This is a genomic window from Streptomyces sp. NPDC050211, from assembly GCF_040656035.1.
In the GTDB taxonomy this organism is placed as follows: Bacteria; Actinomycetota; Actinomycetes; order Streptomycetales; family Streptomycetaceae; genus Streptomyces.
In genome coordinates, this window is the sequence record NZ_JBFALC010000062.1 from 1 (window position 1) to 57,671 (window position 57,671).

Sequence of the window (57,671 nt, forward strand, 5' to 3'; positions counted from 1 at the left end):
GGGCGGGTCGCGCAGCCCGGCGCTGACGGGGTGCCGCCTGCGCCCACCCGTGCCGCCCCAGGCGGCACGCATGCCCGCAGCTTGGCGGGACGGCAGCCCGCCGCCTGCTGCGTGGGCGCGGCTCCACGCGGCACGCATGCCCGTAGCTGGGTGCGCCCCGCGTGCGACCCTGGCCGCATGGATGACGAAGTGCCGCTGCTGCTCATCGTCGATGCCGCCAATGTCGTCGGGTCGGTTCCCGATGGGTGGTGGCGGGATCGGCGGGGGGCCGCGGAGCGGTTGCGGGATGTGCTGGCTGCCGAGGGGGTGCCGGGGCATCCCGGGCCCGTGGAGATCGTGCTCGTGGTCGAGGGGGCCGCTCGGGGGGTTGAGTCCGTGCCCGGCGTGCGGGTCGAGGGGGCGAGTGGGAGCGGGGACGATCACATGGTCGAGCTGGTCGCGCGGGCGGGCGGTCGGGACTGTCTCGTCGTCACGGCCGACCGTGAACTGCGGTGCCGGGTGACGGAGTTGGGCGCGGAGGTCACCGGCCCCCGGTCGATCCGCCGTCGGTGATCCCGTACCCGGCGAGCGACAGCCGCATCCCGCACTGGTCCTCGGCCTCCACCGTCACCCGCTGCCCCCAGTGGGCGGTGAGGCGCTGGGCGACGTCGACCAGACGGCGGCGCTCCTGCGGGGTGTAGGCGGGGAAGCGGGTCCAGCCGCGTTCGGCGATCTGATGGCCGAGTTCGTGGAACAGGGCGGACCTGGTGCGCCGTTCCTCCTCGTCGGTCAGCGGGGTGGACTCGTCGCCTCCCGTGTACCGCACGTTGTACAGGTCTCGGATCAATGGTGGCTCGCCCTTCCGGTCGGGTGCGTGTCCGGCGAGCCTACCGACCCCGCGGTCTCCGCCGGAGCGGGCCTGCGGGGTCGGATCGGTGGCTGGGTCGGCTACTGGGCGTCTCCGGGCTTCGGCGGCTTCATGACATCGCTGACCTTCGTCTCCGCGTGCCGTCCGAGACGGCTGTGGGAGCGGCCGTAGACGAAGTACACGACGAAGCCGGCGGCCATCCAGACGGCGAAGCGGACCCAGGTCTCGGCGGGCAGGTTGAGCATCAGCCACAGCGAGGCGCACACGGACAGGATCGGGATGAACGGCACCCAGGGGGTGCGGAAGGCCCGGTGCAGGTCGGGCCGGCTGCGCCGCAGGATGATCACGCCGATCGCGACGACCACGAAGGCGAACAGCGTGCCGATGTTCACCAGCTCCGCGAGCTCGCTGAGGGGGGTGAAGCCGGCGAGGATCGCGATGAGGACGCCGAGCAGGATGGTCGGCCGGTGCGGGGTCTTGAACCGCGGATGGACGTGGGAGAAGAAGCGCGGCAGCAGCCCGTCACGGCTCATCGCGAAGAAGACCCGGGTCTGGCCGAGCAGCAGGATCATGCAGACCGTCGTCAGGCCGACCGCGGCACCGAAGCTGATGAAGCCCGCGAACCAGGGATGCCCGGTGGCCTTGAAGGCGTCGGCGAGCGGGGCCGTGATGGACAGCTCCGTGTAGTGCTGCATACCGGTCACGACGATCGACACGGCGACATACAGGGCCGTGCAGATGAGGAGCGAGCCGAGGATGCCGCGGGGCATGTCGCGCTGTGGGTTCTTGGTCTCCTCGGCGGCCGTGGCGACGACGTCGAAGCCGATGAAGGCGAAGAAGACGACGGAGGCGGCGGTGAAGATGCCCATCACTCCGAAGTTGGAGGGCGCCCAGCCGAACATCAGCTGGATGAGCGGGGATTGTAGGCTCTCCCCCGCCTCCACGGCCTGCGCCTTCGGGATGAACGGGTCGTAGTTGTCGCCGTCGATGAAGAAGGCGCCCGCGATGATCACGGTCAGCACCACCGTCACCTTGATGGCGACGACGAGCGAGGTGACTCGCGCGGAGAGCTTGGTGCCGACCACGAGGATGGCGGTGAGCAGCAGGACGAGCGCGGCGGCGAGGATGTCGAAGCCGAAGCCGTCGGCGCCGTCTCTGGTGCCGAGCGCCTCGGGCAGCTCCCAGCCCGCGTTGTCCATCAGCGAGGCGATGTAGCCGGACCAGCCGACGGCCACCACCGCCGTGCCGAGCGCGAACTCCAGGACCAGGTCCCAGCCGATGGTCCAGGCGGGCAGTTCGCCGAGGGAGGCGTACGAGAACGTGTACGCGGAGCCCGCCACCGGGACCGTGGAGGCGAACTCGGCGTAGCAGAGCGCGGCGAGCGCGCAGACGACGCCGGCCGCGACGAAGGCCAGCGCGACGGCGGGACCGGCGTTGTTCTTGGCGACCGTGCCGGTGAGGACGAAGATGCCGGTGCCGATGATGACGCCGACGCCGAACACCGTCAGATCGAGCGCGGACAAGGATTTCTTGAGCGCGTGCTCGGGTTCCTCGGTATCGAGGATGGACTGCTCGACCTTCTTCGTCCTGAAGAGGGTGCTGCTCACGGGCGTACCTCCCACGCTGTGTCGTCCTCGACATGATCGAGAGGGGGCGTGGTGCGTATGCCCCGGCGCGGTTCGTTTCACACGGATGGGCCGGTTTCACCACCCTTCACGGTGGTGAAACCGGCCCATCCGGACGCGGGGTGAGGCGCTAGTCGCGCGCGGGCTCCACGGTGGCCTCCGGGCGGTCGAAACGGCCGTCCAGCTTGGAGACCAGTCCGGTGACCTGGCGGGCGATGTCGGGTGCGGTCAGCCCGATCTCGGCCATGACCTCCTTGCGGGAGGCGTGGTCGAGGAAGCGCGGCGGGATGCCGAAGTCACGCAGCGGGACGTCGACGCCGGCATCGCGCAGGGCCTGGGCGATCGTCGAACCGACGCCGCCGACGCGGGAGTTGTCCTCGACGGTGACGACCACGCGGTGCCGCTCGGCGAGAGGCGCCATGGCCTCGTCGACGGGCTTGACCCAGCGGGGGTCGACGACGGTCGTGGAGATGCCCTGCTTGTCGAGCAGGGAGGCGATCTCCAGGCACATCGGCGCGAGGGCGCCCACCGAGACGAGGAGCACGTCCGGCGTGTCCGTCCCCGGCTCGCGCAGTACGTCCATGCCGCCGACGCGGCCCACGGCGGGTACGGCGGGGCCGACGGCGCCCTTCGAGAAGCGGACCACGGTCGGCGCGTCGGTCACGTCGACGGCCTCGCGCAGCTGGGCGCGGACCTGGTCGGCGTCGCGCGGGGCGGCCAGCCGCAGCCCGGGGACGACCTGGAGGATCGACATGTCCCACATGCCGTTGTGGGAGGCGCCGTCGGTGCCGGTGACGCCGGCCCGGTCCAGTACGAACGTCACACCGCACCTGTGGAGGGCGACATCCATCAGGACCTGGTCGAAGGCACGATTGAGGAATGTGGCGTACACCGCGAACACCGGATGCAGACCGCCCGTGGCCAGGCCCGCCGCGGAGACGGCGCCGTGCTGCTCGGCGATCCCGACGTCGTAGACCCGCTCCGGGAAGGTCTTGGCGAACTTGTCGAGGCCGACCGGCTGGAGCATGGCCGCGGTGATGGCGACGATGTCCTCGCGCTCCTTGCCGAGCTTGACCATCTCCTCGCCGAAGACGGAGGTCCAGTCGGCGCCGGAGGAGGCGATCGGCAGGCCCGTGTCGGGGTGGATCTTGCCGACGGCGTGGAAGCGGTCGGCCTCGTCCTGGAGGGCGGGCTGGTAGCCGCGGCCCTTCTCGGTGAGGCAGTGCACGATGACCGGGCCGCCGAAGCGCTTGGCGCGGGCCAGCGCCGACTCCAGGGCCTCGATGTCATGGCCGTCGATCGGGCCGACGTACTTCAGGCCGAGGTCCTCGAACATGCCCTGGGGCGCGATGAAGTCCTTCAGGCCCTTCTTGGCACCGTGGAGGGTCTCGTAGAGCGGCCTGCCGACGACGGGCGTGCGGTCGAGGATCTCCTTCGTCCGGGTGAGGAAGCGCTCGTACCCGTCGGTCGTCCGCAGCGTGGCCAGGTGGTTGGCGAGACCGCCGATGGTGGGGGCGTACGACCGCTCGTTGTCGTTGACGACGATGACGAGCGGGCGGTCCTTGGCCTCGGCGATGTTGTTGAGGGCTTCCCAGGCCATGCCGCCGGTCAGGGCGCCGTCACCGATCACGGCGACCACGTGGTCGTCGCGTTTGCGGATCTCGTTCGCTTTCGCGAGGCCGTCGGCCCAGCCGAGGACCGTGGAGGCGTGCGAGTTCTCGATGACGTCGTGCTCGGACTCGGCCTGCGAGGGGTAGCCGGACAGTCCGCCCTTCATCTTCAGCCTGCTGAAGTCCTGGCGGCCGGTGAGCAGCTTGTGCACGTAGGACTGGTGGCCGGTGTCCCAGAGCACCTTGTCCTTGGGCGACTCGAAGACCCGGTGCAGCGCGATGGTGAGCTCGACCACGCCGAGGTTCGGGCCGAGGTGGCCGCCGGTCTTGGAGACGGCTTCGACCAGGAAGCTCCGGATCTCCTCTGCCAGCAGGGCCAGCTCCTCCAGGCTGAGCCGGTCCAGATCGCGCGGTCCCCTGATGCGGGTCAGCAGCGGCACCCGTGCCTCCTTGCAGTAGAGCTGATCGAGCTGTTGCCGGGCCTGTCGAGTCTAATGTTCCGCCTGAGCGGACGATGCCCGGGCGGTGCGTCATAGGTCACGCGATCGGCTGTACCCAAGTTGTGGCGTTCCTACGACATGACTGTGCCCGGCACCGCCATTGGTGCCGGGCAACAGGTCTACTTGACGCGCTATGCGCGACCGGCCGTCTTCTGCGTCCGACGGGTGATCGAGTCGATGACCACCGTCGTCAGCAGAACACCCGCGGTGATCATGTACTTCACCGGCTCGGCGATGGACTCCAGCTGCAGCCCGTACTGGATGGAGACGATCACCAGCACACCCAGCAGCGCGTTCCACGTGCGCCCACGCCCACCGAACAGCGACGTACCACCGATGACCGCCGCGGCGATCGCGTTCATCAGCAGGTCACCCGTACCGGCGCTCTGGTTGGCGGACGCGATCTTCGAGGCCAGGAACAGACCGCCGATCGCCGCGAAACCACCCGAGATCGCGAACACCGAGATCCGAATCGCGGTGACGTTGATACCCGCGCGGCGGGACGCCTCCACGCTGCCGCCGAGGGCGAAGATCTTGCGGCCGTACGAGGTGCGGCGCAGCACGAAGTCGGTCAGGAACAGGAAGCCCAGGAAGATCACCGTGGCGAGCGGCAGACCCTTGTACTGGTTGTACATGGCCGCCGCCGCGAAGGAGACGATGGCCAGCAGCACCGTCCGCATCAGCGTGTCGCTGAGCGGCCGGGACGGGACGCCCGCTGCCTCCCGGCGCCGGTTGCCCAGGAAGGACGTGATGAAGAAGACGGCGACCATCACGACCGCGAGGCCGTACGCGGCGGCCACGTCGCTGAAGAAGTACGTGGTCAGATTGCCGATGAAGCCGTCGCTGTCGAGGTTGATCGTGCCGTTCTCACCCAGCGTCTGGAGCATGAAGCCCAGCCAGAACAGCAGACCCGCCAGGGTCACGGCGAAGGCGGGAGCGCCGAGCACCGCGAAGAAGAAGCCGTGTGCCGCGCCGATGGCCGCACCGGCGGCGACGGCGAAGAGCACCGCCATCCACTCGGGCCAGCCCTGGTTGACGGCGAGGACCGCCGCGATGGCGCTGGCCGCGCCGCTGACCGAGCCGACCGACAGGTCGATCTCGCCGAGCAGCAGCACGAAGACGATGCCGACGGAGATCATGCCCGTGCCGACCATCGTGACGGTGATGTCGCTGATGTTCTGCGCGGACAGGAACTGCGAGTTCAGGGTCTGGAAGACGACGCAGATGACGACCAGGCCGACGATGACCGGCAGGGAGCCCAGCTCGCCCGCCTTCATCTTCCGCTTGAACTCGCCGAGGTAGCCTGCCAGGCCCCGCTCGCGCACCAGGAGCCGCGGGTCGACCGCGGTCACCGCGGCCGCGGCGGCCTCGGGGTTCTCGACGGCGTGCGCGTCCTGCGGGGACGTGGAGGTCTTGTCGATGCTCACTGTTAAACCTCCCCGGTCGTGCGCGCCGCACGGCGGGTCACGGCGTTGTCGGTGGCGCCGGTGATGGCGGAGATGATCTCCTCCTGCGAGGTCGTCTTGACCTCGAAGACGCCGTTGTTCTGGCCCAGTCGCAGCACGGCGACCTTGTCGGCCACGGCCTTCACATCGGCCATGTTGTGGCTGATGAGGATGACCGCGTGGCCGCGCTCACGCAGCCGCTCCACCAGGTCGAGGACCTGGGCGGTCTGCTCGACACCGAGGGCCGCGGTGGGCTCGTCGAGAATGACCAGCTTGGGCTCGCCGAGCATGGACCGGGCGATGGCCACGGTCTGGCGCTGACCGCCGGAGAGCGAGGCGATCGGGATACGGACGCTGGGGATGCGGATGGAAAGCGTCTTCAGCAGCTCCTGCGAGCGGCGCTCCATCTCCACCTCGTTGAGGACGCCCCACTTCTTCAGCTCACGGCCGAGGAAGAGGTTGCCGACGACGTCGATGTTGTCGCACAGCGCGAGGTCCTGGTAGACCGTCGCGATGCCCAGGGCCTGGGCGTCGTGCGGCCGGTTGATCGAAACGGCCTTGCCGTCCCATTCGATGACGCCCTCATCAATGGGGTGTACGCCGGCGATCGTCTTGACCAGCGTGGACTTTCCGGCGCCGTTGTCGCCGACGAGGGCGATCACCTCGCCGGCGTGGACCTCAAGCTCTACGTCGGTGAGCGCCTGAACGGCACCGAACCGCTTGGAGACCCCGCGCAACGCCAGCACGGGCGTAGCGGACACGTAAACCATCTCCTTCGCCGCCTGACCCGGCGGGAGGTTGTGCAGAAAGATTTGGGGGATGTTCCGTCCGGCGCCCCGCAACGAGCTTGCGGGGCTGTGTGTATGCGGGGCGCCGGAGGAGCCTGGAGAGCGGCAGTCCCGGTACGGGAGTTCGGACAAGGATTCCCGAATTCCCGTACGTTCACGGGGACTTGCTGCTGCTTACTTCAGACCGATCTTGTCGCAGGCCGACTTGTACTTGGCCGTGCAGATCTCGTCGATCGTGTAGACGCCGTCCTTGATGACGGTGTCGTTGATGTTGTCCTGGGTCAGCGAGGTGACGGGGACCAGGACCGACGGAACGCCCTTGGCGCTGCCGCTGTCGACCTTGTCCTTGGCGATGGAGTCCAGGGACTCACCCTTGGCGAGCGCGACGGCCATCTCGGCGGCGGCGTTGGCCTCGGGGGCGTACGGCTTGTAGACGCTCATGTACTGGTCGCCGGTGACGATGCGCTGGACAGCGGCGAGTTCGGCGTCCTGGCCGGTGACCGGCGCGTCGATGCCGGCCGACTTCAGGGCCGTGATGATGCCGCCCGCCATGCCGTCGTTGGCGGAGTAGACACCGATGATCTTGTCCTTGCCGAGCGCCGAGATCGCCGACTCCATGTTGGCGTTGGCGGCCTCCGGCGCCCACTCCTTGGTGTCGTACTCCTTGCCGACGTTCACCTTGCCGTCGAGGACGGAGTGCGCGCCCTCCTTGAACTGGGCGGCGTTCGGGTCGGTGACGGAGCCGTTCATCATGACGATCTGGCCGTCCTTGGCCTTGTCGCCCAGCGCCTTGAGCAGGGCCTCGCCCTGGGTCTTGCCGACCGAGACGTTGTCGAACGAGGTGTAGGCGCTGATCGGACCCTCGGCGAGGCGGTCGTAGGCGACGACCTTGATGCCGGCGTCCACGGCCTTCTGCACGGAGTTCTGGATGGCCTTGGCGTCCACGGCGTCCAGGATCAGCACGTCCACCTTGTTGGTGATCATCGTGTCGACCTGCTGGGCCTGGAGGTTGGCGTCCTGGCGGGCGTTGTTGTACTGGATCTCCGCCTTGTTGTTCGTCAGCTCCCCGATCTTCTTCTCGATCAAGGGGCGGTCGAACTTCTCGTACCGCGCGGTCTTGTTCTCCGGAAGCAGGAGTCCGACCTTGATGTTGTCACCCTTGGCGGCGGTACCAGCGGTCTCGCTGCCTCCGTCGGCTTCCTCAGCGCTGCCACAGGCGGCGAGGGAAACGGCCATCGCACCTGCGGCAATGGCAACGGCGGCACGACGCATACGCGTGTTCACTTCAGAAACCTCCCTGACGAGGCCGCGTCGTTGCGGCCGAGGTGGCTGGAAGTCAACTCGGCCACACGTGCGACGTCAAGAAGTAAATCCTTAACGGGTTGGCAACGGTGCCATCCGTTCTCTAAGTGAAGACAGGGGCAGCGGCAGTCAGCGACCCATCCAAAAGGGTCGAATCACCCATCTCACTGAGCGCCAGCGCGAGGGCTCCGAGGACCTCCGCGCGACCACCAAGTGCCCCTGGCAACACCGAGAGCTGACGTGCGGCACTGGGGATCGCGTACCGGCCGACCGACTCCCTGATGGGTCCGAGCACCAGCTCACCGGCCTCGGCGAGATCACCGCCGAGGACCACTCGGCTCGGGTTGAGCAAATTGCAGAGATTGGCGACTCCACTGCCGATGTGACGGCCGACGTCGGCGATCACCCGACGGCAGCCAGGGTCTCCGTCCCGCGCCAGCCTCACGACGCCTTCCATGGTCAGATCGGTGCCGTGGCTGGACTGAAGGAGCGGGAGCACATAGCGCGCGGCCGTGAAGGTCTCCAGGCAGCCCCGGTTGCCGCAGCGGCAGACGGGACCGGACTCATCAAGAGTAATATGCCCGATTTCTCCCGCCGTGCCACCCGGGCCGCGGTAGATCTTGCCGTTGATGACCAGGCCGGCGCCGACACCACTGGCGACCTTGATGTACGCCAGGTCCTTCGCCCCCCGGCCGCTGCCCCAGACCATCTCGCCGAGGGCGGCCAGGTTGGCGTCGTTGTCGACATGGACGGTCACGCCGAGCCGCCCCCGCAGCTCCTCGGCGGGCTTGGTGCCGGTCCAGCCCGGCAGGATCGCGGTGGAGCCCAGAGTGCCCGACTCGACATCGATCGGTCCCGGCACGCCCAGGCCCACGCCCGCGACCTTGGAACGGTCCACTCCGGTCGCCGCGATCAGCCGGTTGACCAGCTCTTCCGCCCGGTCGAAGCTCTGTGTGGCGGAGGCGTCCACATCGAGCGGCTCGGCCTCCTCGGCCAGCACCTGATGGGCGAGATTCCCGACCGCGACGCGCAAATGCGTATGCCCGAAGTCCACGCCGATCACGATCCCGGCGTCCCCGCTCAGAGAGACGCTGCGGGCCCTGCGGCCGCCCGCCGACGTGGGCGTGACCTCGACCGTTCCGCCGTCCTTGAGCTCCCGGACGATATTGGAGACGGTCGCCGCGGACAGGCCGGTCGTCCTCGCGATCTCCGCCTGCGTGAGCGAGCCCGCCAGCCGTACGGCCCGGACGACCCGCTCCAGGTTGGCTCGGTGCAGCGACGACTGCGACCCCGGAGTCTCCACGACGACCTCCTGCGCGCGGGACCGCTTCGATGAGGCCCCGTCTATGTCCAACTAGTGAACTCTAAGCTGAGCTGTTCGGGTTGCCTCCCGTCAAGAGGTTGAACCGGATCGAGGCGCTTGGGCATGCCTGTGCGCGCCGGCCGCCGGACCGGCGAAGCGACCCGGCCGGCCGTACGGTGCGACGGTGAGCGTCAGCGGAAGGTGCCCTGCGACACCGAACCGGCGATCCGGCGCTGGAAGATGATGTACACGATCAGTACGGGCACCACGGTGACCACGATCGCCGCGAACAGCGCACCGTAGTCGATGTCGTAGACCTGCGAGGACGCGTAGGCAGCCATCCCCTGGGTCAGGACCCACTTGTCCTGGTCGGTGTTGAGCGCCACGGGCAGCAGGAACTGGTTCCAAAGACCCAGGAAGTTGAAGATCGCCACCGCCGCCATGCCCGGACGGGCCATCGGCAGCATCACCTGGAAGAACGCCCGCCAGTCACCGGCGCCGTCGATCAACGCGGCCTCGTAGACGTCATGCGGCAGCGACCGGAAGAACGAATAGAGGAAGAACATCGTGAACGGCAGCGCGAACGCGACGTAGGTGAGGACGAGTCCCGGACGCGTGTTCAGGAGCCCGAAGTTCTGCAGCTGGAAGAAGAGCGGCACGATCGCCAGGAAGACGGGGAAGGTCAGCCCGGCGAGCATCACGTAGTAGATCAGCCGGCGTCCGGGGAACTCGAACCGGGCCAGGATGTAGGCGCACATCGCGCCCAGCAGCATCACCAGGAACAGCGCGGAGACAACGACGATCACCGAATTCAGGAAGTACTTCCCGATGTTCGCGTCGGTCCACGCGTGCTCGTAGTTCTCGAACCTCCAGCGATCCGGCAGCGCGAACGGCGACGACAGGATCTCGCTGGTCGACTTGAACGACGACACCAGCACCCACAGCATGGGCACGATCACGATCACGGACCACAGGATCAGCAGGGCGTGCGCGATCCCCGCGAACCTGCGGTCGCTGCTCGCGACGGCTCTCGTCAGCTTCCGGTCACTCGCCGGTTTCCGGTCGCTCGTCGTCTTCCGGTCGGCGATTACGGCGCTCACTGGGCACCTCCCTTGGCTGCAGCACGCCGAGCCCTGAACCCAGGCGCTTTCGTCTTGCCCTCGCTCTCGCCGCCGCCCGTCAGGCGGTTGACGGTGAACACCAGCGCCGCGAACACCAGGGTGACGACGGCGAGGACGACCCCCATCGCGGTGGCATAGCCGAACTGCTGCTTGGCGAAAGCGACGTTGAACAGCCGCTGACTGATCGTCAGGGTCGAGTTGTCCGGTCCACCGTTCGGCAACATCGCCTGTACGTAGACGAACGCGTCGAGGGCGGCGATGCCCAGGTAGATGTACGCCGTCTGCACACTGTCCCGGATCGCCGGCAGGGTGACCGAGATCGTCATCCGGAACCGGCCGGCTCCGTCGATCCTGGCCGCCTCGTACAGCTCGGCGGGAACTCCCTTGATCGCGGCGATGAAGAGCACCGCGTAGAACCCGACGAGCCCCCAGACGATGACGAACATCAGGGAGGGCATCGCGCTCGACTTCTCGCCCAGCCAGGCGAACGTGTCGAACTGGTCGAGGCCGAGCGCGGTGAGGACGCCGTTGACCAGGCCGGCGTTCGGGTCGTACATCTGCGCCCAGATCAGGCCGACGATGATCGCCGGCACGACGTAGGGGAAGAACGAGATGATCCGGTAGAACGACGCTCCCCGGATCCCTCGGACGGGGCCCTTGCTGGGCCCGCCCAGGGTGATGGCCACCGCGACCCCGAGGGAGAGCGTCAACGTCACCAACGGCACGAAGACCGCCAGCAACGCGACGTTGCGCAACGCCTTCAGGAAGATGTCGTCCTGGAACATCTTGGTGAAGTTGTCGAAGCCGACGAAGTTGTAGTCCGGGCTGAAGCCGCGCCAGTCGGTCATCCCCCAGTAGATCGCCTGGACGAAGGGGATCAGGACGAAGGTCACGAAGATGGCCAGCGGGACACCGAGGAACGCGAGGAAGAACGTCACCCGGTCGAAGGTGAGCTTGCGGCGTCGGGGCCGCCCGCCGCGAGCCGCCGGCGTCGGCCGGCCGCTCGCGGTGTCCGAAATAGTGGTCGTGTCTTTCATCGCGGTGCTAGCTGACCTTGATCTTCTCGACGGAGTCGTCTTCGCGGATCTTGTCGGAGATCTTCTGCAGAGCCGAGGTCAGGCCCTTGGCGTCGAGGTCACCGGAGAGGAACGAGTTCCACGGCACCAGCTGGTCGGTGTTCATCCCGTAGGCGGAGACGAAGTTCCAGGTGAAGATGTTCTCGCCCGCGTCGGCGAGCATCTTCGACTGCGAGACCAGCGCCGACGATCCGTAACCGTCCGCGGGCACGGTGTCCTTGACGATCGTCGGGGCCAGCTTCGTCTTGGAGAAGTTGGCGGCCGCGTCCTTGGACAGCATCGCCCGCAGCACTTCCTTGCCGCCGGCCGGGTTCTTGCCCTGCTTGGGCACGATGAACGGCTCGCCCGCGGCCGCGTGCACCGCCTCGTAGGGCATCTTCGGCTTGTCGGTGAGCGTCATCTCCGGGACGCCGGTCATCTGGAAGTCGGCCTTGGTGGCCTTCTTCATCTCGTTCTCGATCCAGCCACCGGTCGGGTAGAGAAGCGCCTTCTGGTCGTTGCTCCAGATCGCCTGCGCCTTCTGGAACTGGGTGCCGGAGCCACCGGGGACGAACATCTTCTCCTTGACCATGGTCTCCATGATCTTGAGAATGCCCTGGATGGCCGGGTGCGACCAGGAGTCCTTCTCCAGGTTCTCGAGGGCGATACGGACCTCGTCGCCGCCCTCCTTGATCGCCCCGCCGATAAGCAGCGTCTGGTAATAGGTCGCCGCCTCCTTGCCGTGGACGAAGAGATACATGCCCTTCTTCTTCGCCTTCTGGCCGAGGTCGAGCGCCTCCTGCCACGTCTTCGGCGGGGTCCAGCCGTTCTTCTCGAACAGCGTCTTGGAGTACCAGACGCCGTACACCGTCATCACGTAGTTGAGCGCGACGAACTTGTCCTTGAACGTACCGGGGTCCTTGACGCCGGGGTAGACCGTGTCGGCGATCTTCTTGCCCTCGTAGTTGTTCGCCTCGAAGACGTCGTCGAGCTCCTCGAGCTGGTCGAGAATGCCGAGGAAGCCGATCTGGTCCTCACCGGAGTTGTCGATGAGGTCCGGCGGGTTGCCGCCGACGAACCGGGGCTGGAGTTCGGGAGCGATGTCGACGACCGGCTTGACCTGGACCTTGACGCCCTTGACCTGCTGGCCCATGACCGTGTTGGCGTAGTCGACATAGTCGGTGCCGTAACCGCCGTCGAAGATGGCCGCCTCGACCTTGGAGTTCTCGGCGACACCGAACGGGTTCTTGGCCCCCTTCTTGCCCTTCGCGCCGCCGCCACCACCGCTGTCATTGCTGGAGGGAGAGCCACACGCAACCGCGAACGAACCCATGGCCGCAGTTGCGATCGCCCCACGCAGGAGCGTGCGCCTGTCAAGAGAGCCGGCACGAATGGTCATCTCTGCATCCTCACTGATCGATTGGATCTGTACGGGTTTGCTATGCGGCTGCCGGGCCAGGTTGGCCATGCGCTTGCCGCACTTCTCTTTGAGCGCGTCCTGGTGTGGGTTTCCGCCTGAGATGTCGGCGGAGATGCACATCGGGGCGTTTCGCCGTCGTCTCGGAGCCGCTCGGCGGCACCGATGGTGATCAGCTGAGTGATGCCGGAAAAACGGTCGCCGGGGCCGGAGCGACGGTCGCGCTCCGCCTGATCAGATCGCGATGGCCTACGCCGGAGGTGGATCCCATGCTAAGTCCTCGCCTTCTCCAGGACTCAGGCGGTGAACCGGATCCTCCCCGGCACCGCGGTCAGGTCAAGCAGGGTCGTGCAGGACGTTCGGATCGAGTGAATTGCCGACAGGTATAGTCCACTTCCCGCCAACGGAGCAAGATCGAATGCAAGGTTGGCTGTTGGTCTTTTCCGAGTTGAGACCTCGCGGAAATATGAGCGGCCTGCGCCCTCCTTGCCGGATAAATCCTCGGGATTGCCCCCGAATGCCCCACCCAACACCCTTGACAGGGCTGGCCACTTGCGCCACTACTGGTCCTTGCACACCGAGATTGACAACGTTGTCCAGGGTGCAGGGAGGGTGCTTGCTCATGCAGCGCAGAAGTCGGCACAGATGGGGTTCGGCGGTCGTCTTGACGACCGCCTTTGCTTTGGCGGTGGGCTCGCAGGGCGTGGCGGTCGCCCTGCCCGGCGAGGTGGCCGCCGCCGACCGGGAGTTCGCCTCGTCCTTCGAGGCGGATGACCCGGCGCCCGACTGGCTGAACACCGTCGACACCGCACCGGACGGCAGCAAGCGTGCCACCGGGGTCGACGGCGGGTACAGCAGCGGCATTCCGGGCAATGTGACCGACCATGTCACGGACGTCCGGGCCAGCGGTGAGAACACCGGCGCCGGCGAGGTGAAGGAGAACCTCGTCGACGGCGAGCCGAGCAGCAAGTGGCTGACCTTCGCGCCCACCGGCTGGGCGGAGTTCGATCTGGACGCGCCGGTCAAGGTGGTCACCTACGCGCTGACGTCGGCCAACGACCACGACGAACGCGACCCGGTGGACTGGACCCTGAAGGGCTCCACGGACGGCACGAACTGGACGACCCTGGACACCCGCACCGGCGAGACCTTCGCCGAGCGGTTCCAGACGAAGACGTACGACATCCCGGAAGCCAATGCCGCCGAGTACCGGCACTTCCGGCTCGACGTGACCAGGAACAACGGCGCCTCCGACGCCCTGCAACTCGCCGACGTGCAGTTCTCCAAGGGCGGCAGCGGCGACCCGATCCCACAGGACATGCTCTCGCTGGTCGACCGCGGCCCGAGCGGCTCGCCGACCGCGAAGTCGGGCGCGGGTTTCACCGGCAAGCGGGCGCTGCGCTACGCCGGGCGGCACACCGCCGACGGGCAGGCGTACTCGTACAACAAGGTCTTCGACGTCAATGTCGCCGTCGGACGCGATACGCAACTGTCGTACCGGATCTTCCCCTCCATGGCGGACGGCGACCGGGACTACGACGCCACCAACGTCTCCGTCGATCTCGCGTTCACGGACGGGACGTATCTGAGCGATCTCAAGGCGACCGACCAGCACGGGTTCGCGCTGACGCCGCAGGGGCAGGGCGCGGCCAAGATCCTCTACGTGAACCAGTGGAACAACGTGGCCTCGCGGATCGGGTCGGTCGCGGCCGGGAAGACCGTGGACCGGATCCTGGTGGCGTACGACTCCCCCAAGGGGCCGGCGAAGTTCCGGGGCTGGCTCGATGACGTGGCGCTGAAGGCCGTACCGCGGGAGAAGCCGAAGGCGCACCTGTCGGACTACGCGGTGACGACCCGCGGCACCAACTCCAGCGGCGGGTTCTCACGCGGCAACAACTTCCCCGCGACGGCCGTGCCGCATGGCTTCAACTTCTGGACGCCGGTGACCAACGCGGGTTCGCTGAGCTGGCTCTACGACTATGCGCGCGGGAACAACGCCGACAACCTGCCGACGGTCCAGGCGTTCAGCGCGAGCCACGAGCCCAGCCCCTGGATGGGCGACCGGCAGACCTTCCAGGTGATGCCGTCCGCCGCGTCGGGCACGCCCGACAACGGCCGTGAGGCACGGGAGCTGACCTTCCGGCACGAGAACGAGACCGCGCGGCCGTACTACTACGGGGTGCGTTTCGAGAACGGTCTCAAGACGGAGATGGCGCCGACCGACCATGCGGCGGTCATGCGCTTCACCTATCCCGGCGACGACGCGAGCGTCCTGTTCGACAACGTCACCGACCAGGCGGGCCTGACGCTCGACAAGGAAAGCGGTACCTTCACCGGTTACTCCGACGTGAAGTCGGGGCTGTCGACGGGTGCGACCCGGCTGTTCGTCTACGGGGTGTTCGACGCGCCGGTGACGGAGGGGACGTCGAGCGGGGTCAAGGGCTATCTGCGGTTCCAGCCCGGCGACGACCGGACCGTGACCCTGCGGATCGCCACCTCCCTGATCAGCGTCGACCAGGCGAAGGACAACCTGCGCCAGGAGATCCCGGACGGCACGTCCTTCGACGCCGTGAAGACGAAGGCCCAGGGGCAGTGGGACAAGATCCTCGGCAAGGTAGAGGTCGAGGGCGCCACGCCGGACCAGCTGACCACGCTGTACTCCAGCCTGTACCGGCTGTACCTCTACCCCAACTCCGGCTTCGAGAAGGTCGGTTCGAAGTACCAGTACGCCTCCCCGTTCTCGCCGATGCCGGGCCCGGACACCCCGACGCACACCGGCGCGAAGATCGTGGACGGCAAGGTGTACGTCAACAACGGTTTCTGGGACACGTATCGGACGACCTGGCCGGCGTACTCGCTGCTGACGCCCGGTCAGGCGGGTGAGATGGTCGACGGGTTCGTGCAGCAGTACAAGGACGGCGGCTGGACCTCCCGCTGGTCCTCCCCCGGGTACGCGGACCTGATGACCGGCACCTCGTCGGACGTGGCCTTCGCGGACGCGTACGTCAAGGGCGTCGGCTTCGACGCGAAGTCGGCGTACGACGCGGCCGTGAAGAACGCCACGGTGGTACCGCCCTCGTCGGGCGTGGGCCGCAAGGGCATGACCACCTCGCCGTTCCTCGGCTACACGAGCACCGAGACGCACGAGGGTCTGTCGTGGGCGCTGGAGGGCTATCTCAACGACTACGGCATCGCGAAGATGGGCCAGGCCCTCTACAGGAAGACGGGCGAGAAGCGCTACAAGGAGGAGTCCGAGTACTTCCTCGACCGGGCTCAGGACTACGTCAACCTCTTCGACGCGAAGGCCGGCTTCTTCCAGGGCCGCGACGAAAAGGGCGACTGGCGGGTCGAGTCGTCCAAGTACGACCCGCGCGTGTGGGGTTACGACTACACAGAGACGAATGGCTGGGGTTACGCCTTCACCGCGCCCCAGGACTCGCGCGGTCTCGCGAACCTGTACGGCGGCCGGCCGGGGCTCGCCGAGAAGCTCGACGAGTACTTCGCGACCCCCGAGACCGCCTCGCCCGAGTTCAAGGGCTCGTACAGCGGCGTCATCCATGAGATGACCGAGGCGCGTGACGTACGAATGGGCATGTACGGGCACTCCAACCAGGTGGCCCACCACGTGAACTACATGTACGACGCGGCCGGTCAGCCCTGGAAGACCCAGAAGAACGTCCGGGAGGTGCTGTCGAGGCTGTACACCGGCAGCGAGATCGGCCAGGGCTACCACGGCGACGAGGACAACGGCGAGCAGTCGGCCTGGTACCTCTTCTCCGCCCTCGGCTTCTACCCGCTGGTGATGGGCAGCGGCGAGTACGCCATCGGCTCACCGCTGTTCGCCAAGGCGACGGTCCATCTGGAGAACGGCCGGGACCTGGTCGTCAAGGCGCCGAAGAACAGCGCGAAGAACGTGTACGTGCAGGGGCTGAAGGTCAACGGGCGTCCATGGACGTCGACTTCGCTGCCGCACTCGCTGATCGCCAAGGGCGGTGTCCTGGAGTTCGACATGGGGCCGAGGCCGTCGAGGTGGGGCACCGGGAAGAACGCGGCGCCCCCGTCGATCACCCAGGACGACGAGGTGCCGACGCCGCGTGCGGACGTGCTGAAGGGTGAGGGCGCCCTGTTCGACAACACGTCGGCCACGGAGGCGACGGTGACGTCGGTGGATCTGCCGGTCGCCGCGGGCGCGAAGGCCGTCCAGTACACGCTGACCTCGTCGGATCACGCGAAGGCGCCGACGGGCTGGACGCTCCAGGGCTCCTCGGACGGGACGAAGTGGCGCACGCTCGACCAGCGGTCGGGTGAGTCCTTCACCTGGGACAAGCAGACGCGCGCGTTCTCCGTGGGGCGGCCGGGTACGTACGAGAAGTACCGCCTGGTCCTGAACGGCGAGGCGACCGTCTCGGAGGTCGAACTCCTCGCCTGAGCCGAGCAGTTGAGGAATCGAGGAGTTGAGGTCTCGTGCCGCTTCCCGTGCCCGTCCTCGCCGAGGATGTCGACCCGGCCTGGCTGCCACCGGCCGCCTTCCGGCCGCTCGGCACCCGGCGGACCCTGATCCGCGGATCGGGTCTCCTGGTGGAGACGGTGCACGGTGAAGTGGTGGACGCCTGCGCCCGGTTCGGAGGTCGCGTGGACCGCGATCCCGGGCCGGGCGCGGGCGTGTCGTACGACCTGGTGCTCGAGTTGCGGCCGGGGCTCGGGGACCTCGGGGACGAGGAATTCGTCTGCGGGCGCGAGAACGGTTGCACGACCGTTTCCGCGTCCGGGCAGGCCGGGCTGCTGTACGGCCTGTTCCACGTCGTGCGGCTCGGGGAGAACGCGTTCAGCGGCGAACGCGCTCGCCAGGTGCACCGCCCGGCCCTCCCGCTGCGGATGCTCGACCACTGGGACAATGTGACATTGCACCCGGTGATGGGCCAGGTAGAACGCGGTTACTCGGGCGGTTCGCTGTTCTGGGAGGACGGGCGGGCGCGCGGAGAACTGGAGCGGGTGCGGGCGTACGGCAGGCTGCTCGCGGCCTGCGGGATCAACGCTGTGGCCGTGAACAACGTCAATGTGCACAGGACCGAGGCGCGGCTGCTGACCGACCGGATCGGTGAAGTCGCCGCTCTGGCCGAGGCGTTGCGGCCGTACGGGATCAGGATGCATCTGTCGGTGACCTTCGCCGCGCCGATCGTGCTCGGAGGGCTGAAGACGGCCGATCCGCTGGACGCGCGGGTGCGGGAGTGGTGGGCGCGGGCGACTGCCGATGTGTATGCGGCGATACCGGACTTCGGCGGGTTCGTGGTGAAGGCCGACTCGGAGGGGCAGCCGGGCCCGTTCGCGTACGGCCGCAGTCACGCGGACGGCGCGAACATGCTGGCCGCCGCGCTGGCTCCGCACGGCGGCACGGTGCACTGGCGGGCGTTCGTCTACAACCACCGCCAGGACTGGCGGGACCGTACGACGGACCGGGCGCGGGCGGCGTACGACCATTTCGTGCCGCTGGACGGGCAGTTCGCGGAGAACGCCGTGCTCCAGGTGAAGCACGGGCCGATGGACTTTCAGGTGCGGGAACCGGTGTCACCGGTGCTGGGCGCGATGCCGGGGACGCGGCTGGCGGTGGAGGTGCAGGCGACGCAGGAGTACACCGGTCAGCAGCGGCATGTGTGCTGGCTGGGGCCGATGTGGAGCGAGGTGCTGCGGTTCCGGCCGGAGGGTGGAGCGAGCGGAGCGACCGTGGGGGACCTGGCGGGCGGTCTGGTCGCGGTGTCCAACGTCGGCGATGACCCCTTCTGGACCGGGCATCCGCTGGCCCAGGCGAACCTCTACACGGTCGGCAGGCTCGCCTGGCAGCCGGACGCGGACCCGAACCGGCTGCTGGACGAGTGGATCGCGCTGACGTTCCCCGCCGCTCCCCCGCGGCTGTTCGCGGGGCTGCACACGGTGCTCAAGGGCTCCTGGCGGACGTACGAGAAGTACACCGCGCCGCTCGGCGTGGGCTTCATGGTGCAGCCGGGGCATCACTACGGGCCCAGCGTGGACGGCTACGAGTACAGCCCATGGGGCACTTATCACTTCGCCGACCGGGACGGCATCGGCGTGAACCGCAGCGCGGCGACCGGCACCGGGTATGCGGCGCAGTACGCCAAGCCCTGGTCCCAGGTGTACGAGTCGCCGGACACCTGCCCCGACGAGCTGCTGCTGTTCTTCCACCACATGTCGTACGGGCACATGCTGCGCAGCGGCAAGACGGTGATCCAGCACATCTACGACACCCATTTCGAGGGCGTGGCCGAGGTGGAGGAGGCCCGGGAGACCTGGGCCTCGCTCGTGGACCTGGTCGATCCGGCACGCCATGCGCGGGTCGCCGAGCGGTACGAGGAGCAGCTGCGCTCGGCCCGGGAGTGGCGGGATCAGGTGAACAGCTACTTCTTCCGCAAGTCCGGTGTGGCCGACGCACATGGGCGCCGGATCTACTGAAGACCGGTTCTACTTAAGACCGGATCTACTGAAGCCGCAGGACCGCTGTGCCGAGCGGGTCGAGGGAGAAGGGTTCGCCCTTCTCGAACCGCTGTCCGGTGAGCAGGTCGGTGGCGGTGGTGTGGGCGGTGAGGTGGGCCGGGTCCGGTGTGTGGTTGAGGAGGAAGAGCAACCGCGTGCCGTCGGGGGTGGTGCGGGTGGCGGTCTCCAGGCCGGGGTGGCCGGCGTACGGGCCGAGCAGACCGTGGCGGGTGAGGATGCGCCGTACGACCCAGTCGACGCCGGGCTGGTCGAGGGCGGTGGCGACGTACCAGGCCTCGCCCTCGCCGTGCCGGTGGCGGGTGACGGCGGGGGTGCCGGCGTAGAAGTCGGCTCCGTAGACGGCGACCGGTTCGGCTCCGCGCGGGAGCACCAGCTCGAACACCAGACGGGCCTCGGTGTGCGACTCCCCCAGTTCTATGGGCTGTACGACGTCCTGCGGGCGTGTGTCCCATTCGTCGACGCGGATGCCCATGAGGGGGGCGAGCGGGCCGGGGACGTCGGTGAGGAAGGCGCGGTCGTGTTCGTCGACGCGGCCGGAGAGGAAGGTGGCGAGGACGGTGCCGCCGCGTTGCGTCACCGCTTCGAGGCGGGCTGCGAGGTCGCCCTTGACCATGTGCAGGACGGGGGCGAGGACGACGGCGTACGGAGTGAGGTCGGCGGTGACCGGGACGACGTCGACGTCCGCGCCGGCCTCGCGGGCGGCCCGGTAGTAGGCGTGGACCACCTCCTGGTACCGGACCAGGCGCGAGGGGCCGTCGGAGATCTCCAGGGCCCACCAGCTGTCCCAGTCGAAGAGGAGGGCGGTGCGGGCGGGGGTCCGGGCGCCGAGGGTCGTATCGCCCAGCAGGCCCAACTCCCGTCCCAGTTCGGCCACTTCGCGGAAGACGCGAGTGTCGTCGCGGCCCGCGTGGCCGATGACCGCGCCGTGGTACTTCTCGCAGGCTCCGCGTGCGGCGCGCATCTGGAAGTACAGGGCGGCGTCGGCGCCGTGGGCGATGGCCTGGAAGGTGGCGAGGCGCAGTTTGCCGGGGCGGCGGAGCGGGTTGACGTCGCGGCAGGCGGTGGTGGACGGGGTCTGCTCCATGAGCCAGAAGGGGGCGCCGTCCTTGAGGCCGCGCATCAGGTCGTGGGCGAGGGCGGGCCAGGTGGGCGTGGCGTCGAGGGGCGGGTAGCTGTCCCAGGACGCGAAGTCGAGGTGGGGCGCCCAGCGGTGGTAGTCGAGCGGGCGGAACATGCCCATGAAGTTGGTGGTGACGGGTGTGTCCGGGTCCTGGGCGCGGATCGCGTCCTTCTCGGCGAGGAAGCAGCCGAGCAGGGCGTCGGTGATGAAGCGGTGGTAGTCGAGGGTGATGCCCTGGAAGGCGGTGTGGTCGGGGCCGCGCCAGTGTTCGGTGAGGGCGTTCGGGGGTTCGATCTCGTCGAAATCGGTGTAGCGGTGCGACCAGAAGGTGGTGCACCAGGCGTCGTTGAGGGCGTCGAGCGTGCCGTGGCGGTCGCGGAGCCAGTCCCGGAATGCGGCTGCGCACAGGTCGCAGTAACAGGCGCCGCCGTACTCGTTGTTGATGTGCCAGGCGAGGAGCGCGGGGTGTGCCGCGTACCGTTCGGCGAGGCGGGAGGCCAGGGCGGTGGCGGCCTTCCGGTACGCCGGTGCGCTGGGGCAGAAGTTGTGGCGCTGGCCGTAGCGGTGGCGGCGGCCCTCGAAGTCGGTGCGGTTGACCTCGGGGTACCGCTTCGCGAGCCAGGGTGGGAGGGCGGCGGTGCCGGTGGCGAGGCAGACCTGCCGGCCTTCGTCGGCGGCGCGGTCGAGGATGCGGTCGAGAACGGTCAAGTCGTAGGTGTCTTCAGCGGGTTGGGTCAGGGACCAGGAGAAGACGCCGACGGTGAGCGTGTCGATGCCGGCCCGGTCGAACAGGCGGTGGTCCTCGTCCCACACCTCCTGCGGCCACTGTTCCGGGTTGTAGTCGCCGCCGTAGGGGATCTTCGGGGTGCGGGGCGCGGCGGTCATACGGTGAAGTCCTCCTCGGTCTCGGCGATCACCGGGCGGCTGCTGTGCAGCAGGGACAGCAGCAGCGGGGCGGCCAGCAGGGCGGGCAGGGCCTCGGTCAGCAGGGCGGTCGACGCGGCCGTCAGCACCAGCAGGGAGGCGGCGGCGAGGGTGGCGCGGGCGTGCCGGAAGAGGAAGTACGCCGCGAGGCGGGCGGTGTCGCGGGTGCGGAAGGCGAACAGCGAGGTGAGGACCAGCGCGTGCGCTCCCCACAGCAGCGAGCCGGCGCCGATCGCCCCGAGCAGCACCGCCCACCAGCCGGGCAGGCCGGTGGCGGAGAAGTGGGTCAGGGTGAAGGCGATGACGGCCAGCCAGGCGAGCAGGGGCGCCCAGAGCTTCAGCGCCGGGAGGGCGTTGAGCCGCCAGCCGCGTGCATAGGTGCGGGCCGGGTGCAGGTCGGTGAGGTCGCCGGAGCGGCGGTGCAGGGCGTACAGGGCGGCGGACAGGGCGGGGCCCAGGGGGAGCAGGCATACGGCGGCGAGGGGCAGGTTGCCCGGGTCGGGGCCGAGGAGCAGCAGACCGGCGAGGCCGGGTGCGGCGGCGAGGAGCAGCAGGGCCTCCACGGTGACCAGGGTGTGGATCAGTGCGGCGGCGCGGGAGAGGACGCCGGTGCCGAAGCCGTCCGCGCGTACTCCGGCGCCGCTCACCCGTTCTCCTTCTTGAAGCGTTCGTACGCCTTGTTGTGCAGGTCGACGAACTGCTGCATGTTCTTCGCCTTCAACTCGGCGACGTAGCCGTCCCATTCGGACAGCGAGCGCTTGCCGAGGACGAACTGGAGGGTGTTCTGGGTGACGTGGTCCCTGAGCGGCGTCTCCCACAGGGAGGCCTGTTCCTGCTCGAAGGACTGCAGCGGGTGGGCGGGGCCGATGGGCGTCTGCCGGCGCTGGGACATGGCGTCCTGGAACTTCTTCTCGTCGGGGCTGAACATGGAGGAGACGAGTTCCCAGCTGCCGCCGTAGGCGAAGACGCCGTTGTAGAAGCCGTAGTCCTTCTGCATGTCCTTCGGGGCGTCCGGGTCGGAGCCCATGAGGCTGATGCCGTCGTTGAGCTTGTACTGGCCGCCGGAGCGGGTGTACGTGACGCCCTCGACGCCCCACCGCGCGAACCGCTGGCCCTCGTCCGAGTACCACAGCCAGTCCACGAACTGCATCATCGCGACGAAGCTGTCGCTCTTGAGCGCCTTGCTGGAGATCATGACGCCGTTCTCCAGCCGGACGCCGCCCAGCACGATCGGGCCGGCGGGGCCGAGCGGCACCGGAATCATCTCGATCTGAGCGCCCTTGACCTGCTTTTGCAGGTTGTACCGGTATTCCTGCACCAGTACCTGCGGGTTGGCGCTGATCGCGAAGCACTTCTCGCCCAGCAGTTTCTGCGCGGCTTCGTCGTCGGTCTGGGTGAAGCTCTCCGGATCCACCAGCTTCTCGGTGACCAGCTTGCGCACGTACTCGATCATCTGCCGGAAGGGGTCCGTCGCTCCGGTGAAGACGTACTTCTGCGCGTTCGCGTCCCAGCTGATGTTGTCGTACGTCCAGCCGGCCCGGACGCCGTACGCCTGGCCGAGGTAGCTGAACAGGGCGGCGGCCGGGTAGGGCGTGTTCTTGCTCCAGCGGTCGGAGAACGGGTAGCGGTCCGGGTACTCCTCCTTGATCGCTTTGAAGACCTCGTACACCTCGTCCCAGGTGCCGGGCACGCTCAGCCCGAGGCGGTCGAGGACGTCCGTGCGCAGCGCCATCGAGTAGCCGGACCTGGCCTTCTCGTGCAGTCCTGGCAGCACATACAGCTTGCCGTCGGCCTGCCGGTAGGAGTCGATCTCCGGCTCCAGCTTCCACCGCTTGACCTTGTCCCGGAAGTTCGGCATCAGGTGCAGATAGTCGCTGACCGGCAGGATCGCGCCCGACGACACGAACGCGACCTCCGAGGGGTGGTACGTCTTGGGGATCAGGAAGGGGGCGTCGCCCGAGCCGATGAGGACGCTGCGCTTCTTCTCGTAGTCGACCAGGGGGACGGCGACAGGATCGAAGGTGACGCCGGTGCGCTTGGTGAGTTCCTTCCAGAACAGCCAGCTGTCCTTCATCGGGTAGACCGGGTTGTTGTTGTGCAGGATCGAGAACGACAGCGGCTTGGCCGCCTTGAACTGCTGGCCGACGCGGTACTCCTTCATCGCGCCGTTCTGCTTTTTCGACAGGTCCTTGGAGTCCCCTCCGTCGTCGCCGCTGCCGCAGCCGGTGAGGGTGGCGAGGCCGATGAATCCCGCGGCGGCGAGTATCTGACGCCGCGACAGCTGTCCTGCGTTGTTCACGGATGGCATGGGCACTCCTTTGTCAGCCCTTGACCGCGCCGAGCATCACGCCCGAGACGAAGTAGCGCTGGACGAACGGATAGACACAGAGGATGGGCAGCGAGGTCAGCACGATCGTGACCGCCTGGATGTTCGCCCCCACCTGGCTGAGCTGTGCGTCGGCGGCACCGGCGTTGCCGCCCGTGGTGGCGCCCGCGATGAGGTTGCGCAGATAGACGGTGACCGGCATGAGCTCGGACTTGTCCAGGTAGAGAAAGGCGCTGAACCAGGAGTTCCAGAAGGACACCGAGTAGAACAGCACCATCGTCGCGACGACCGCCTTCGACAGCGGCAGCACGATCCGCAGCAGAATGCCGTATGTACTCAGGCCGTCGATCTGCGCGGCCTCCTCCAGGTCGGTGGGCAGGCTCTCGAAGAAGGCCTTCATCACCAGCAGGTTGAAGACGCTGATCGCGTTGGGGAGCGCGATGGCCCAGATACTGTTCTTCAGGCCGAGGCTGGTGATCAGGACGTAGTTGGGAATCAGCCCGCCGGTGAAGAACATGGTGAACACGGCGACACCGACCAGCAGTCCACGTCCCTTGAGGTGCTTCTTCGACAGGACGTAGGCGTAACAGGTGGTCAGGATCATGGCGATGGCGGTGGCGACCACCGTGTACAGCACGGTGTTGCCGTAGTTCCGCCAGAACATCGCGTCCTGGAACACGATCTTGTACGTGGTGAGGTTGAACCCCTCGGGCCACAGCGTCACTTCACCGGCACGGATCCGCTGCTCGGAACTGAACGAGCGGGCGATGATGTTGACGAACGGGTACAGGGTGACGACCACGACGACGGTAAGGATGAACCCGTTGACTCCCTGGAATACGCGGTAGGAACGACTCGGCTTCACCACAGGCTCGTCCCCACTGTGCGGCGCGAGAGCTGGTTGGCGGAGATGATCAGAAACAGGCCGATGATCGCCTCGAACAGGCCGATCGCGGCGGCGTAGCTGAAGCTGTTGGACTCCACACCGGTCCGGTAGACGTACGTGGAGATCACGTCCGCCGTCGGATAGGTCAGCGGGTTGTACAGCAGCAGGACCTTCTCGAAGCCGACCGCCATGAACGTGCCGATGTTGAGGATCAGCAGCGTGATCATGGTGGGCCGGATGCCGGGCAGGGTGACGTGCCAGATCTGCTGCCAGCGGTTGGCGCCGTCGATCGTCGCGGCCTCGTACAGGTTGTCGTCGATCGTGGTGAGCGCGGCGAGGTAGAGGATCGTGCCCCAGCCGGCGGTCTGCCAGATCTCCGAGCCGACATAGATCGTGCGGAACCACTCGGGTTCCTGGATGAAGCGGATCGGGTCCTGGCCGAACCAGCCGAGGATGTGGTTGACCGGGCCGTCCGTGGCGAGCATCTGCATGGTGATGCCCGCGACGATGACGATCGACAGGAAGTGCGGCAGATACGAGACCGACTGCACGAACCGTTTCAGCGCCCGTCTGCGCACCTCGTTGAGCAGCAGCGCGAGGATGATCGGGATCGGAAAGCAGAACACCAGCGTGAGTCCGCCGAGCCACAGGGTGTTGCGGAACACCTGCCAGAACGTGGGGTCGGTGAGGAACATCTCCACATAGCGCAGGCCCACCCACTCCTCGCCCAGGATCGACCCGCCCGGCTCGAAGCGCCGGAAGGCGATCACATTGCCGATCATCGGCAGATAGCGGAAGACCAGGAAGAACAGCAGCGGCAGCACGACCAGTGAGTACAGCTGCCAGTCCCGGCGCAACGCCCGCCGCCAACTGCGGTGCGCAGGGCGGGAAGCGGAGGAAGGCGCGGACTTCGGTCGGGGCGGGTCCTGGGTGCCGGGCGGTGGCGTCGATCGGGTGGAGGTGCTCATGCTCGGTCCTCCCGGACGGATTCACGGAACCGAAACTTTCGAGCTCTTACCGGGAACTCGCGGCAACTTAAAGCCCCTAGAAAGCGCTGTCAATGGGGGCTGCAGCGGTCAGTTGAGACGAGAGGCGGCGTTGAAACCCGCCGCCGTCTGGGTAAGGCACAGAGACTTGACCGTTCAGCTCGTCGCAAGTTTCTGTATGCGGACCGACTCCTGCGAGGTGCCGACGTGCCAGCGTTCGACCTGCCCCTGACGGAACTGGAGCACCGCCGCCCGGACCTCGACGAGCCCGCCGACTTCGACACGTTCTGGCGGGACTCGCTGAAGGGGGCCGAGCGGGCCGAACCCCTGCTGTCCGTAGACCCGGTGGAGACCGGACTGCGGCTGACCCGGACCTGGGACGTGACCTTCCGGGGCTTCGCGGGCGAACCGGTGCGCGCCTGGTTCAGCAGACCCGCCGGGATGCCCGAACCGCTGCCCGCGGTCGTCGAGTTCGCGGGGTACGGGCGCGGACGCGGCCTCCCGCACGAGCGGCTGACCTGGGTGAACGCCGGTTACGCACATCTGCTCATGGACAACAGGGGCCAGGGCGACCAGTACGGCAACGGCGGCGACACCCCCGACCCGCACGCCACCGCACCGGGCGGCCCCGGCCCCGCCGTGCGCGGCCTGCTCGACCCGCACGACTACCACTACCGGCGTCTCATCACCGACGCCGTACGCGCCGTCGCCGCCGTCCGCGCCCTGCCCGGCGATGGGGGTCCCCCCGCTCGAGCGAAGTCGAGAGTGGGGGAGGCTCACGGATCACGGCCGTCGGCAACAGCCAGGGCGGCGGCCTCGCCCTCGCCGTCGCCGGGCTCGTCCCGGACCTGACGGCGGCCCTGATCACCGCACCGCTCCTGTGCGGCATCCGGCGCGCACTGGACCTCACGGACGCCGGCCCGTACGGCGAGATCGTCGCGTATCTCACCGTCCACCGCGGCGCCGAACAGGCCGCGTACCGCACGCTCTCCTACATGGAGGGCATCTCCTTCGCCCGCCGCGCTCACGCCCCGACACACTTCGGAGTTGGCCTGCGCGACACGGTGTGCCCGCCGAGCGGTGCGTACGCCGCCTGGAACGGTTATGCGGAGCTGAGCGGCGCGGATCCTCGCAAGGAGATCCACGCCTACCCGTTCAACGGCCACGAGGGCGGCGACGCGTTTCACGTGCGGGGACAACTGGCGTGGCTCCGGGACCTGTTGGGGTAACCGCTTGCGCCAAGCGTTTACAAGCGGGCAACACAGCGCTAACTTGCCCCACAGCGGCGGATGGGAGCGCTCCCACATTCGGTGGACCGGAACCCGCCCAGGAGTGCTCCCATCCCCCGCATCCATGTGCGCACGTTCCTCACGACCGCCGAGCGAAGGGACGTAGAACTGTCATGCTCTTGACAACATCACCAACTCCCCGCCCCAGACCCCGATTACCGCTCCCGACCCGCCGCGGTGCCCTTCTCCTCGTCCTGCTGTCCCTGCTCACGACGATCCCGGCCCTCGGTCTGATCGTCACGGCCGGCGGCGAGGCGGAGGCCCACGGCACCCCGATGAAGCCCGGCAGCCGCACCTTCCTGTGCTGGCAGGACGGGCTGACCGACACCGGTGAGATCAAGCCCGTGAACCCGGCCTGCAAGACGGCCCAACAGGTGAGCGGCACCACGCCGTTCTACAACTGGTTCTCCGTGCTGCGCTCCGACGGCGCCGGCCGCACCCGCGGCTTTGTGCCGGACGGCGAGCTGTGCAGCGGCGGAAACACCAACTTCACCGGTTTCAACACCCCCAGTGCCGACTGGCCGTTGACCCATCTGACCTCGGGCGCGACCGTCGACTTCTCGTACAACGCCTGGGCCGCGCACCCGGGTTGGTTCTACGTCTACATCACCAAGGACGGCTTCGATCCGACCACGACGCTCACCTGGGACGACATGGAGGAGCGGCCGTTCCTGAGCGTCGACCACCCGCCGCTGAACGGTTCGCCGGGCACGGTCGAGGCCAACTACTCCTGGTCCGGGCAGCTCCCCGAGGGCAAGGCGGGGCGGCACATCATCTACATGGTGTGGCAGCGCTCGGACAGTGCGGAGACCTTCTACTCCTGCTCCGACGTCGTCTTCGACGGCGGAAACGGCGAGGTGACCGGTATCAAGCAGCCCGGCGACCCGACCGATCCGGTGCCGGGCACCTGCACGGCCACCCGGAAGACGACCGGCAGCTGGAGCGGTGGCTACCAGTCCGAGGTGACCGTCACCAACTCCGGCGACGTCCCGATGCTCGGCTGGATGGTCGACTGGACGCTGCCGGGCGGCCAGAAGGTCGACAGTCTGTGGAGCGGCACCCCGACGTACAACGGGCAGAACGTGATGGTCCACAACGCCGGCTGGAACGGATCACTGGATCCGGGCGAGAGCACGACGTTCGGCTACGTCGTCACCGGTTCCGGCGGTGATACGGCGACGGCCTTGCCCTGCCGGGTCGGCTGAACGCAGAAACGCGGAAACGGGCCTCCCGCGTTGTCCACGTGGGAGGCCCTCCCGCCGATGTCACAAAACGCTCCGGCCGGCTCGTCCCCCGTAGAGACAGGCTGTGGAGCGGGAAGGTGATGATCATGCGGGTGTTCGTGGCGGGCGGGAGCGGGGCCCTGGGGCGGCGGCTGGTGCCGCAGCTGGTGGCACGGGGCCACCAGGTGACGGCCACGACGACGAGCGCGGCCAAGCTGGGCATGCTGGCGGAGCTGGGCGCTCAGGGCGTCGTGATGGACGGGCTGGACGGGGTGTCGGTCCGGGAGGCGGTGGCTCAGGCCCAGCCGGACGCGATCGTGCACCAGATGACCGGGCTCGGCACGGGCAAGCCCGACATGCGGCACCCGGACCGGTTCTTCGCCCCGACCAACCGGCTGCGCATCGAGGGAACGGACCATCTGCTGGCCGCCGCCGAGGCGACCGGCGTGCCCGATGTGCTTGTGCAGAGCTTCGCGCAGAGTTACGGGCCCCGTGCGGGGCTGCTGACCGAGGAGGACCCGATCGACCCGGGCACAGTGCCGACCGTGCGCAGGCTCTCGGCGGGTGTCCTGCACATCCAGGACGTGGTGCCCAAGGCCGGCGGCACGGTCCTGCGCTACGGCGGGTTCTACGGGCCGGGCGCGAGCGACGACGTGGTCGAGATGGTGCGCAAGCGGAAGTTCCCGCTCGTGGGGGACGGCAGCGGCTGGACCTCCTGGGTGCACCTCGACGACGCGGCCAGTGCCACCGTCCTGGCCATCGAGCAGCGGGCGAAGGGCGTGTTCAACATCGTCGACGACGAGCCCGCCCAGGTACGGGACTGGCTGCCGTACCTGGCCGCGTGTGCGGGGGCGAAGCGGCCGATGCGGGTGCCCAGGTGGCTCGCCAAGCTGCTGGCCGGGGAGTTCGCGGTGGCTCTGATGACCGAGAGCCACGGTTTCTCCAACGCCCGGGCCAGGCGGGAACTCGGCTGGGAGTTGCGCTACCCGTCGTGGCGGCTGGGCTTCAAGGAGGAGCTGGCCTGAGCCGGTGCGCGAAGGGCCGCACCCCCGTAACCAGGGATGCGGCCCGACTACCGTACGAGATCCGTTACTTGACCGGTTTCCCGATCGGTTACTTGCGGATCAGGCTGCGCAGCACGTACTGCATGATGCCGCCGTTGCGGTAGTAGTCGGCCTCACCGGGGGTGTCGATGCGGACGACCGCGTCGAACTCGACACCGGTGTCGGTGGTGACCTTGACCGTGCGCGGGGTGGTGCCGTTGTTGAGCTCCTCGACGCCGGTGAAGTGGAAGGTCTCCTCGCCGGACAGACCGAGGGCCTCGGCGGACGCGCCCTCCGGGAACTGCAGCGGGAGTACGCCCATGCCGATGAGGTTGGAGCGGTGGATGCGCTCGTACGACTCGGCGATGACGGCCTTGACGCCGAGGAGCGCGGTGCCCTTGGCGGCCCAGTCGCGGGACGAGCCGGAGCCGTACTCCTTGCCGGCCAGGACGACCAGCGGGATGCCCTGCTCGATGTAGTTGCGCGAGGCGTCGTAGATGAACGACACCGGGGCGCCCTCGACCGTGAAGTCGCGGGTGTAGCCGCCTTCCGTCCCCGGCGCGATCTGGTTGCGCAGGCGGATGTTGGCGAACGTGCCGCGGATCATGACCTCGTGGTTGCCGCGGCGGGAGCCGTAGCTGTTGAAGTCACGACGCTCGACGCCGTGCTCCGTGAGGTACTTGCCGGCCGGGGTGTCGGCCTTGATGGCGCCGGCGGGCGAGATGTGGTCGGTGGTGACCGAGTCGCCGAGCTTGGCCAGGACGCGGGCGCCCGCGATGTCGGAGACCGGGGTGGTCTCCATCGTCATGCCCTCGAAGTACGGGGGCTTGCGGACGTACGTCGACTGCGGGTCCCACTCGAAGGTGTTGCCGGTCGGGATCGGCAGCGCCTGCCACTGGGCGTCGCCCGCGAAGACGTCCTGGTAGGACTTGTTGAACATGTCCTCGCCGATGGCGTTCGCCACGACGTCGTTGACCTCGGCCTCGGAGGGCCAGATGTCCTTCAGGAAGACCGAGTTCCCGTCCTGGTCGATGCCCAGGGCGTCACGCGTGATGTCCACCTTCATGGAGCCCGCGAGGGCGTACGCGACGACCAGCGGCGGGGAGGCCAGGTAGTTCATCTTGACGTCGGGGTTGATCCGGCCCTCGAAGTTCCGGTTGCCGGAGAGGACCGAGGTGACCGCGAGGTCGTGGTCGTTGACGGCCTTGGAGACCTCCTCCGGCAGCGGGCCGGAGTTGCCGATGCAGGTGGTGCAGCCGTAGCCGACGAGGTTGAAGCCGACCTTGTCGAGATACGGGGTCAGGCCCGCCTTGTCGAAGTAGTCGGTGACGACCTTCGAACCCGGGGCGAGGGTGGTCTTGACCCACGGCTTGCGGGTCAGGCCCTTCTCGACCGCCTTCTTGGCCACCAGCGCGGCGGCGACCATGACATACGGGTTGGAGGTGTTGGTGCAGGAGGTGATGGCCGCGACGGTGACCGCGCCGTGGTCGATCTCGTACGTCGAGCCGTCGGGGGCGGTGACGGTGACCGGGTTGGACGGGGCGCCGTTCGGGGCGACGGCCGGGGCATCGGAGGCCGGGAAGGACTCCTTGCCCGACTCGTCCACGACGTCGACGTAGTTGCGGACGTCCAGCTTGAACTGCTCGGCGGCGTTGGCCAGGACGATGCGGTCCTGCGGGCGCTTCGGGCCGGCGATCGACGGGACGACCGTGGAAAGGTCGAGCTCGAGCTTCTCGGAGAAGTCCGGCTCGGCCTTCGGGTCCAGCCAGAGGCCCTGCTCCTTGGCATACGCCTCGACCAGCGCCAGCTGCTGCTCGGAGCGGCCGGTGAGCTTCAGGTACTTGATGGTCTCGTCGTCGATCGGGAAGATCGCGGCGGTGGAGCCGAACTCCGGCGACATGTTGCCGATGGTGGCGCGGTTCGCGAGGGAGGTGGCGGCGACGCCCTCTCCGTAGAACTCGACGAACTTGCCGACCACACCGTGCTTGCGGAGCATCTCGGTGATGGTGAGCACGAGGTCGGTGGCGGTGGTGCCGGGGGGGAGCTCACCGGTCAGCTTGAAGCCGACGACGCGCGGGATGAGCATCGAGACCGGCTGGCCGAGCATGGCGGCCTCGGCCTCGATACCGCCGACGCCCCAGCCCAGCACACCGAGGCCGTTGACCATGGTGGTGTGGGAGTCGGTGCCGACGAGGGTGTCGGGGTAGGCCTGGCCGTTACGCACCATGACGGTCCGAGCGAGGTGCTCGATGTTGACCTGGTGGACGATGCCGGTGCCGGGCGGGACGACCTTGAAGTCGTCGAAGGCGGTCTGACCCCAGCGCAGGAACTGGTAGCGCTCGCGGTTGCGGCCGTACTCCAGCTCGACGTTCTGCGCGAAGGCCTCGTTGGTACCGAACTTGTCGGCGATGACGGAGTGGTCGATGACCAGCTCGGCCGGGGAGAGCGGGTTGACCTTCGCCGGGTCGCCGCCGAGCGCCTTGACGGCCTCACGCATGGTGGCGAGGTCCACGACACAGGGCACGCCGGTGAAGTCCTGCATGATCACGCGGGCCGGCGTGAACTGGATCTCCTGGCTGGGCTGGGCCTGCGAGTCCCAGCCGCCGAGGGCACGGATGTGGTCGGCGGTGATGTTCGCGCCGTCCTCGGTGCGGAGCAGGTTCTCCAGCAACACCTTCAGGCTGTACGGAAGGCGGGCCGAGCCTTCCACCTTGTCCAGCCGGAAGATCTCGTACGACTCGTCGCCCACCTGCAGCGTGCTGCGGGCGTCGAAGCTGTTCGCCGACACGACAGTCTCCTTCTTTGATGTGCGCGTTCCCACCGCATCCTGCCGCCACGACGTCTTGGCCGATCCGCTAAGGTAAGGCTAAGTTAGGTAACCCTTAGTTCCAGACCGATGAGGGCGTGCGGCTGCGGTACGCCTCGGCAGATATCTCGATGTCGAGATAACTCTAGTACATGAGGGCGGAATGGTCATGCCCGGCCCGCCGCGATCTGCCATGCCCACCCGCGTTCCGGGTATCCGATACGGGGCGAAAGGAGACACGGATGCCCCTCACGTTCCGCAAGAGTTTCCGGATCCTGCCGGGGGTGCGGCTGAACATCAACCGGCGCTCCTGGTCCCTCACCACCGGCGGCAGGCACGGTCCGCGACACACCCGCAGCAGCACAGGACGTCGTACGACATCAGTTGATTTGCCCGGATCTTTCGGGTGGCGTCGTACCCGTACCACCAGGCGGCGTTGACGGGCCGTCACCCGAACGGCCCCCTCAACGGGCGCCATCTCATATCTGAGATAACCTCAACCTCATGGCAGACGACTACCTCGTACGCATCGGCAAGCTCATCCGTGACGCCCGGCAACACCGGGGCTGGACGCAGTCACAACTCGCCGAGGCGCTCGGCACCAGTCAGAGTGCGGTGAACCGCATCGAACGCGGCAACCAGAACATCAGCCTTGAGATGATTGCCCGCATCGGTGAGGCACTGGACAGCGAAATCGTCTCGCTGGGTTACGCGGGTCCGATGCATCTGCGGGTGGTCGGCGGACGTCGGCTGTCCGGCTCCATCGACGTGAAGACCAGCAAGAACGCGTGTGTGGCACTGCTGTGCGCCTCGCTGCTCAACAGCGGGCGCACGGTGCTGCGTCGGGTGGCGCGCATCGAGGAGGTGTACCGCCTGCTGGAGGTGCTGGGCTCGATCGGAGTGCGCACCCGCTGGATCAACGACGGGGTCGACCTGGAGATCGTGCCGCCGGCCGAGCTGGAGTTGGAGGCGATCGACGCCGAGGCGGCCCGCCGTACCCGCTCGATCATCATGTTCCTCGGTCCGCTGCTGCACCGTATGGACCGCTTCAAGCTGCCGTACGCGGGCGGTTGCGACCTGGGCACCCGGACCATCGAGCCGCACATGATCGCCCTGCGGCGCTTCGGGCTCGACATCGCCGCCACCGAGGGGCTGTACCACGCCCAGGTGGACCGGTCCGTCTCCCCGGTGCGGCCGATCGTGCTGACCGAACGCGGGGACACGGTCACCGAGAACGCGCTGCTGGCCGCCGCGCGGCATGACGGCGTCACCGTCATCCGCAACGCGTCCTCCAACTACATGGTCCAGGACCTCTGTTTCTTCCTGGAGGCGCTCGGCGTCAAGGTCGAGGGCATCGGCACCACCACGCTCACCGTGCACGGCATGCCGACCATCGACGTCGACGTGGACTACTCCCCCTCCGAGGACCCGGTCGAGGCGATGAGCCTGTTGGCCGCGGCCGTGGTGACGGAGTCGGAACTGACGGTGCGCCGGGTGCCGATCGAGTTCCTGGAGATCGAGCTCGCGGTGCTGGAGGAGATGGGCCTCGACCACGACCGGTCGGCGGAGTACGTCGCCGACAACGGCCGTACCCGGCTGGTCGACCTCACCGTCCGGCCCTCCAAGCTGGAGGCGCCGATCGACAAGATCCACCCGATGCCGTTCCCGGGCCTCAACATCGACAACGTCCCGTTCTTCGCGGCCATCGCCGCCGTCGCCCAGGGCAAGACGCTCATCCACGACTGGGTCTACGACAACCGAGCCATCTACCTGACAGACCTCAACCGCCTAGGCGGCAGGCTCCAGTTGCTCGACCCGCACCGCGTCCTGGTCGAGGGCCCCACCCGCTGGCGCGCCGCCGAAATGATGTGCCCACCGGCCCTGCGCCCGGCCGTGGTCGTGTTGTTGGCGATGATGGCGGCGGAAGGCACGTCCGTGCTGCGGAACGTGTATGTCATCAACCGGGGGTACGAGGATCTGGCGGAGCGGCTCAACTCCGTGGGGGCGCAGATCGAGATCTTCCGGGACATCTGAGGGACGGATGCCGCGGGGCCTTCCACGACTGCCTCGTGGAAGGTCCCCGCCGTGTCATCGCTGTCGGCGTCGGATCAGAGCAGCTTGTCCTTCGCCTTGTAGTAGGCGCCGCCGAAGGGGAGGAACCAGGGGGTGCCGTTGTAGAAGGGGACGGGGACCTTGGGGAAGCCGAGGCCGCGTAGGGGGTTGGCCTCCGGCTTGCCGTCCATCATCTCGGCCACGGCCCGGCCCATGTACGTGGCCATCTGGACGCCGTGGCCGCAGTAACCCATGGAGTAGTACAGGCCGTTGACGTCGCCCGCGTGCGGGATGCGGTCCCAGGAGAAGCCGACCGTGCCGCCCCAGATGTAGTCGATGCGCACCCCCGCCAGCTGCGGGAAGATCTCCGTCATCTCCCGCTTGAGGATGTCGCCGCTCTTGACGTCGGAGGCGGGGTTGGAGGGGGCGAAGCGGGCCCGGCCGCCGAAGGCGAGGCGGTTGTCGGGGGTGAGGCGGACGTAGTGGCCGACGTTCTTGTGGGCGACCAGCAGACGGCCGTTGGGGATGAGTTCCTTGGCGCGTGCCTCCCCCAGCGGCTCGGTGACGATGATGAAGCTGCCGACGTTGATCAGCCGCTTGCGGAACCACGGCATCGACTTGTCGGTGTAGGCGTCCGTCGCAGCCATGACCTGCTTGGCGCGGATGGTGCCGTGCATGGTCTCCACCACGAAGCCGCCGCCGGGGAGGCGGGTGAGGCCGGTGGCGGCGTTGCGCTCGTGGATCTCGGCGCCGGCCCGCTCGGCGGCGTCCGCCAGGCCGCCGACGAACTTGCCCACGTGCAGGCCCGCGCTGAGCGGGTCGAGCAGGGCGCCGTGGTAGTAGTCCGTGCCGAGCTCGGCACGCAGTTCGCTCTTGCTCAGGACGATCGTCTCGTGGCCGAAGTTGTCGGCCAGGTCGCGCTGCTTGGCCCGCAGGCCCTCGAAGTGCCCGGGCTTGCAGACCGCGCCCAGGCGCCCGGAGCGGTTGAAGTCGCAGTCGATCTGCTCCTTGACCGTGAGCTCCTCGACGACGTCGACCGCCTCGCGGAACGCGTTGTAGAGCTCAAGGGCCCGCTCCTGGCCGTAGCGCTTGCGGGCCTCGGCGGGGGCGATGGTGATGCCCTGGGTGCACATGCTGCCGTTGCGGCCGGAGGCGCCCGAGCCGACCTTGTCCTTCTCGACGAGGACGACCCTGGCCCCCTTGCGGGCGGCGTGGTAGGCGGTGGACAGCCCGGTGAGACCGCCGCCGATCACCACCACGTCCGCCTCGTCGGGCAGGTCCTTGCCGGAACGGTCGGGCAGGGCGGGGGCTGTGTCCAGCCAGTAGGGGATCTGCTTCATGGCGTGCGTCCTCACATCCGTACGAAGGTTCAGCAGCCGAGGAGCTTCGGCAGACCGGACAGGTCGGGCAGCTCGTCGTACGGCTGGTAGTCGGCGCTGCCGAGGCGGCCGTAGCGGTTGATCCACACCCGGCGCTTCAGGCCGAGGTCGCGGGTCGGGATGTGGTCGTACTCCCAGCCCTGGGCGGTGTGGATGACCTGGGACGGCTCGACACCCATGGTCTTGAAGGCGTACTCGAAGGTCTGGCGGTCCGGCTTGTAGGCGCCGGCCTGCTGGGCGGTGATGACGTAGTCGAACTCGACGCCGATGTTCTGCACGTTGCGCGCGATCAGGTTGTCGTCCGTGTTGGAGATGATCGCGATCTCGTACTTGGTCTTCAGGGCGCGCAGCGCGTCCGGGACCTCCGGCCAGGGGCCGAAGGTGGGGACGGCCTCGACGAGGGCGTCGCCGTCGGAGTCGCGGTACTCCAGGCCGTGCAGGCGCATGGCGTTGCGCAGGCTGGAGTGCAGGATCTCGTGGTAGGGGCGGTAGGCCTCCAGGACGGCCTGGAAGCGCATGACGCGGAAGTCGTCGAGGAACTCGTCGACATCCAGGTTGTCCAGGTCCAGCCGGTCCTCGAGGACCTTCAGGGTCGTGGGGGCGAGTTCGAAGTTGATCAGGGTCGCATAGGCGTCGAAGGTGACGATCTCTCGCATGGTGTTCGCCTCAGTCTCGCGGGTTTCTAGAGGGGTTCGAGGGTTCAGACGACGCGTTCGCCGGGGGTGACGATCGCGTCGAGGGCGGCCAGGTCGGCCGGGCTCGGTATCCAGTCGGCCGCCGCCGCGTTGGCGGTGACCTGCTCGGGGGTCATGGCGCCGCAGATGACGGAGCCGACGGCGGGGAGGGCGGCCAGTGCGCCGACGGCGACCTGGAGGAGGGTCAGGCCGCGTTCGGCGCCGTACGCGGTGAGCGCCTCGGCCTTGTCGAGGGCCGCGTCGGTGAGCCAGCCCTGCCGCCAGGACAGGCGGCTGCCGGGCGGGGGCTCCTCGCCGCGCCGGTACTTGCCGCTGAGCAGGCCGTTGGCCAGCGGGTAGTACGGCAGGAGGCCGACGCCGTGGCGCAGGCAGGCCGGGATCAGGTCCCGCTCCACGCCTCGGTCGAGCAGGTGGTAGCGGGCCTGGGCCGACACGAAGGCGTCCGTGAGGTCCTCGGCCGGGAGGTTGGAGCAGCCGAAGTGGGCGATCTTGCCCTCGTCGACCAGTTCGCGCAGGGCGGCCACCGTCTCCTCCAGCGGGGTGACGCCGTCCGGCTCGTGGTACTGGTACAGGTCGATCCGGTCGGTGCCCAGGCGGCGCAGGGACGCCTCGACGGCGTACCGGATGTAGGGGCGGGAGCCGCGCGGGCCGTGCAGGTCCGCCTCCGCTCCCATCTCCATGCCGAACTTGGTGGCCAGCACGACCTCGTCGCGGTGGGCCTTCAAGGCCGCACCCAGGAGCCGTTCGCCGTCACCGCGCCCGCCGTACATGTCAGCGGTGTCGAACAGCGTGATCCCGGCATCAAGTGCCGCGTGGACGACGGCCGTTGTGGCCTCCTCGTCGAGGCGGGAGCCGAAGTTGTTGCCGCCGACGCCCACCACGGAGACGGCCGGGCCGCGTTCACCGAGCGGGCGGTATCTCATGACCGGCTCCCGAAGCCGATGCAGACGTTCTTGGTCTGCGTGTAGCTGTCGAGTGCCGCGAGGCCCTTCTCGCGGCCCCAGCCGCTGTGCTTGTAGCCGCCGAAGGGGAGTTCCACGCCGGTGCCTACGCCGGTGGCGTTGACGTAGACCTGGCCGGCCCGGATGCCCTCGGCCAGGCGCATCGCCTTGTCGATGTCGCGGGTCCAGACGTACGAAGCCAGGCCGTACGGGCTGTCGTTGGCGATGCCCAGGGCCTCGTCGGCGTCGTCGAACTCGATGACGGTGATGACAGGGCCGAAGATCTCCTCGCGGGCGCAGCGGGCGTCGTTGGTCAGGCCGGTGAGGACGGTGGGCTCGACGTAGTAACCGTCGGCCAGGGCCGGGTCGGACGGCGCACCGCCGCCTGCCCGGGCCACGGCGCCCTCCTCGCGGGCCAGGTCCAGGTAGCCGAGCACCCGGTCGCGCTGGCGGGCGGCGACCAGCGGGCCGATGTCCGGGTCGGTGAGCCCCGGGCCGACGCGCAGGTCGGCGGCGTACGCGGCCAGCTTGTCGAGGAACTCCTCGGCGCCGCGCTGGAGCAGCAGCCGGGTGCCGGCCGAGCAGGTCTGGCCGGCGTTGCCGAAGGCCGAGGCGGCGACGGCGGTCAGTGCCAGGTCGAAGTCGGCGTCGGCGAAGACGACGACCGGGGACTTGCCGCCCAACTCGGTGACGGAGGGCACCACATTGGCCGCGGCGGCCTGGGCGACCTTGATGCCGGTCGGCACCGAGCCGGTGAAGGTGACCTGGTCGATGTCCGGGTGCCCGGCGAGGGCCGCGCCGGTCTCGCCGTCGCCGGGGACGACGTTGAGGACGCCCGGCGGAAGGCCGCACTCCAGGGCGATCCTGCCGATCTCCAGTGGGGTGAGCGGGGCTTCGGGCGACGGCTTCAGAACCACCGTGCAGCCTGCCGCCAGTGCCGGGGCGGAGCCCCTCGCGGTGTTCTGGAGCGGGTAGTTGAACGGGATGATCTGGCCGGAGACGCCGATCGGCTCGCGGACCGTGTAGTCGATCAGGCCGGGGCCGAGAGGGATCGTCGTGCCGCCGAGCTTGTCGGCGACGCCCGCGTAGAACTCGAAGTAGCGGGCCGCCGCCTCGACATCGGCCTTGGCCTGGCGGAGCGGCTTGCCGACGTCCTGGCTCTCCAGGCGGGCCAGTCGTTCGCCCTGGTAGCGGATGGCCTCGGCGATCCGGTAGAGGATCCTGCCCCGGTCGGCGGCCCGCATCCGACGCCACTCGGGCGCCTCGAACGCCGCGCGCGCCGCCGCCACCGCCCGGTCCACGTCCGCCTTACCGGCCAGCGCGACCCGCGTGATGGCCGTCCCGTCCGACGGGTCGAGGACGGTGAAGGTGCGACCGTCGGCGGCAGGCACCTGCTTGCCGTCGATGAGAAGCAGCTGGGTGTCGCCGCTCATGGCTGGATCTCCCCTTGGACCTCACCGAAGATGACGACCTCGTCGCCGGGGCGGACGGTGCGGATGCGGCGCACCCAGAGCACGATGCCCTCCTGCGGGGCGAGGACCTCCTCCAGCGTGTTGCCGTAGTGGTCGGTGATGGTGGCGATCAGGTCGCCTTCCTTGCAGGTCTCCCCCGGCTCGGCGCGGGCGACGAAGAAGCCGCCGGCGGCGGAGCGGGCGAAGGTGCCGGAGACGGTGGTGTAGGTGTCGCGCAGCTCCACCTCGCCGTCGATCAGGCCGAGTTGGCGCAGGACGTTGCGGATCGAGTTCATGTGCGTCTCGACGTTGGCCTCGCGGTACGTGCCGCCGCCGACCTCGATGGTGATGGCGGGCTTGCCGGCCGCGAGCGCGGGGTGGCGGACCGTACCACCCCACTTGCCGCCCTTCCAGACCAGCTCGTGCCCGGCGGCGAGGGCGAGTTCCGTCGCCAGATCCTCGTAGCCGCCCTGGAGGATGACGAGCGGGGCGATCTCGCCGTAGGCGCCGCCGGTGTGCAGGTCGACCAGGGCGTCGATGGCGGGGACGACCTGCTCGACGAAGGTGGCGGCCAGGCGCTGGGAGTACGAGCCCTCCGCGTCGCCCGGGAAGATGCGGTTGAGGTTGAGGTGGTCGATGCCGCTCGCGCGGGCCGCCGCCTCGAAGGCCGGGGTGTTCAGGCAGGGGATGCCGACGACGGTGCCGCGCAGGGTGGCCGGGTCGAGCTCGGCGAGGACCCGGCGGACGGCTTCCTGGCCGTCGTACTCGTCGCCGTGCACGCCCGCGTCCACGCACAGGACCGGGCCGTCCTCGACTCCGTTGACGACGATCAGCGGGATGCCGAGCTCCACGCCGTAGCTGCTGGTGCCGACCGGGATGAGGCCCTGGGCGCGCTCGCCGGGGGCGACGGTCAGTGGACCGATGGAGTACATGTCGTTCCTTTCCGAAACGTGGATCAGATGCGCGCGGACGCCTCGGCGAGGGTCTGCGCGAGGATGTCGGCGATCGTGTCGAGCAGGGCGCGGTCGCTGATCAGCGGGGGCGCGATCTGGACCAGCGGCGCGGACCGGTTGTAGACGCGGGCGAGGAGGCCGGCCTCGCGCATGCGGCGCGGGATCAGGTCGGCGATCAGGTCGGCGCGGGCCGAGTCGCTGAAGCCGCCGTCGTCGAGGTCGCCGACGAGTTCGCAGGAGTAGAAGAATCCGGTGCCGCGGACGTCGCCGACGATCGGCAGGTCCATGAGCGTGTTCATGCGCGCCGCGAGGTGGTCCTGGAGGTCGCGGACGTTGTCCAGGATCCGGTCCCGCTCCATGATCTCCAGGTTGCGCAGGGCGATGGCCGCGCTGAGCGGGTGACCGGCGAAGGTGTAACCGTGGTTGAGGACGGCGCCCGGCTGATTGATGACCTCAACTACGCGACCGCTGACCAGAGTTGCCCCCATGGGGGCGTATCCGGACGTGATGCCCTTGGCGACGGTGACCAGGTCCGGGCGGGCGCCGTAGCGGTCACCGCCGAACCACTCCCCCAGTCGGCCGAAGGCGGTGATCACCTCGTCGGCGACGAGCAGGAAGCCGTACCGGTCGGCCAGGGCACGCAGTCCCTGCCAGTAGCCGGTCGGCGGGGTGATGCAGCCGCCGCGGTTCTGCACCGGCTCGGCGATCAGCATCGCGATCGTCTCCGGACCCTCGGCGAGGATCTCGGCCTCCAGCTCGGCGAGCAGGTGGGCCGTGTACAGGTCGTCGTCCGCGAGCTCCGGGGCGAGGCCGAAGCGGTTGGTGTTCGACACGAACCGGGTGTCGATCGCGGGCCGGCCGTACGGCTCCGTCAGCCCGGGATCGTCGGTGAGGGACAGGGTGCCGATGGTCAGCCCGTGGTAGGCGCCGCGGCGGGAGATGGCCTTCACCCGGCCCGGCTCCCCGCGCAGGGCGTGGTAGCGGCGGGCGATCTTCCAGGCGGTCTCCACGGCTTCGGCGCCGCCGCCGGCGAAGAAGGTGTGCTCGATGTCGACGGGGGCGATCCGGGAGAGCCGTTCGGCGAGTTCGATGGCCGTCGGGTGTGCGGAGGAGGTCCACAGCGGGCTGTAGCAGAGTTCGCGCAGTTGCCGTTCGGCGGCCTCGGCGAACTCGGGGCCGTAGGAGTAGCCGAGTTGGCAGCAGTACAGCCCTGACAGGCCGTCGATGTAGCGCCTGCCGTCGGCGTCGTCGACGTAGGGGCCCTCTCCTCGCTGGACGACGAGGAGGTTCTCGCCGTCGGGGCCGAGCGAGCCGTTGGGGGTCATGTTGAGCAGCAGGTGTCTGGCCGCGGTGGCGGACAGTTCACCGGCCGGGGTGCGGGTGCTCGTGGTCATTCGGGGTCACTCCCGGTGGGCAGGCGCATGGCGGGCTCCGTCGGCAGGAGATCGCCCTGCTTGCCGGAGCCGCCGAGCCGGCGTACGGCGGCGACCAGGGCGAGGGCCTGGACGGCGACGGCGATGAGCACCGCGCTGATGGCCGTCACCGACGGGTCGACGTCGAACTGGAGGACGTTGAAGACCTGGACGGGCAGGGTCACGGTGTCCACCGAGGACAGGAACATGGAGATGAAGAACTCGTCGAAGCTGGTGATGAACGAGAAGATCGCGGCAGCGATCATGCCGGGCATGGCCAGCGGGAGCGTGATGCGCCGGGCGACGGTCAGACGGCTCGCGCCCATGCTGGCCGCCGCGTCCTCCAGCCGTTCGTCGATGCCCTTCAGCGTGGCCATGAGGATCATCACGGCGATCGGTGCGGCGAGCACGGTGTGGCCGAGGGCGATGGCGATCGGGCTGCCGAGCATCGCGGCCGGCTCGAAGAGCAGGAACAGGCCGAGGGCGACGACGACTTGGGGGATCACCAGCGGGGCGAGGACGAGGCCGTAGACCGCCGTGCGCAGCGGCAGGTCGCTGCGGACCAGCGCGGTGGCCGCCGTGATACCGAGGACGAGCGAGAACACGGTGGTCAGGGAGGCGACCAGGGCGCTCAGGGAGAGGGCGGCCGGCCACTTGCTGCCGTCGGCGAACAGTGACTTGTACCAGCCGAGCGTCCAGGAGTCCGGTGGGAAGGAGCCGAACGCGTCGCTGCCGAAGGAGGTGACGACGATGAGGACGATCGGCAGGGCGAGGAACAGCAGGATCAGCGTGGAGGCGACGGTCAGGCAGATCCGCCCGGTCAGGGTCGAGCGCAGCGCGATCATGAGATACCTCGATTCTTCGCGGCCTCGGTCACGACCTTGATGAGCCGCAGCAGGAGCAGCCCCGCGAAGGTGAGGAGCAGCAGGATGATGCCGAGTGCGGCGGCGCCGTTCCACTGGCTCTGCTTCATGACCTGCTCGCTGATGAGCGAGGCGACCATGGTCTGCTTCGGGCCGCCCATGAGGGCGGGGGTCAGGTAGTAGCCGAGGCAGAGGATGAAGCACAGGATGCCCGCGTTGACCAGGCCGGGGGCGACCATGGGCAGATAGACCCGGCGGAAGATCGTCAGCCGTCCGGCGCCCATGCTGGCCGCGGCGGCGGGCAGCCTGCGGTCGATGCCCTTCATGACCGCGTACAGCAGCAGCACGGTGTACGGCAGCATCACCGAGGTGGTGCCGATGACCACGCCCAGCTCGTTGTAGAGCATCTGGAACGGGGCGCCGGGGACGTCCAGGTCCGTCAGGGCGTTGTTGATGACGCCGTGTTCACCGAGCAGGATGATCCAGCCGTAGGTGCGCACCAGCGCGCTGATGAAGTGCGGCACGATGACGATGACCATCACCAGGCCCGCCCACAGCGGCTTGAGCCGGGAGACGGCGGCGGCCAGCAGGAACCCGATGACCAGGCTCAGCAGCGAGGTCTCGGCGGAGATCCGCAGCGTGGTGAGGAGGACTTCCAGGTTGGAGCCCTGGAGTGCGTCCGTGTACCAGTGCAGCGTCCAGCCGCCCTCCTCGCCCTTGAAGCTGAGGAGCAGGGTGCTGAAGATCGGGAAGACGAACAGCACCAGCAGGTAGATGACGACGGGGGCGGCGTTGAGCAGCCCGAAGCGGGTGCGGCGCTCGGACAGCACGCGGCGCAGTCGGCCCTTGCGGGGGGCGGGAGTCGCGGGGCCCGGGGCCGGGGGCGCGGGGGCGAGGACGGTTCCGGCCATGCTCATCCGCCTCCTTCGGCCGCGAAGACGCTGACATCGTCGGGGTGGGCGGTCAGGCTGACCTGCTCGCCGAGGACCGGGGCCTTTCCGGCCGGGAGTTCCAGCCGTACGACACCGGTGTCGGCGTCGCCCGCCGGGCGGACCGTGACACGGACGAGGGTGCCGACGTAGGTGACCGTCTCCACGGTCCCGGTACAGAACCCGTCGCCGGGCGTGCACAGTGCGAGCCGGCCGGGCTGGACCGCGGCCCGTACCCGCGCTCCCTCCGCTCCCGACTGCGGGCGGGCCTTGAGCAGGCCTCCGGTGTCGAGCCGTACGAGGGTCTGCTCGGAGGTCTGCTGCTTGACGGTTCCGGCAAGGAAGTTGGCCGCGCCGAGGAAGTCGGCGACGAACGGGGTGCCGGGGCGCTCGAAGAGTTCGCGCGGGGTGTCGAACTGGTCGATCCGCCCGTCGCGCATCACCGCGATCCGGTCGGAGAGGACCAGCGCCTCTTCCTGATCGTGCGTCACATAGATGACGGTCAGGCCGAGTTCCTGCTGGATGCGCTTGATCTCGGTCTGGAGCTGGTCGCGCAGCTTCTTGTCGAGGGCGCCGAGCGGCTCGTCCATGAGGATCACCGGGGGCCGGTAGACCAGGGCCCGGCACAGCGCGACGCGCTGCTGCTGACCGCCGGACAGTTCGCGCGGCCGGCGGCGGGCCATGGCGGAGAGTCCGGCCATCTCCAGGGTCTCGCCGACCCGGCGGCGCAGCTCCGCCTTGGGGACGTCCCGCAGCTGCAGCGGGAAGGCGACGTTCTCCCACACGGTCATGTGCGGGAAGAGCAGGTACTGCTGGAAGACGAAGCCGAGACCGCGCTTCTGCGGTGCCAGCCGGGTCACGTCACGGCCGCCGGCGACGATGCTGCCGGAGTCCGGTTCGCAGAACCCGGCGATCATCATCAGGGTGGTGGTCTTGCCGGAGCCGGAGGCCCCCAGGAAGGTGACGAACTCGCCGCCCGCGATCTCCATGGAGACGGTGTCGACAGCGGTCACGCCGCCGTACGTCTTGCGCAGATCGGTGACAGAAAGGGGCTTTCCGGTGCCGGTGCCCGACGACGCGGAGAGCGCCGCGGACGACTGGGGCTGGGACTTCACGTTCAGCTCAGGCATTGACCCACTCCTGCCAGCGCTTGGACACGGCGGCCTCGTTCTTGATCCACCACTCGACGTCCAGGTCGAACCCGGACTTCAGGTGCTCGGGCGAGCTGGCCAGATTGCCGGCGGCGGCCGAGGAGAGCTTCTTGTAGGCGGCGGGTACGACCGGCGCCATCGGGTAGAGCTCGGCGTAGGCGGCCTGGATGTCGGGCCGCAGCGCGAAGTCGATCAGCTGGTAGGCGGCGTCGGAGTTGGCCGCACCCTTGGGGACGCAGAAGCCGTTGCTCTGCCGGCGGGCGCCGTTCCACTGGTACGCCATCGGCGAGCCGCCCTTGATCAGGGCGTCGAGCCGGCCGTGCCAGACGCTGGTGGCGACGACCTCCTTGCGGCCCAGCAGCAGGCCGGGGAGGGCACCGGTGTCCCAGTACTTGCGGACGGAGCCCTTGATGTTGTCGAGGGACTTGAAGGCCCGTTCGATGTCGAGGGGGTACAGCTTGTCCAGGGGCACGCCGTCGGCAAGGAGGGCGAACTCCAGCTCGGGCAGGTCGGCGTCGCGGGCCTGGAGGGCGCGGCTGCCGGGGAAGGCCTTGGTGTCCCAGAAGTCGGCCCAGCTCTCGGGCTTCTTCCCGTCGAAGGAGTCGGTGCGGTACGCCATGACGCTGGCCCAGTAGTTCTTGCCGACGCCGTGGGTCATCAGCAGGGAGTCGGCGATGCCCGCGTTCTTGGCGTTCTTCAGCCGGTCGTAGTCGAGCGCCTCGGTGGCGTCCTCGTCCTTGAAGCGCACCACGTCGGCCATGGAGGTGTCGATCAGGTCGAACTGCGGGCGGCCCTGCTGGATCTGGGCGAGCAGCTGGGCGTACGCGATGTTCACCACCTTGATCTGGATGCCGGTCTCCTTGGTGAACGCGTCGTAGACCGCCTTCTGGTTGGCGTCGCCGTAGGTGCCACCGCTGTTGCGGACGACGAGCGTCTTGGAGCTCTTGCCGTCGCCGCCGCCGACGGAGCGGCTGGTGCCGGTGCCGCAGGCGCTGAGGGCGGACGCGGTGGCGAGACCCGCCGTGACTCCGCCGATACCGCGCAGGAAGAGCCGGCGGTCTATCCGGGCGCCACGCGGCGGAGCCGCATTTCGAATCGTCATCGGGTGCCTCCTGGGGTGGGACTGCTGGGGAAGGGGACGGGGTTGGGCCCTGCCTGCGGGGTGAGGGCTTTACGTGCGGGCGGAGAGGGTGCTGCGTGCGGGGGGGACGGTGCTGGGTGCGGGGGGGGTGAGGGGCGCTACGTGCGGGGGCGGTGAGGGTGTTACGCGCGGGGGTCCGCCTCGTCGGATCCGCGGCCCGCGCCAGGGGTGCGGAGGGTGTCGGGGCGCGCTGCTGTGTCGGGGTCCCACGGGACGGCGAGGGCGGCGAGTTCGGCGCCGGGGGCGACGGTGAGGCCGTGCATGGCGTAGAAGATCCGCCCGCCCGCCGGAGCGAGGACCGTGTGCTCCGTACCGTCGGCCGGGTCGACGATGCGGCCGAGTACGTCGCCCTCCGTGACCTCGCCGATGACGTCGGCGTCGAAGGAGAACTCCGGGTACCACAGGCCGGTGGCCTCAGCGGTGACGCCGGCGGACCAGACCCATTCGCGGATCGGGGCCGGTGCGGAGCCGTCCTGGTCGAGGACGCCCAGGTGGCGCAGTGCCGTGAGGAGACCGTCGACGCGGCTCAGGGCCGTGGGCTCGTCCCGCTGCCCGAGTGAGCCCACCTCGACGAGGACCGCGGAGATCCCCCGGCGGGCGGCGGCCGCGTGGCTGTTGCCGCCGTCGGCCTTCAGCCCGAGGATGACGTCCTCGATACCGAAGGAGCGGGCCAGCTCGGCCGTCGCCTTGTCGAGGTCCGGGTCACCGGTGAGGCGGTAGCCGACGAAGTCCCGCAGGACCTGGTCGATGCCGCCGCAGTGCAGGTCGGCGTAGACGTCGGCACCGTCGAGCAGGTGGGTGAAGAGCCAGGCGGCCAGCCGCTCGGTGGGGCCGCCGGCCGGGTCGCCGGGGAAGACGCGGTTGAGGTTGACGCCGTCGACCGGGGAGATGTTGAGCCGGCCCTGGTAGACGGCGGGAGGGTTGGCGACGGGGCAGATGATCACCTGCCCGTGCACCTCACCGGGTTCCAGCCTGTCCGCCAGTCGTACGACGGCGTCGATGGGCGTGAACTCGCCGCCGTGCACGCCGGCGGTGATGACGACCCGGGGGCCGGGGCGGGCGCCGTTGACCAGGGTCAGCGGAATGTCGGCGGTGAGGGCGCCGAGGTCGGCCCGGACCGTGCCGCGGGCCTTGGTGCCGGGCCGGGCCTCCAGGGAGCCGACGGCGAGCGTGGCGTCGTTCATGGTCATGCCTCCGTACGGCCGACGGTGGAGAGGAAGTCGATGGGCTGGGGCGAGGCGCCGTCCAGCGCCAGGTCTGCGGCGATGTCGCCGAAGGCGGGCGAGAGCTTGAAGCCGTGGCCGGAGAAACCGGCGAGCAGAATCACGTTCTCGGCAGCGGGCAGGGGGCCGACCAGGGGGCGGCTGCTCTCGGTGTAGCCCTCCATGTAGACGGAGAGCCGGGTCGGGTCCGGGTGCAGGTCCGGCATGTAGCGGCCGATCAGCTCGCTGAAGATCTCCAGCTCCTCGGGCCGCACCGTCCGGTCCAGCTGGTTCGGGTCGCCGACGGGACAGTGCAGGGCGCGGGAGAGGCCGAGCTTGACGGAGATGCCGTCCGGGGAGGGTAGCCCGTAGCAGTGAGTGGGTGCCGTACGGATGAAGGCCGGGCGCTCCTCGCCGAACCAGGCCTCGGGGGTCGTGGGCACGTACCACGCGCTGACCACGCGGCGTACGTCCACCTCCCAGGGCAGGTCGGGCAGCAGGTCGTTGACCCAGGGGCCGGGGGTGACGACGGCGGTGTCGAAGTGCTCGCTGCCGGCGTCGGTGCGGATCTCCACGCCGTTCGCGACGGGGACGATCTCGCGGACCGTGGTGTAGCGGTGGATGACGGCGCCCAGCTGCTCGGCGCGGCGGGCTGCGGTCTGGATGGTCAGTTCGGGGCGGATGAAACCGGCGCGGCGGTCCAGCACGGCCGCGTCGCCGTCCTCGATGCGGAACTGGGGGAAACGTTTGGCCAGCAGCTCGGCATCGAGCACGTCGTGGTCGAGGTCGTGCTCCGCGATGGACTGCAGGACGGTGGCCATCTGGTGGTGCTCGGTCGGCCCCATCAGCAGGCACCCGGTCAGTCGGCGCAGCTCACGGCCGGTCTCCTGCTGCAGTTCCTCCCACAGGGCGTCGGCGTGCTTGAGCAGCGGGACGTAGCGGGAGTCCTCGAAGTGGGCGCTGCGGAAGATCCGGGTCTCACCACCGGCGGCACCGCGGTCATGACCGGGGGCGAACCTGTCGTATCCGACGACCTCGGCGCCGCGGGCCGCCAGCCGCCAGGCGGCCTGGCTGCCCATCGTTCCGACGCCGATGACGGCGACGCGCTTCCTGGCAGCTGACACAGGCTTTCCTTTCGTAACGCCGGGGCGCATGCTGAGCGCCCGACGTGAGCTGATCGATTCGAGGCGGTTTGGATGGGGCCGGGCCCTTCCTTCGGGCCTACGACCTTCGGGGCTACGACCTTCGGGCCTACGGCTCACAGCCGCCGTGTCTCGCGGTGCCGGCCCACTTCGCGGGATCTTCCTGTTGGGCCGTGCCACATTGTGGAACGCTGTGCTAGAATCTGGCACGAGAATGACAGCGGCTCAGAGGGGAGTCAAGAGGGTGTCCAGCAGAGATTTCGAGGATTAACGGGGGGAAACCGGATGGAAATGAAGAGCGTTACGAGATCACTGCGCATCCTGGAAGCGGTTGCCCAGCATCAGCCGGTCACCGTCGGGGAGTTGACGAAGCTCTTCGGTCTCCCGAAGTCGACGGTGCAGCGCACGCTGGTCACACTGGCCGAGGCGGGCTGGCTGCGCGCGAACCGCAAGGACACCACCCGCTGGGAAATCGGCGCCCGCGTACTGGCCGTACGGCCGGCCGCCCTCCAGGGCTCCAGCCTGTTCGCCGCCGCCCGGGAACCCATGATTCGCCTGCGCGACGCGGTGAACGAGACCATTCACCTGTCGGTGCCCGACGCACTCCAGTGCGTGGTCGTGGTGGACCGCGTCGACTGCGACCACCCCGTACGGACCTTCCACACCATCGGCGACACGTCTCCGCTGCACGCCACCGCCGTGGGGCGCAGCATCCTCGCCCACCTCCCGAAACAGGACGTCGAGGAACTCATCACGCACGGACTGGAGCGCTTCAGCGACACGACCCCCGCCGACCCCGACGAGCTGCGCGCCGATCTGGACCGGATCCGCACCGACGGCTACGCGGTCAACCGGAACCAGTACCGGCCGGGCGTGTGCGCCCTCGCCGCACCCGTGCTCGACGAGAGCGGGACACCGCTGGCCGCCGTGGCCATCTCGATGCCCGATTCCCGGTACGACGAGGGCCGGGCGCCCGAGTGGGGCGGCCTCGTCACCGACACGGTCACGGAGATCTCCGGGCGTCTACTGGGCGCCTGAAGGCCCGAGTGGGCTCCACACCGGCGAGGGCCGGCTCGCACGCGTCGACGTGAGAGCCGGCCCTTACTGCTGTGCGCAGCCACCTGCACCTGTTCAGCCCATGCCATATTGTGGAACGCCATGCTAGAATCCGGCACAATCATGCCTTCGACTCCTCCGGAAGGGAGTCACGAGGTGAGCACCAAGAGGCCGCACAACTGACGGGGGCACCGGATGGAAATGAAGAGCGTCACGAGGTCGCTGCGCATCCTGGAAGCCGTCGCCCAGCACCAGCCCGTGACCGTGGGCGAGCTGACGAAGCTCTTCGGCCTGCCGAAGTCCACCGTGCAGCGCACCCTGGTCACGCTCAACGAGGCGGGCTGGCTGCGCGCGAACCGGAAGGACACCACCCGCTGGGAGGTCGGCGCCCGGGTGCTGGCCGTACGGCCCGCCGCCCTCCAAGGCTCCAGCCTCTTCGCCGCCGCCCGGGAACCCATGCTCCGGCTCCGGGACACGCTGAACGAGACCATCCATCTCTCGGTGCCCGACGCGCTGCACAGCATGGTCGTCGTCGACCGCGTCGACTGCGACCACGCCGTGCGGACCTTCCACGCCATCGGCGACACCTCGCCGCTGCACGCCACGGCAACCGGGCACACGGTCCTCGCCCATCTGCCGAAGTCCGAGGTCGACGAGTTCGCGACGGGCGCGTTCGAGGGGTACGGCGAGGAGACCATCACCGATCCGGTGGAGCTGCGCGCGGAGCTGCGCCGCGTCAGGGACCGCGGATACGCCGTCAACCACAACCAGTACCTCCAGGGCGTCTGTGCCATCGCGGCACCCCTCCTGGACGGTGACGGGGTGCCGCTGGCCGCCGTGGCCGTCTCCATGCCCGACTCCCGTTTCGAGTCGGGCCGCCTCGCCGAGCTGGGGCGACTGGTGACCGAGACCGCGGCGGAGATCACCGCTCGCCACCTGCACTGAGGGCCACGGCCACCGCCGTCACCGCACGGGCACCGCCACGTACTGGTACTCCAGGAACTCGTCGATCCCGACCCTGCCGCCCTCACGGCCAAGGCCGGACTGCTTGACGCCGCCGAAGGGCGCGGCCGGGTTGGAGACGAGGCCGGTGTTGAGGCCGACCATGCCGACCTCCAGGCGTTCGCTGACGCTCAGGGCGCGGTCCAGGCCCTCGGTGAAGACGTAGCCGACGAGGCCCCACGGGGTGTCGTTGGCGCGGCGGATCACCTCGTCCTCGTCGTCGAAGGTGAGGATCGCCGCGACCGGACCGAAGATCTCCGTGTCCATCAGGCGACTGTCCGAAGCTACGTCCATGAGCACGGTCGGCGGATAGAAGCAGCCCGGCCCCTCGGGCGTACGACCGCCGACGAGCACCCGGGCGCCGCGCTCCACCGCGTCGGCGACCAGTTCCTCGACCTTGGCCCGCCCGACCCGGTCGATCAGCGGGCCGACGTCGACGCCGTCCCGGGTGCCGGGGCCCACGACCAGCGCGCCCATGCGCTCGGCCAGGCGCCGCCCGAACTCCTCCGCCACGGAGGTGTGGACGAAGAAGCGGTTGGCGGCGGTGCAGGCCTCGCCCATGTTGCGCATCTTGGCGACCATCGCACCATCGACCGCCTTGTCCAGGTCGGCGTCCTCGAAGACGATGAACGGCGCGTTCCCGCCCAGCTCCATCGAGGTGCGTACGACCGCCTCCGCACTCTGCGCGAGCAGCAGCCGCCCGACCTGCGTCGAGCCGGTGAAGGAGAGCTTGCGCATCCGCCCGCCGCGCAGGAGCGGTTCGCACACCTCCCCCGCACGGGAGGTGGTGACGACGTTGAGCACACCGTCCGGCAGCCCGGCCTCCTTGAGGATCTCGGCGAGAGCCAGGCTGGACAGCGGGGTCTGCGGGGCCGGCTTGAGGATCATCGTGCAGCCGGCGGCGATCGCCGGGCCGATCTTGCGCGTCCCCATGGCGAGGGGGAAGTTCCAGGGGGTGATCAGCAGACAGGGGCCGACCGGTCGGCGTGAGAGCAGCATCCGGTTGCGGCCGTCGGGCAGGACGCCGTGGCCGCCGTCGATACGTACGGCCTCCTCGGAGAACCAGCGGAAGAACTCGGCCGCGTACGCCACCTCTCCCCTGGCCTCGGCGAGCGGCTTGCCCATCTCGGACGTCATCAAGTGGGCGAGTTCGTCGGTGCGGTCGAGGATGATCTCGTACGCCCGGCGCAGGATCTCGCTACGGGCCCGAGGCGCCGTACGGGCCCACTCCTCCTGCGCCCGGACGGCCGCGTCCTCCGCGAGCTTGGCGTCCTTGGCGCCCGCGTCGGCGACATGGCAGAGGATCTCACCGGTCGCCGGGTCGTCCACGGGCATGGTGGCGCCGTCCCCGGCGTCCACCCAGGCCCCGCCGATGAACAACTGCGTGGGTGTGTCGGTCATGGGGTTCCTCCTGGTCGAGCGGCTTGATCGGCGGCGGGGTCGAGCAGTTCCGCCAAGTGCAGGGCGCGGATGCCCCGGTCACCGGCGAGGTGGTCGATCTGGGTGGCGCAGCTGAAGCCGTCGGCCACGACGACGGTCGGTGCGTCCTGGGCGATGGCGTCGAGGCGTGGCTTCAGGGCCAGGTCGGCGACGGCCATCGAGGTGTCGTAGTGCTGCTCCTCGAAGCCGAAGTTCCCGGCGAGTCCGCAGCAGCCCTCGGCCTCGTCGACCTTCCGGACGCCGAGGCGGCCGAGCAGGTCGCGGGGGTGGCGGCCCTTGAAGGTGGCGTACTCGTGGCAGTGGGTCTGCAGGACGACGCTGTCCGGCAGCTCCGGTGGGGTCCAGTCCGGCGCGGCGAGGTCGGTCAGGGCGCCGGTGAGGGTGTGGACGCGGGACGCGACGCGCTGGGCGGCGTCGGTGCCGAGCAGTTCGGGCACGTCGCGCTTGAGGGCGGCGGCGCAGCTGGGTTCGGCCACGATGATGGGCCGGTCGTCGCCGTTGTCGAGGTGGGCGACCGTGCGGGCCATGATGCGGCGGGCGGTGGACAGTTGCCCGGTGCTGACCCAGGTCAGGCCGCAGCACAGGCCGTCCTCAGCCGTGCAGGGGATGCCGGCGTCGGCGAGCACGCGGCTCGCGGCGCCCGCGACCTCGGGGCGGAAGGCGCGGGTGAAGCTGTCGACGAAGAGCAGGGCCTTTGCCGGTGCGTCCGTGTTCGCAGCCTGCAGGACCTTGCGCCGGGCGCGCCGGGAGGCGAAGGCCGGGATCCGGCGCTTCGTGGTCACGCCGCCGAGCCGGGCGAGCAGCTTGCCGACCGGTCCGCGCAACAGCGCGTTGAGGGGGCGGGCGGCGTATCCGGCGAGGGCCGAGGTGAGAGGGAGCCAGCCCAGCGAGTAGTGCGAGCGGGGCCTCAAGCGACCCTTGTAGTGCTGGTGCAGGAACTCCGCCTTGTACGTCGCCATGTCGACGCCGACCGGGCAGTCACTGGAGCACGCCTTGCAGGACAGGCACAGGTCGAGGGCGTCGCGCACCTCCGTCGAGCGCCAGCCTTCCTGGACCGTCCCGCCGCGCACCATCTCCTGGAGCAGGCGGGCCCGGCCCCGGGTGGAGTCGTTCTCCTCGCCCGTGGCCCGGTAGCTGGGGCACATCACACCGCCCGCGTCGCTGCGGCAGCGGCCGACGCCGACGCAGCGGCGAACGGCGCCGACGAAGCCCTCGTCGTCGTGCGGGAAGGTGAACGTCGTTTCGAGGAGCGGGAGTTGGCGCAGTGCCAGGTCGGCGTCGAGCGGGGCCGGGGCCACGATGACACCGGGGTTGAGCAGCCCCTCGGGGTCGAAGATCTCCTTGAAGGCGGCGAACGTCCGGATCATGCGGTCGCTGTACATGATCTCCAGCAGCTCACCGCGCGCCCGCCCGTCCCCGTGCTCGCCGGAAAGCGTGCCGCCGTGCTCGACGACCAGGGCGGCGGCTTCGGAGAGGAAGCGGCGGGTGGCTGCCCGGCCGGTGTCCGTGGCCAGGTCGAAGTCGATGCGTACGTGGACACAGCCCGCGCCGAAGTGGCCGTACAGCACGCCGGTCAGCTCGTGGGAGGCCAGCAGTTTCCTGAAGTCGCGCAGGTAGGCGGCCAGGTTCTCGGGCGCGACCGCCGCGTCCTCCCAGCCGGGCCACGACTCCCCGCCGTCGACGAGACGGGCGGCGAGCCCGGCCCCGTCCTCACGGACCCGCCACAGCGAGCGCCGCTCAGCCGGGGTCTCCACGACCCGTCCGCCGGTCATCCGGCCCTGCGCCTTGAGCACGTCCAGCAGTTCGGCGGCGCGGGCGTCGACCGCCGCCTGGTCGTCACCGTCGAGCTCGACGTACAGCCAGGCCCGCCCCTCGGGCAGCCCGGTCACGGAGTCCGGTCCGCGCCGGGCGCGCATGGTGGCGACGATCGCCTCGTCCATGCCCTCCACGGCAGTGGGGTTCCAGCGCAGGATCTCGGGGACGTCCTCGGCGGCGTCGACCACATCGTCGTACCCGAGAGTGAGCAGTGCCGAAGCCGGTGCGGTCGCCACCAGGCGGACCGTCGCGGCGGTGACGACCGCACAGGAGCCCTCGGTGCCGACCAGGGCGCGGGCCATGTCGAAGCCGTGCTCGGGCAGCAGGCGGTGCAGTTGGTAGCCGGAGACCTGGCGCGGGATGCGGCCCAACTCGGTGCGGATCGGGGCCAGGTTGGCGTCGATCAGGTGGCGTACGTCCGCTTCGAGGCGGGCGATCCGTTCTGTGTCCGCGGGGTCCACCGGTCGCAGCCCTGTGCGGTCGGCGACGGCTCGCACGCCGTCGGCCGTCACGATCTCCAGCGCCTCGATGTGGGTGCTGGTGCGCCCGTGCCGCACCGACCGGTTGCCGCACGCGTCGTTGCCGATCATGCCGCCGAGGGTGCAGCGGCTGTGCGAGGAGGGGTCGGGGCCGAAGGTCAGCCCGTGCGGGGCGGTCGCGTCGCGCAGCGCGTCCAGGATCACTCCGGCCTCGACGCGGGCGGTGCGGGCCTCCGGGTCTATGTCGAGGATCCGGTTCATGTACCGGGAGAAGTCCAGGACGACGCCCGGTCCGACCGCGTTGCCCGCCATGCTCGTACCGCCGCCGCGCGCGGTGACCGGGACGCCCGTCTCCCGGCAGGCCCGCAGCACCTCGACCACGTCGTCGGCGCTGCGGGGGAAGACCACGGCTCGCGGCGGGACCCGGTAGTTGGAGGCGTCGTAGGCGTAGAGACCGGTGGCGCCCGGGCCGGTCTCCACCCGCAGGCCGGGGGCGGCCTCGGTGAGCCGGGCGGTCAGCCGCGCGAGGGGGTCGCTCATCGTGCCGCTGGTCCAGAAGTACCGACTTCCACCGCGGTCGCCCAGGCCTGGAGGCCCTCGTCCACCGCCGTCTCGTCGATGACGAGCGCCGGGATCATCCGGACGACCTGGTTCCAGGCCCCGCACAACAGCAGGAGCAGACCCTCGTCGACGGCGGCGCGCTGCACGCGGGCGGCGGTCTCGGGGTCGGGGCTGCCGTCCTCGGTGACGAACTCGGTGGCCAGCATCAGCCCGAGACCCCGTACGTCGCCGATGCCCGGCGTACGGTCGGCGACCGCCTCCAGACCTGCGCGGAGCCGTGCGCCCATCGCGTCGGCGTTCTCGACGAGCTTCTCGTCGCGTACGACGTCGAGGGTGGCGCAGGCCGCGGCGCAGGCGACGGCGTTGGCGCCGTACGTACCGCCCTGCGAGCCCGGCCATGCCTTGGTCATCAGCTCCTCGGAGGCGGCGATGCCGGAGATCGGGAACCCGCTGGCCAGGCCCTTGGCGGTGACGAGGATGTCCGGGGTGACGCCGAAGTGGTCGTGGCCCCAGAAGCGGCCGGTGCGACCGACGCCGGTCTGCACCTCGTCGAGGATGAGGAGGAAGCCGTGGCGGTCGGCGCGCTCCCGCAGCCCCTCCATGAAGGCGCGGTTCGCGGGGACGTAGCCGCCCTCGCCGAGCACCGGCTCGACGATGATCGCGGCCGTGTCGGCGGGCGAGGAGATCGTCTGGAGGGTGTAGTCGAGCTCCTTGAGGGCGAAGCTGGTCGCGGTGTCCTCGTCCCAGCCGTAGCGGTAGGCCGTCGGGAACGGGGTGACGACGACGCCGCTCATCAGCGGGGAGAAGCCGGAGCGGAAGCGGGTGCCGGACGTGGTCATGGAGGCGGCGGCGACCGTGCGACCGTGGAAGCCGCCGTGGCAGACGATGACGTTGGGGCGGCCGGTGGCTTGGCGGGCCAGCCGCAGGGCCGCCTCCACCGCCTCGCTGCCGGAGTTGGTGAAGAACAGGCTGTCCAGGCCGGTCGGCAGCACCTCGCCCAGCTTCTCGACCAGACGACGGAGGGGCTGGTGCATGACCGTCGTGTACTGGCCGTGGATGAGCGTGCCGACCTGTTCCTGGGCCGCCGCCACGACCTTGGGGTGGCAGTGTCCGGTGCTGGTGACGCCGATGCCGGCGGTGAAGTCCAGGTAGCGGCGGCCGTCCTCGCCGTAGAGGTGGACGCCCTCGCCCCGGACCGCCGTCACGGGGGTGGCCTGGCGAAGGTGCGGCGACAGTGCGGTCATGTTCGTCTCCCGGCGGGGTCGGCGGTCTGCTCCGGTCTTTCTGAGCATCTCTGTGGACCAGGGCGGGGCCAACGCGCGATCTGTCCGGTCGCGGCGCGGTATCCGGACGTTGTGTCAGGCATACGGGGCCCTGTGCCCCGCCTTCAGGTCTCGCCGCCGCCGTCTGCGGGCTCTTGCGCAGGTCAGCGGTGCTTGTCAGAGTGACAGGGCACGTCCCGAGCTCTCGGGGTCGCGAGCAGGGACCCCATGGAGGCACCGTGAGCGAGAACCACCCCGACGCCTCGATTCCGGGACCGGACATGGATGCGATCGGCCGACCGCTCACCGTGGCCGACGTGCTGGCCCTTCCCGTTCTGGCCGCCGGACAGCCCCAGGTCGTCACCGGCCCGGCACGGCTCGACCGGCCCGTGCGCTGGGTCCACATCACCGAGCTGACCGACCCCGCCTCCTTCCTCAAGGGCGGCGAACTCGTCCTGACGACCGGCATGCCCCTGCCCGAGGAACCGGCGGGCGTACGCCGCTACGTCGACGAACTCGCCGACATCGGCGCGGCGGCCCTGGTCATCGAACTGGTCCGCCGCTACCACCGCCCGCCCGACGCCCTGGTCCACGCCTGCCGGGCCCGCGGTCTGCCCCTCGTCACCCTGGCCAAGGACGTCAACTTCCTGGAGGTCACCCAGGTCGTCCACGCGTTCATCCTCGGCAACCAGGCCGAGGTGATGCGGCGGACCCAGCGCGTCCACGAGGCGTTCACCGCCCTCACCCTGCGCGGCGCCGGGCCCGAGGACGTCGTACGCGCCGCCGCCGAGATGAGCGGCCACACCGTCGTACTGGAGAACCTGGTCCACCAGGCACTCGTCTGCGAGCCCTCCGGCGACACGGTCGAGGCGGCGCTCACCGACTGGGAACAGCGCTCCCGGGCGACTCCGCCCGCCGACCACACCACCGTCTCCGGCCCCGAGGGCTGGCTCGTGGCACCGGTGGAGTACCAGGGCGAACGGTGGGGCCGGGTCGCCATGCTTCCGACCCACGCCATGTCCCCGACCCCGACCCCGCTCGGCCCGGCCTCTCCGTCGCCCCTCGGCCCCTTCCGCCCCGAGGACGTCACCGTCCTGGAGAGAACCGCGATGGCCCTCACCATCGCCCGCCTCACCCACCCCACGCCCTGGGAACGCACCGCGCACCGCGGCGTCCTGCGCGACCTCGTCGAACAGCGCCACCGCTCGCCCGCCGACGCCGAGGCGCAGGTCGCCGCGCTGGGCCTGCCCACCAGGGACTCCCGCTTCATCGCCGTGCTCGCGGACGTCCACCCCGAGGACGACACGGCGAACGCGGAGGAACTCCTCTCCGAGGAGCTGAGGAAGAAGGGAACGCAGGCCCTCGTCGGCCTCCTCGGACCGACCCGTCTCGGCGTCCTGCTGTCCCTGCGCCCCGACCAGCCGTGGCGACCCGTCGTCGAACACCTCGGCCGCACCGCACTCGAGCTGGTGCCGGGGACAACGGTGAGCGTGGGCAGCGAGGCGACCGGCCTCCCGGCAGTCGCCCGTTCCTTCCGTGAGGCAACCCGTGTCGCCGAAGCGACCGAGCCGGGTCGGCCGCTCCCGCCGGGACGCTCGTACCACGAACGATCCGACATCGGCCTGCGCCGCCTCCTCTTCGCCCTCCGCGAAGACCCCCGCATCCAGGACTACGCCGAACGCCGGCTCGGCCGACTCGCCGACCACGACGCCCGCCACGGCACCGACCTGCTCACCACCCTGCGCCACTACCTGGACGCGGCAGGCAACAAGACTGTGGCCGCCCGCTCCGGCGGCCTGTCCCGCGAGACCGTCTACCAACGGCTGCGCACCATCGAGCGGATCCTCGACTGCGACCTCGAGTCGGGCGAACAGCGCACCGAACTCCACGTGGCACTCACAGCGCTCGATGTCCTGCGGGAGGGGCAGGCATGAGAGGGCATCCACGTCGGCCAGCCGCCGCGTACGACGGCCGGCCGACCCGGGGTCACGCGGACGGCGCCCCGGTCAGGACCTCGACCCGGCCGGTGTCGAGCGAGTAGTAGGCGCTGACGACGGCCAGGTCGCCCTTCTTCACCAGCGGGGCGAGATCGGCGTTGGAGCGCAGGTCGGCGGAGGTCTGCTTGATGTGGACGCGGACCATGGCGTCCACCGGGTCGGCGTGCTTCTCCTTGGAGACCACGTCGTACGCCGGGCGGAGGGCTTCGGCGATCGACTGCAGGTTGCCCGGCAGCGGCTGGTCGTCCTTGAGCGCCTTGTACGCCGCCTTGACCGCACCGCAGCGCTGGTGACCGAGGACGACGATCAGCGGCGTCCCCGAGGTCATGGGCCCGTACTCGACGGAACCGGTGACCACCGGGGCGACCACCTGCCCGCCGGTGCGCATCACGAACAGGTCGCCGAGCCCGGTGTCGAAGATCAGCTCCGGCGGCACCCGGGAGTCGATGCAGGAGAGGACCACGCCGTACGGGTCCTGCTCCTCGGCGACGAAGTCGCGCCGCCCGGGATCCCGGTCGGGGTGCTGCAGAGTCCCGTCCACCCAGCGCTCGTTGCCCTCCATCAGCCGCGCGAACGCCGCCCAGGGAGAGCCGGGGGGCGCGCTCGTGGCGGGTGAGGGGGTCGT

42 protein-coding genes and 1 pseudogene (1 of these 43 running past the window's edge) are annotated in these 57,671 nt (G+C 69.3%); 11 read left to right on the forward strand and 32 right to left on the reverse strand.

Annotated features, from left to right (window positions below; all coding sequences use genetic code 11):
• Positions 1-177 precede the first annotated feature (177 nt).
• Positions 178-552, forward strand: coding sequence for an NTP pyrophosphohydrolase (locus AB0I98_RS39495; RefSeq protein ID WP_362950342.1), 375 nt, complete (start codon positions 178-180; stop codon positions 550-552).
• Here AB0I98_RS39495 and AB0I98_RS39500 read toward each other — a convergent pair.
• From AB0I98_RS39500 to ngcE, 10 genes are all read right to left on the reverse strand, one after another.
• Positions 521-826 (reverse strand): hypothetical protein, encoded by a 306-nt coding sequence (locus tag AB0I98_RS39500; protein WP_362950344.1) that lies wholly within the window; start codon positions 824-826, stop codon positions 521-523. The genes AB0I98_RS39495 and AB0I98_RS39500 overlap by 32 nt on opposite strands.
• Before the next feature lie 101 nt (positions 827-927).
• On the reverse strand, positions 928-2,454 hold the full coding sequence (locus AB0I98_RS39505) for an amino acid permease (RefSeq protein ID WP_362950345.1): 1,527 nt from the start codon (positions 2,452-2,454) through the stop codon (positions 928-930).
• A 148-nt stretch (positions 2,455-2,602) separates the two neighbouring features.
• Positions 2,603-4,522, reverse strand: a complete 1,920-nt coding sequence (dxs, locus tag AB0I98_RS39510) for a 1-deoxy-D-xylulose-5-phosphate synthase (RefSeq protein ID WP_362950347.1) — start codon at positions 4,520-4,522, stop codon at positions 2,603-2,605.
• Between the two features lie 191 nt (positions 4,523-4,713).
• Positions 4,714-6,009 carry a sugar ABC transporter permease gene (locus tag AB0I98_RS39515; RefSeq protein WP_362950348.1) on the reverse strand — a complete coding sequence of 432 codons (1,296 nt, stop codon included), beginning with the start codon at positions 6,007-6,009 and terminating at the stop codon, positions 4,714-4,716.
• A 2-nt stretch (positions 6,010-6,011) separates the two neighbouring features.
• Positions 6,012-6,797 (reverse strand): ATP-binding cassette domain-containing protein, encoded by a 786-nt coding sequence (locus AB0I98_RS39520; RefSeq protein ID WP_362950350.1) that lies wholly within the window; start codon positions 6,795-6,797, stop codon positions 6,012-6,014.
• A gap of 192 nt (positions 6,798-6,989) precedes the next feature.
• Positions 6,990-8,087: a substrate-binding domain-containing protein gene (locus AB0I98_RS39525; protein ID WP_362950410.1), complete on the reverse strand. Its 1,098-nt coding sequence runs from the start codon at positions 8,085-8,087 to the stop codon at positions 6,990-6,992.
• A 133-nt stretch (positions 8,088-8,220) separates the two neighbouring features.
• Positions 8,221-9,420 carry an ROK family transcriptional regulator gene (locus AB0I98_RS39530; RefSeq protein WP_362950352.1) on the reverse strand — a complete coding sequence of 400 codons (1,200 nt, stop codon included), beginning with the start codon at positions 9,418-9,420 and terminating at the stop codon, positions 8,221-8,223.
• Between the two features lie 191 nt (positions 9,421-9,611).
• Positions 9,612-10,520 (reverse strand): carbohydrate ABC transporter permease, encoded by a 909-nt coding sequence (locus tag AB0I98_RS39535; RefSeq protein ID WP_362950355.1) that lies wholly within the window; start codon positions 10,518-10,520, stop codon positions 9,612-9,614.
• Complete coding sequence (locus AB0I98_RS39540) at positions 10,517-11,578, reverse strand: sugar ABC transporter permease (protein ID WP_362950357.1); 1,062 nt, start codon at positions 11,576-11,578, stop codon at positions 10,517-10,519. Before AB0I98_RS39540 ends, AB0I98_RS39535 begins: the two co-directional genes overlap by 4 nt.
• Before the next feature lie 7 nt (positions 11,579-11,585).
• On the reverse strand, positions 11,586-12,995 hold the full coding sequence (ngcE, locus tag AB0I98_RS39545; RefSeq protein WP_362950359.1) for an N-acetylglucosamine/diacetylchitobiose ABC transporter substrate-binding protein: 1,410 nt from the start codon (positions 12,993-12,995) through the stop codon (positions 11,586-11,588).
• Between the two features lie 640 nt (positions 12,996-13,635).
• Here ngcE and AB0I98_RS39550 point away from each other — a divergent pair.
• Entirely contained in the window at positions 13,636-17,442 is a 3,807-nt protein-coding gene (locus tag AB0I98_RS39550; protein ID WP_362950361.1) for a GH92 family glycosyl hydrolase, read from the forward strand.
• Positions 17,443-17,477: 35 nt separating this feature from the next.
• Entirely contained in the window at positions 17,478-19,478 is a 2,001-nt protein-coding gene (locus AB0I98_RS39555) for an alpha-glucuronidase (RefSeq protein ID WP_362950363.1), read from the forward strand.
• A 25-nt stretch (positions 19,479-19,503) separates the two neighbouring features.
• Here AB0I98_RS39555 and AB0I98_RS39560 read toward each other — a convergent pair whose 3' ends face one another.
• The 5 genes from AB0I98_RS39560 to AB0I98_RS39580 are packed head-to-tail and all read right to left on the reverse strand — an operon-like array spanning position 19,504 to position 25,744.
• Positions 19,504-21,525, reverse strand: a complete 2,022-nt coding sequence (locus AB0I98_RS39560) for a beta-galactosidase (protein ID WP_362950364.1) — start codon at positions 21,523-21,525, stop codon at positions 19,504-19,506.
• Positions 21,522-22,211: a hypothetical protein gene (locus AB0I98_RS39565; protein ID WP_362950366.1), complete on the reverse strand. Its 690-nt coding sequence runs from the start codon at positions 22,209-22,211 to the stop codon at positions 21,522-21,524. The genes AB0I98_RS39560 and AB0I98_RS39565 overlap by 4 nt, the downstream gene beginning before the upstream one ends.
• The gene (locus tag AB0I98_RS39570) at positions 22,208-23,863 is read right to left on the reverse strand and encodes an extracellular solute-binding protein (protein ID WP_362950411.1); all 1,656 of its coding nucleotides are present in this window, start codon (positions 23,861-23,863) and stop codon (positions 22,208-22,210) included. The genes AB0I98_RS39565 and AB0I98_RS39570 overlap by 4 nt, the downstream gene beginning before the upstream one ends.
• Before the next feature lie 22 nt (positions 23,864-23,885).
• Positions 23,886-24,758 (reverse strand): carbohydrate ABC transporter permease, encoded by an 873-nt coding sequence (locus tag AB0I98_RS39575; RefSeq protein WP_362950367.1) that lies wholly within the window; start codon positions 24,756-24,758, stop codon positions 23,886-23,888.
• Positions 24,752-25,744, reverse strand: coding sequence for an ABC transporter permease subunit (locus tag AB0I98_RS39580; RefSeq protein ID WP_362950368.1), 993 nt, complete (start codon positions 25,742-25,744; stop codon positions 24,752-24,754). Before AB0I98_RS39580 ends, AB0I98_RS39575 begins: the two co-directional genes overlap by 7 nt.
• 225 nt (positions 25,745-25,969) lie before the next feature.
• Here AB0I98_RS39580 and AB0I98_RS39585 point away from each other — a divergent pair.
• The 3 genes and pseudogenes from AB0I98_RS39585 to AB0I98_RS39595 all read left to right on the forward strand — a co-directional run bounded on the left by AB0I98_RS39585 (position 25,970) and on the right by AB0I98_RS39595 (position 29,299).
• Positions 25,970-26,991, forward strand: a pseudogene (locus AB0I98_RS39585) (acetylxylan esterase).
• 173 nt (positions 26,992-27,164) lie between these two features.
• Positions 27,165-28,256 (forward strand): lytic polysaccharide monooxygenase, encoded by a 1,092-nt coding sequence (locus AB0I98_RS39590; RefSeq protein ID WP_362950370.1) that lies wholly within the window; start codon positions 27,165-27,167, stop codon positions 28,254-28,256.
• A gap of 125 nt (positions 28,257-28,381) precedes the next feature.
• Positions 28,382-29,299, forward strand: a complete 918-nt coding sequence (locus AB0I98_RS39595; protein ID WP_362950372.1) for an NAD(P)-dependent oxidoreductase — start codon at positions 28,382-28,384, stop codon at positions 29,297-29,299.
• An 88-nt stretch (positions 29,300-29,387) separates the two neighbouring features.
• Here the strand turns inward: AB0I98_RS39595 and acnA are convergent, their stop codons facing one another.
• Complete coding sequence (acnA, locus tag AB0I98_RS39600) at positions 29,388-32,105, reverse strand: aconitate hydratase AcnA (RefSeq protein ID WP_362950373.1); 2,718 nt, start codon at positions 32,103-32,105, stop codon at positions 29,388-29,390.
• 260 nt (positions 32,106-32,365) lie between these two features.
• Here acnA and AB0I98_RS39605 point away from each other — a divergent pair, with 260 nt between their 5' ends.
• Both AB0I98_RS39605 and AB0I98_RS39610 read left to right on the forward strand, forming a co-directional pair.
• Positions 32,366-32,563 (forward strand): DUF4236 domain-containing protein, encoded by a 198-nt coding sequence (locus AB0I98_RS39605; protein ID WP_362950375.1) that lies wholly within the window; start codon positions 32,366-32,368, stop codon positions 32,561-32,563.
• 64 nt (positions 32,564-32,627) lie between these two features.
• On the forward strand, positions 32,628-34,157 hold the full coding sequence (locus AB0I98_RS39610) for a UDP-N-acetylglucosamine 1-carboxyvinyltransferase (RefSeq protein WP_210580948.1): 1,530 nt from the start codon (positions 32,628-32,630) through the stop codon (positions 34,155-34,157).
• Between the two features lie 74 nt (positions 34,158-34,231).
• On the opposite strand, the gene AB0I98_RS39615 is transcribed toward AB0I98_RS39610, so the two are convergent.
• From AB0I98_RS39615 to solA, 12 genes are all read right to left on the reverse strand, one after another.
• Positions 34,232-35,515: an FAD-binding oxidoreductase gene (locus tag AB0I98_RS39615; protein WP_362950376.1), complete on the reverse strand. Its 1,284-nt coding sequence runs from the start codon at positions 35,513-35,515 to the stop codon at positions 34,232-34,234.
• A 29-nt stretch (positions 35,516-35,544) separates the two neighbouring features.
• Positions 35,545-36,210 (reverse strand): haloacid dehalogenase type II, encoded by a 666-nt coding sequence (locus tag AB0I98_RS39620; protein WP_362950378.1) that lies wholly within the window; start codon positions 36,208-36,210, stop codon positions 35,545-35,547.
• A gap of 44 nt (positions 36,211-36,254) precedes the next feature.
• Positions 36,255-37,172 carry an aldo/keto reductase gene (locus tag AB0I98_RS39625; protein ID WP_362950379.1) on the reverse strand — a complete coding sequence of 306 codons (918 nt, stop codon included), beginning with the start codon at positions 37,170-37,172 and terminating at the stop codon, positions 36,255-36,257.
• Positions 37,169-38,623: an aldehyde dehydrogenase family protein gene (locus tag AB0I98_RS39630; protein WP_362950381.1), complete on the reverse strand. Its 1,455-nt coding sequence runs from the start codon at positions 38,621-38,623 to the stop codon at positions 37,169-37,171. The genes AB0I98_RS39625 and AB0I98_RS39630 overlap by 4 nt, the downstream gene beginning before the upstream one ends.
• A complete protein-coding gene (locus AB0I98_RS39635; protein ID WP_362950383.1) occupies positions 38,620-39,573 on the reverse strand; it encodes a M14 family metallopeptidase in 954 nt (317 codons plus the stop codon). The genes AB0I98_RS39630 and AB0I98_RS39635 overlap by 4 nt, the downstream gene beginning before the upstream one ends.
• Before the next feature lie 23 nt (positions 39,574-39,596).
• Positions 39,597-40,988 (reverse strand): aminotransferase class III-fold pyridoxal phosphate-dependent enzyme, encoded by a 1,392-nt coding sequence (locus AB0I98_RS39640; protein WP_362950385.1) that lies wholly within the window; start codon positions 40,986-40,988, stop codon positions 39,597-39,599.
• Positions 40,985-41,851 (reverse strand): ABC transporter permease, encoded by an 867-nt coding sequence (locus AB0I98_RS39645; RefSeq protein ID WP_362950386.1) that lies wholly within the window; start codon positions 41,849-41,851, stop codon positions 40,985-40,987. Before AB0I98_RS39645 ends, AB0I98_RS39640 begins: the two co-directional genes overlap by 4 nt.
• Positions 41,848-42,780, reverse strand: coding sequence for an ABC transporter permease (locus AB0I98_RS39650; RefSeq protein ID WP_362950388.1), 933 nt, complete (start codon positions 42,778-42,780; stop codon positions 41,848-41,850). The genes AB0I98_RS39645 and AB0I98_RS39650 overlap by 4 nt, the downstream gene beginning before the upstream one ends.
• A 2-nt stretch (positions 42,781-42,782) precedes the next feature.
• On the reverse strand, positions 42,783-43,928 hold the full coding sequence (locus AB0I98_RS39655; RefSeq protein ID WP_362950389.1) for an ABC transporter ATP-binding protein: 1,146 nt from the start codon (positions 43,926-43,928) through the stop codon (positions 42,783-42,785).
• Positions 43,921-45,051, reverse strand: coding sequence for an ABC transporter substrate-binding protein (locus tag AB0I98_RS39660; protein WP_362950391.1), 1,131 nt, complete (start codon positions 45,049-45,051; stop codon positions 43,921-43,923). The genes AB0I98_RS39655 and AB0I98_RS39660 overlap by 8 nt, the downstream gene beginning before the upstream one ends.
• Before the next feature lie 161 nt (positions 45,052-45,212).
• A complete protein-coding gene (locus AB0I98_RS39665) occupies positions 45,213-46,274 on the reverse strand; it encodes a succinylglutamate desuccinylase/aspartoacylase family protein (protein ID WP_362950392.1) in 1,062 nt (353 codons plus the stop codon).
• A gap of 2 nt (positions 46,275-46,276) precedes the next feature.
• Positions 46,277-47,416: an N-methyl-L-tryptophan oxidase gene (gene solA / locus AB0I98_RS39670; protein WP_362950393.1), complete on the reverse strand. Its 1,140-nt coding sequence runs from the start codon at positions 47,414-47,416 to the stop codon at positions 46,277-46,279.
• A 309-nt stretch (positions 47,417-47,725) separates the two neighbouring features.
• Between solA and AB0I98_RS39675 the strand changes: the two genes are divergently transcribed.
• Both AB0I98_RS39675 and AB0I98_RS39680 read left to right on the forward strand, forming a co-directional pair.
• Positions 47,726-48,472 carry an IclR family transcriptional regulator gene (locus tag AB0I98_RS39675; protein WP_362950395.1) on the forward strand — a complete coding sequence of 249 codons (747 nt, stop codon included), beginning with the start codon at positions 47,726-47,728 and terminating at the stop codon, positions 48,470-48,472.
• A gap of 219 nt (positions 48,473-48,691) precedes the next feature.
• Positions 48,692-49,435, forward strand: a complete 744-nt coding sequence (locus AB0I98_RS39680) for an IclR family transcriptional regulator (RefSeq protein ID WP_362950397.1) — start codon at positions 48,692-48,694, stop codon at positions 49,433-49,435.
• Between the two features lie 18 nt (positions 49,436-49,453).
• On the opposite strand, the gene AB0I98_RS39685 is transcribed toward AB0I98_RS39680, so the two are convergent.
• From AB0I98_RS39685 to AB0I98_RS39695, 3 genes are read right to left on the reverse strand one after another with little or no spacing between them, the layout of a single operon-like run.
• The gene (locus AB0I98_RS39685; protein WP_362950399.1) at positions 49,454-50,893 is read right to left on the reverse strand and encodes an NAD-dependent succinate-semialdehyde dehydrogenase; all 1,440 of its coding nucleotides are present in this window, start codon (positions 50,891-50,893) and stop codon (positions 49,454-49,456) included.
• Complete coding sequence (locus AB0I98_RS39690) at positions 50,890-53,766, reverse strand: FAD-binding and (Fe-S)-binding domain-containing protein (RefSeq protein WP_362950401.1); 2,877 nt, start codon at positions 53,764-53,766, stop codon at positions 50,890-50,892. The genes AB0I98_RS39685 and AB0I98_RS39690 overlap by 4 nt, the downstream gene beginning before the upstream one ends.
• Positions 53,763-55,031 (reverse strand): aminotransferase class III-fold pyridoxal phosphate-dependent enzyme, encoded by a 1,269-nt coding sequence (locus AB0I98_RS39695; RefSeq protein ID WP_362950403.1) that lies wholly within the window; start codon positions 55,029-55,031, stop codon positions 53,763-53,765. Before AB0I98_RS39695 ends, AB0I98_RS39690 begins: the two co-directional genes overlap by 4 nt.
• A 299-nt stretch (positions 55,032-55,330) precedes the next feature.
• On the opposite strand from AB0I98_RS39695, the gene AB0I98_RS39700 reads away from it, so the two are divergent.
• Positions 55,331-56,983, forward strand: a complete 1,653-nt coding sequence (locus AB0I98_RS39700; protein WP_362950413.1) for a PucR family transcriptional regulator ligand-binding domain-containing protein — start codon at positions 55,331-55,333, stop codon at positions 56,981-56,983.
• Positions 56,984-57,035: 52 nt separating this feature from the next.
• Here AB0I98_RS39700 and AB0I98_RS39705 read toward each other — a convergent pair whose 3' ends face one another.
• On the reverse strand, positions 57,036-57,671 hold the 3' portion of the coding sequence (locus AB0I98_RS39705) for a carbonic anhydrase (RefSeq protein ID WP_362950405.1). It continues 141 nt past the right edge of the window; the window shows 636 of its 777 coding nt (coding positions 142-777); its start codon lies off the right edge, out of view; it ends in the stop codon at positions 57,036-57,038.

Bases quoted from the DNA above. Each gene is read 5' to 3' on its own strand.
- AB0I98_RS39560 (WP_362950364.1), bottom strand. From the start codon at position 21,525: ATGACCGCCGCGCCCCGCACCCCGAAGATCCCCTACGGCGGCGACTAC.
- AB0I98_RS39495 (WP_362950342.1), top strand. From the start codon at position 178: ATGGATGACGAAGTGCCGCTGCTGCTCATCGTCGATGCCGCCAATGTC.
- AB0I98_RS39685 (WP_362950399.1), bottom strand. From the start codon at position 50,893: ATGACCGACACACCCACGCAGTTGTTCATCGGCGGGGCCTGGGTGGAC.
- ngcE (WP_362950359.1), bottom strand. From the start codon at position 12,995: ATGACCATTCGTGCCGGCTCTCTTGACAGGCGCACGCTCCTGCGTGGG.
- AB0I98_RS39550 (WP_362950361.1), top strand. From the start codon at position 13,636: ATGCAGCGCAGAAGTCGGCACAGATGGGGTTCGGCGGTCGTCTTGACG.
- AB0I98_RS39690 (WP_362950401.1), bottom strand. From the start codon at position 53,766: ATGAGCGACCCCCTCGCGCGGCTGACCGCCCGGCTCACCGAGGCCGCC.
- AB0I98_RS39590 (WP_362950370.1), top strand. From the start codon at position 27,165: ATGCTCTTGACAACATCACCAACTCCCCGCCCCAGACCCCGATTACCG.
- AB0I98_RS39700 (WP_362950413.1), top strand. From the start codon at position 55,331: ATGGATGCGATCGGCCGACCGCTCACCGTGGCCGACGTGCTGGCCCTT.
- AB0I98_RS39525 (WP_362950410.1), bottom strand. From the start codon at position 8,087: ATGCGTCGTGCCGCCGTTGCCATTGCCGCAGGTGCGATGGCCGTTTCC.
- AB0I98_RS39540 (WP_362950357.1), bottom strand. From the start codon at position 11,578: ATGAAAGACACGACCACTATTTCGGACACCGCGAGCGGCCGGCCGACG.
- AB0I98_RS39650 (WP_362950388.1), bottom strand. From the start codon at position 42,780: ATGGCCGGAACCGTCCTCGCCCCCGCGCCCCCGGCCCCGGGCCCCGCG.
- AB0I98_RS39580 (WP_362950368.1), bottom strand. From the start codon at position 25,744: ATGAGCACCTCCACCCGATCGACGCCACCGCCCGGCACCCAGGACCCG.
- AB0I98_RS39595 (WP_362950372.1), top strand. From the start codon at position 28,382: ATGCGGGTGTTCGTGGCGGGCGGGAGCGGGGCCCTGGGGCGGCGGCTG.
- AB0I98_RS39665 (WP_362950392.1), bottom strand. From the start codon at position 46,274: ATGAACGACGCCACGCTCGCCGTCGGCTCCCTGGAGGCCCGGCCCGGC.
- AB0I98_RS39680 (WP_362950397.1), top strand. From the start codon at position 48,692: ATGAAGAGCGTCACGAGGTCGCTGCGCATCCTGGAAGCCGTCGCCCAG.
- AB0I98_RS39610 (WP_210580948.1), top strand. From the start codon at position 32,628: ATGGCAGACGACTACCTCGTACGCATCGGCAAGCTCATCCGTGACGCC.
- AB0I98_RS39695 (WP_362950403.1), bottom strand. From the start codon at position 55,031: ATGACCGCACTGTCGCCGCACCTTCGCCAGGCCACCCCCGTGACGGCG.
- AB0I98_RS39635 (WP_362950383.1), bottom strand. From the start codon at position 39,573: ATGTACTCCATCGGTCCACTGACCGTCGCCCCCGGCGAGCGCGCCCAG.
- AB0I98_RS39520 (WP_362950350.1), bottom strand. From the start codon at position 6,797: ATGGTTTACGTGTCCGCTACGCCCGTGCTGGCGTTGCGCGGGGTCTCC.
- AB0I98_RS39645 (WP_362950386.1), bottom strand. From the start codon at position 41,851: ATGATCGCGCTGCGCTCGACCCTGACCGGGCGGATCTGCCTGACCGTC.
- AB0I98_RS39675 (WP_362950395.1), top strand. From the start codon at position 47,726: ATGAAGAGCGTTACGAGATCACTGCGCATCCTGGAAGCGGTTGCCCAG.
- AB0I98_RS39615 (WP_362950376.1), bottom strand. From the start codon at position 35,515: ATGAAGCAGATCCCCTACTGGCTGGACACAGCCCCCGCCCTGCCCGAC.
- AB0I98_RS39640 (WP_362950385.1), bottom strand. From the start codon at position 40,988: ATGACCACGAGCACCCGCACCCCGGCCGGTGAACTGTCCGCCACCGCG.
- AB0I98_RS39625 (WP_362950379.1), bottom strand. From the start codon at position 37,172: ATGAGATACCGCCCGCTCGGTGAACGCGGCCCGGCCGTCTCCGTGGTG.
- AB0I98_RS39655 (WP_362950389.1), bottom strand. From the start codon at position 43,928: ATGCCTGAGCTGAACGTGAAGTCCCAGCCCCAGTCGTCCGCGGCGCTC.
- AB0I98_RS39605 (WP_362950375.1), top strand. From the start codon at position 32,366: ATGCCCCTCACGTTCCGCAAGAGTTTCCGGATCCTGCCGGGGGTGCGG.
- AB0I98_RS39660 (WP_362950391.1), bottom strand. From the start codon at position 45,051: ATGACGATTCGAAATGCGGCTCCGCCGCGTGGCGCCCGGATAGACCGC.
- AB0I98_RS39630 (WP_362950381.1), bottom strand. From the start codon at position 38,623: ATGAGCGGCGACACCCAGCTGCTTCTCATCGACGGCAAGCAGGTGCCT.
- AB0I98_RS39620 (WP_362950378.1), bottom strand. From the start codon at position 36,210: ATGCGAGAGATCGTCACCTTCGACGCCTATGCGACCCTGATCAACTTC.